Annotated in this window: 46 protein-coding genes (1 of these 46 only partly in view); 28 read left to right on the forward strand and 18 right to left on the reverse strand. The window is 31.3% G+C overall.

The window, feature by feature from the left end; translation table 11 throughout:
• Positions 1-453, reverse strand: partial view of a phenylalanine--tRNA ligase subunit beta gene (pheT, locus tag DFQ07_RS10720; protein ID WP_133536667.1) — the 5' end (the start) only. It extends 1974 nt beyond the left edge of the window; the window shows 453 of its 2427 coding nt (coding positions 1-453); its start codon is at positions 451-453; its stop codon lies beyond the left edge, outside the window.
• Between the two features lie 170 nt (positions 454-623).
• On the opposite strand from pheT, the gene DFQ07_RS10725 reads away from it, so the two are divergent.
• On the forward strand, positions 624-3194 hold the full coding sequence (locus tag DFQ07_RS10725) for an endonuclease (RefSeq protein WP_133536669.1): 2571 nt from the start codon (positions 624-626) through the stop codon (positions 3192-3194).
• Between the two features lie 68 nt (positions 3195-3262).
• Here the strand turns inward: DFQ07_RS10725 and DFQ07_RS10730 are convergent, their stop codons facing one another.
• On the reverse strand, positions 3263-3559 hold the full coding sequence (locus tag DFQ07_RS10730; protein WP_133536671.1) for a hypothetical protein: 297 nt from the start codon (positions 3557-3559) through the stop codon (positions 3263-3265).
• A gap of 102 nt (positions 3560-3661) precedes the next feature.
• Here DFQ07_RS10730 and DFQ07_RS10735 point away from each other — a divergent pair, with 102 nt between their 5' ends.
• The 7 genes from DFQ07_RS10735 (at position 3662) to DFQ07_RS10765 (ending at position 10675) form a co-directional block, all read left to right on the forward strand.
• Positions 3662-4288: an NUDIX hydrolase gene (locus DFQ07_RS10735; protein ID WP_133536673.1), complete on the forward strand. Its 627-nt coding sequence runs from the start codon at positions 3662-3664 to the stop codon at positions 4286-4288.
• A gap of 58 nt (positions 4289-4346) precedes the next feature.
• Entirely contained in the window at positions 4347-5150 is an 804-nt protein-coding gene (locus tag DFQ07_RS10740; protein ID WP_133536675.1) for a lysophospholipid acyltransferase family protein, read from the forward strand.
• Between the two features lie 32 nt (positions 5151-5182).
• Entirely contained in the window at positions 5183-6271 is a 1089-nt protein-coding gene (locus DFQ07_RS10745) for a M42 family metallopeptidase (protein WP_133536677.1), read from the forward strand.
• Between the two features lie 104 nt (positions 6272-6375).
• Positions 6376-6915, forward strand: coding sequence for an NUDIX hydrolase (locus DFQ07_RS10750; RefSeq protein WP_133536679.1), 540 nt, complete (start codon positions 6376-6378; stop codon positions 6913-6915).
• 28 nt (positions 6916-6943) lie between these two features.
• Entirely contained in the window at positions 6944-7567 is a 624-nt protein-coding gene (locus DFQ07_RS10755; protein ID WP_133536681.1) for a hypothetical protein, read from the forward strand.
• Between the two features lie 73 nt (positions 7568-7640).
• Positions 7641-9251: a class I SAM-dependent methyltransferase gene (locus DFQ07_RS10760; RefSeq protein WP_133536683.1), complete on the forward strand. Its 1611-nt coding sequence runs from the start codon at positions 7641-7643 to the stop codon at positions 9249-9251.
• A gap of 320 nt (positions 9252-9571) precedes the next feature.
• On the forward strand, positions 9572-10675 hold the full coding sequence (locus DFQ07_RS10765; protein WP_133536685.1) for a WD40/YVTN/BNR-like repeat-containing protein: 1104 nt from the start codon (positions 9572-9574) through the stop codon (positions 10673-10675).
• A gap of 76 nt (positions 10676-10751) precedes the next feature.
• On the opposite strand, the gene DFQ07_RS10770 is transcribed toward DFQ07_RS10765, so the two are convergent.
• Positions 10752-13256 (reverse strand): PIG-L family deacetylase, encoded by a 2505-nt coding sequence (locus DFQ07_RS10770; protein WP_133536687.1) that lies wholly within the window; start codon positions 13254-13256, stop codon positions 10752-10754.
• A gap of 128 nt (positions 13257-13384) precedes the next feature.
• Entirely contained in the window at positions 13385-14812 is a 1428-nt protein-coding gene (locus DFQ07_RS10775; protein WP_133536689.1) for an ATP-dependent DNA helicase, read from the reverse strand.
• 101 nt (positions 14813-14913) lie between these two features.
• Between DFQ07_RS10775 and DFQ07_RS10780 the strand changes: the two genes are divergently transcribed.
• Genes DFQ07_RS10780 through DFQ07_RS10790 form a run of 3 tightly spaced genes read left to right on the forward strand, consistent with a single transcriptional unit; the run spans position 14914 to position 17010 of the window.
• Positions 14914-15648, forward strand: coding sequence for a hypothetical protein (locus DFQ07_RS10780; protein ID WP_133536691.1), 735 nt, complete (start codon positions 14914-14916; stop codon positions 15646-15648).
• On the forward strand, positions 15623-16453 hold the full coding sequence (locus DFQ07_RS10785; protein ID WP_243743962.1) for a DUF3822 family protein: 831 nt from the start codon (positions 15623-15625) through the stop codon (positions 16451-16453). Before DFQ07_RS10780 ends, DFQ07_RS10785 begins: the two co-directional genes overlap by 26 nt.
• Positions 16453-17010 carry an RsmD family RNA methyltransferase gene (locus DFQ07_RS10790; protein WP_133536693.1) on the forward strand — a complete coding sequence of 186 codons (558 nt, stop codon included), beginning with the start codon at positions 16453-16455 and terminating at the stop codon, positions 17008-17010. Before DFQ07_RS10785 ends, DFQ07_RS10790 begins: the two co-directional genes overlap by 1 nt.
• Before the next feature lie 57 nt (positions 17011-17067).
• Here the strand turns inward: DFQ07_RS10790 and DFQ07_RS10795 are convergent, their stop codons facing one another.
• Positions 17068-18690 carry an ABC-F family ATP-binding cassette domain-containing protein gene (locus DFQ07_RS10795; protein WP_133536695.1) on the reverse strand — a complete coding sequence of 541 codons (1623 nt, stop codon included), beginning with the start codon at positions 18688-18690 and terminating at the stop codon, positions 17068-17070.
• A 175-nt stretch (positions 18691-18865) separates the two neighbouring features.
• Here DFQ07_RS10795 and DFQ07_RS10800 point away from each other — a divergent pair, with 175 nt between their 5' ends.
• On the forward strand, positions 18866-20227 hold the full coding sequence (locus tag DFQ07_RS10800) for a hypothetical protein (protein WP_133536697.1): 1362 nt from the start codon (positions 18866-18868) through the stop codon (positions 20225-20227).
• 122 nt (positions 20228-20349) lie between these two features.
• The gene (locus DFQ07_RS10805) at positions 20350-22143 is read left to right on the forward strand and encodes a DEAD/DEAH box helicase (RefSeq protein WP_133536699.1); all 1794 of its coding nucleotides are present in this window, start codon (positions 20350-20352) and stop codon (positions 22141-22143) included.
• 72 nt (positions 22144-22215) lie between these two features.
• Here DFQ07_RS10805 and DFQ07_RS10810 read toward each other — a convergent pair whose 3' ends face one another.
• From DFQ07_RS10810 to DFQ07_RS10835, 6 genes are all read right to left on the reverse strand, one after another.
• Complete coding sequence (locus DFQ07_RS10810; protein WP_133536701.1) at positions 22216-23046, reverse strand: prohibitin family protein; 831 nt, start codon at positions 23044-23046, stop codon at positions 22216-22218.
• Positions 23047-23076: 30 nt separating this feature from the next.
• Positions 23077-23982 carry a cation diffusion facilitator family transporter gene (locus DFQ07_RS10815; protein ID WP_133536703.1) on the reverse strand — a complete coding sequence of 302 codons (906 nt, stop codon included), beginning with the start codon at positions 23980-23982 and terminating at the stop codon, positions 23077-23079.
• A 68-nt stretch (positions 23983-24050) separates the two neighbouring features.
• A complete protein-coding gene (locus DFQ07_RS10820) occupies positions 24051-26204 on the reverse strand; it encodes a TonB-dependent receptor (protein WP_243743963.1) in 2154 nt (717 codons plus the stop codon).
• Between the two features lie 103 nt (positions 26205-26307).
• Positions 26308-26640 (reverse strand): hypothetical protein, encoded by a 333-nt coding sequence (locus tag DFQ07_RS10825; RefSeq protein ID WP_133536705.1) that lies wholly within the window; start codon positions 26638-26640, stop codon positions 26308-26310.
• Positions 26641-26685: 45 nt separating this feature from the next.
• Complete coding sequence (locus DFQ07_RS10830; protein ID WP_133536707.1) at positions 26686-27075, reverse strand: acyl-CoA thioesterase; 390 nt, start codon at positions 27073-27075, stop codon at positions 26686-26688.
• A gap of 66 nt (positions 27076-27141) precedes the next feature.
• Positions 27142-29160 (reverse strand): VWA domain-containing protein, encoded by a 2019-nt coding sequence (locus DFQ07_RS10835; RefSeq protein ID WP_243743964.1) that lies wholly within the window; start codon positions 29158-29160, stop codon positions 27142-27144.
• A 133-nt stretch (positions 29161-29293) separates the two neighbouring features.
• Between DFQ07_RS10835 and DFQ07_RS10840 the strand changes: the two genes are divergently transcribed.
• Entirely contained in the window at positions 29294-29629 is a 336-nt protein-coding gene (locus tag DFQ07_RS10840; RefSeq protein ID WP_133536709.1) for a hypothetical protein, read from the forward strand.
• Here DFQ07_RS10840 and DFQ07_RS10845 read toward each other — a convergent pair.
• The gene (locus DFQ07_RS10845; protein WP_133536711.1) at positions 29622-30029 is read right to left on the reverse strand and encodes a group III truncated hemoglobin; all 408 of its coding nucleotides are present in this window, start codon (positions 30027-30029) and stop codon (positions 29622-29624) included. The two genes, DFQ07_RS10840 and DFQ07_RS10845, sit on opposite strands and share 8 nt — an antisense overlap.
• 71 nt (positions 30030-30100) lie before the next feature.
• Between DFQ07_RS10845 and DFQ07_RS10850 the strand changes: the two genes are divergently transcribed.
• The 9 genes from DFQ07_RS10850 to DFQ07_RS10890 all read left to right on the forward strand — a co-directional run bounded on the left by DFQ07_RS10850 (position 30101) and on the right by DFQ07_RS10890 (position 38481).
• Complete coding sequence (locus tag DFQ07_RS10850) at positions 30101-30697, forward strand: Crp/Fnr family transcriptional regulator (protein ID WP_133536713.1); 597 nt, start codon at positions 30101-30103, stop codon at positions 30695-30697.
• A 286-nt stretch (positions 30698-30983) separates the two neighbouring features.
• A complete protein-coding gene (locus DFQ07_RS10855) occupies positions 30984-31757 on the forward strand; it encodes a ComEC/Rec2 family competence protein (protein WP_133536715.1) in 774 nt (257 codons plus the stop codon).
• Between the two features lie 4 nt (positions 31758-31761).
• Positions 31762-32334, forward strand: a complete 573-nt coding sequence (locus DFQ07_RS10860) for a hypothetical protein (RefSeq protein WP_133536717.1) — start codon at positions 31762-31764, stop codon at positions 32332-32334.
• 285 nt (positions 32335-32619) lie between these two features.
• Positions 32620-33963: an adenylosuccinate lyase gene (gene purB / locus DFQ07_RS10865; RefSeq protein ID WP_133536720.1), complete on the forward strand. Its 1344-nt coding sequence runs from the start codon at positions 32620-32622 to the stop codon at positions 33961-33963.
• A gap of 3 nt (positions 33964-33966) precedes the next feature.
• The gene (locus tag DFQ07_RS10870) at positions 33967-34554 is read left to right on the forward strand and encodes an adenylate kinase family protein (RefSeq protein WP_133536722.1); all 588 of its coding nucleotides are present in this window, start codon (positions 33967-33969) and stop codon (positions 34552-34554) included.
• A 37-nt stretch (positions 34555-34591) separates the two neighbouring features.
• A complete protein-coding gene (locus DFQ07_RS10875; RefSeq protein WP_133536798.1) occupies positions 34592-34981 on the forward strand; it encodes a hypothetical protein in 390 nt (129 codons plus the stop codon).
• Positions 34982-34983: 2 nt separating this feature from the next.
• A complete protein-coding gene (locus tag DFQ07_RS10880) occupies positions 34984-35763 on the forward strand; it encodes a TerC family protein (protein WP_133536724.1) in 780 nt (259 codons plus the stop codon).
• A 144-nt stretch (positions 35764-35907) separates the two neighbouring features.
• Positions 35908-36162, forward strand: coding sequence for a hypothetical protein (locus DFQ07_RS10885; RefSeq protein WP_133536726.1), 255 nt, complete (start codon positions 35908-35910; stop codon positions 36160-36162).
• A gap of 57 nt (positions 36163-36219) precedes the next feature.
• Entirely contained in the window at positions 36220-38481 is a 2262-nt protein-coding gene (locus DFQ07_RS10890) for a TonB-dependent receptor (RefSeq protein WP_133536728.1), read from the forward strand.
• Positions 38482-38590: 109 nt separating this feature from the next.
• On the opposite strand, the gene msrA is transcribed toward DFQ07_RS10890, so the two are convergent.
• Complete coding sequence (msrA, locus tag DFQ07_RS10895) at positions 38591-39247, reverse strand: peptide-methionine (S)-S-oxide reductase MsrA (RefSeq protein WP_133536731.1); 657 nt, start codon at positions 39245-39247, stop codon at positions 38591-38593.
• A gap of 140 nt (positions 39248-39387) precedes the next feature.
• On the opposite strand from msrA, the gene dnaX reads away from it, so the two are divergent.
• Positions 39388-41076, forward strand: a complete 1689-nt coding sequence (gene dnaX, locus DFQ07_RS10900) for a DNA polymerase III subunit gamma/tau (protein WP_133536733.1) — start codon at positions 39388-39390, stop codon at positions 41074-41076.
• On the opposite strand, the gene DFQ07_RS10905 is transcribed toward dnaX, so the two are convergent.
• Both DFQ07_RS10905 and pbpC read right to left on the reverse strand, forming a co-directional pair.
• Positions 41065-42891, reverse strand: a complete 1827-nt coding sequence (locus DFQ07_RS10905) for a cation:proton antiporter (protein ID WP_133536735.1) — start codon at positions 42889-42891, stop codon at positions 41065-41067. The two genes, dnaX and DFQ07_RS10905, sit on opposite strands and share 12 nt — an antisense overlap.
• A 60-nt stretch (positions 42892-42951) precedes the next feature.
• Positions 42952-45303 (reverse strand): penicillin-binding protein 1C, encoded by a 2352-nt coding sequence (gene pbpC / locus DFQ07_RS10910; RefSeq protein ID WP_133536737.1) that lies wholly within the window; start codon positions 45301-45303, stop codon positions 42952-42954.
• An 85-nt stretch (positions 45304-45388) separates the two neighbouring features.
• On the opposite strand from pbpC, the gene DFQ07_RS10915 reads away from it, so the two are divergent.
• Positions 45389-46333, forward strand: a complete 945-nt coding sequence (locus tag DFQ07_RS10915; protein WP_133536739.1) for a tRNA dihydrouridine synthase — start codon at positions 45389-45391, stop codon at positions 46331-46333.
• A gap of 36 nt (positions 46334-46369) precedes the next feature.
• Here DFQ07_RS10915 and DFQ07_RS10920 read toward each other — a convergent pair whose 3' ends face one another.
• The 3 genes from DFQ07_RS10920 to DFQ07_RS10930 form a co-directional block, all read right to left on the reverse strand.
• On the reverse strand, positions 46370-46786 hold the full coding sequence (locus tag DFQ07_RS10920; protein ID WP_133536741.1) for a hypothetical protein: 417 nt from the start codon (positions 46784-46786) through the stop codon (positions 46370-46372).
• A 300-nt stretch (positions 46787-47086) separates the two neighbouring features.
• The gene (locus tag DFQ07_RS10925) at positions 47087-48400 is read right to left on the reverse strand and encodes a DEAD/DEAH box helicase (RefSeq protein ID WP_133536743.1); all 1314 of its coding nucleotides are present in this window, start codon (positions 48398-48400) and stop codon (positions 47087-47089) included.
• A 138-nt stretch (positions 48401-48538) separates the two neighbouring features.
• Entirely contained in the window at positions 48539-54058 is a 5520-nt protein-coding gene (locus tag DFQ07_RS10930; protein WP_133536745.1) for an alpha-2-macroglobulin family protein, read from the reverse strand.
• A gap of 247 nt (positions 54059-54305) precedes the next feature.
• Between DFQ07_RS10930 and miaE the strand changes: the two genes are divergently transcribed.
• The 3 genes from miaE to DFQ07_RS10945 all read left to right on the forward strand — a co-directional run bounded on the left by miaE (position 54306) and on the right by DFQ07_RS10945 (position 55925).
• Positions 54306-54887 (forward strand): tRNA-(ms[2]io[6]A)-hydroxylase, encoded by a 582-nt coding sequence (gene miaE / locus DFQ07_RS10935; RefSeq protein ID WP_133536747.1) that lies wholly within the window; start codon positions 54306-54308, stop codon positions 54885-54887.
• Entirely contained in the window at positions 54887-55324 is a 438-nt protein-coding gene (locus DFQ07_RS10940) for a DUF4268 domain-containing protein (RefSeq protein ID WP_133536749.1), read from the forward strand. Before miaE ends, DFQ07_RS10940 begins: the two co-directional genes overlap by 1 nt.
• 112 nt (positions 55325-55436) lie before the next feature.
• Positions 55437-55925, forward strand: coding sequence for a CAP domain-containing protein (locus tag DFQ07_RS10945; protein WP_133536751.1), 489 nt, complete (start codon positions 55437-55439; stop codon positions 55923-55925).
• Positions 55926-56115 lie beyond the last annotated feature (190 nt).

A 56115-nucleotide genomic window follows, 5' to 3' on the forward strand; every position in this document is an offset into this window, starting at 1 on the left:
ACCAGGAGCTAAACTTTCATCTAACACCATAATTCCATCATGACCTTTACCTAAACCTAATTCGTCTTCAGCACAAATCATTCCATGGCTTTCTTCTCCTCTAATTTTTCCTTTTTTAATTTTAAATCCTTCACCTTTCTCATCATACAACATGGTACCAACAGTTGCTACAGGTACTTTTTGTCCTGCATCTACGTTAGGTGCTCCACAAACAATTTGTACTGGATTACCATCTCCTAAATCAACAGTTGTAACTTTTAACTTATCAGCATTTGGGTGTTTTACACAAGTTTTTACTTCTCCTACAACAACTCCTTTTAAACTTCCTTTAATACTTTCAACAGTTTCTATACCTTCTACTTCAAGACCTAAGTCTGTCAATAATTCTCCTGTTTTTTCAGCTTCCCAGTCTGTTTGTAAAAATTGTCGTAACCAATTGTATGATATCTTCATAATCAATCTCTAAATTTAGCCTGCAAATTTACGTAAAATAAAGGAAAAAATATCAACTTGTTTCCTATAGCTCTTACGAAATTGATTGTTAACATTTTGATAACATTGATTCTCTACTTTTTTTATTGATTTGTAACGCATTAACAAAATTTTAACACAAGTTCATTTACATGAAAAAATTATTACCCTTCTTGGTATTGATGACTTCGTTATCAATATTCTCACAAATTCCTTCGTATTATAACGATGTGAATTTAAATTTATCAGGCACAGCTTTGAAAAATGAGTTAGCCACAAAAATTATCAATACGCATACTACCAACTTATCATACACACCAGGTATTTGGGACGCCTTAAAGCAAACAGATTTAGCCCCAAACAATCCTACAAAAGTGTTGCTAATTTATGGATATAGTGATACTGATGGTAATTATGTAACAGATAGAACTCGAGACAAAAACGCTAATGGTGGTACTGCTGGTACACAGTGGAACAGAGAACACGTATATCCAAAATCGTTAGGAAATCCGAATTTAGGAACTTCTGGCCCTGGTGCTGACGCGCACCATTTAAGAGCTGCTGATATCTCATTTAATTCGCAAAGAAGTAGCAAAAAATTTGCTGCAGGCTCAGGAAATGCTGGCGATGTAACAGGCGGATGGTATCCTGGTGATGAATGGAAAGGAGATGTTGCTCGTATGATGATGTATATGTATTTACGTTACGGTAATCAATGTTTACCAACAGGTGTGGGTACAGGTTCTACCATGGCGTCTGATGCTAATATGCTTACCTTGTTCATTCAGTGGAACGTAGACGATCCTGTATCTGACTTTGAAAAACAACGTAACCCTATTTTAGAAAGCCTTCAAGGAAATCGTAACCCGTTTATTGACAATCCTGCTTTTGCTACTCAAATTTGGGGAGGCCCACAAGCTGAAGATTTATTTGGCGGAGGTAGTAGTTCTGATACCCAAGCTCCTTCTGCTCCAACTAACTTAGCTGCTTCAAATATTACACAAACTTCTGTTGATTTAACATGGAGTTCTTCAACAGACAATATTGGTGTTACTGGTTACGATATATATAAAGGTGCTACAAAAATTGCTACAGTAACAAGTACTTCTTACAATGTTACAGGTTTAACAGCTGCTACAAACTATACTTTTTCTATAAAAGCTAAAGATGCTGCTGGTAATAAATCTACTGCAAGTAATACCGTTTCGATAACAACTCAAACTAGTACTGGTGGTGGAAATGGAACGGCTACAGATTTATTAATTTCTGAATATGTAGAAGGTTCATCAAATAACAAAGCAATAGAAATAGCTAATTTTACAGGAGCTTCTGTAAACTTATCTGGTTATTCTTTAAAGAAAGCTTCAAATGGTGGTGGATGGACAAATACACTTACTTTAAGTGGCCAATTAGCTAATGGTAATGTATATGTAATTGCTAACAGCAGTGCTTCTAGCACAATACTTAACAAAGCAGACAGAACTGACACTGGGGTACTTTCTTTTAATGGAAACGATGCAGTTGGATTATTTAAAGGAAGTACATTAATTGATTTAATTGGTAACCCTAATAGCTCGTCTACGTTTGCTCAAGATGTAACTTTACAAAGAAAGTCTTCAGTTGCAGCTCCTAATAGCAGTTATACTACTTCTGAATGGGAAACATTAGCTAAAGATACATTTAGTGGCTTGGGAAACCACAGTATTGATGGAGGAACTTCTACTCCTGATACTACTGCTCCTTCAGCGCCTACTAATATTGCTGCTTCCAACATTACACAAACTTCTGTTAATTTAAGCTGGACTGCTTCAACCGATAATATTGGTGTTACAGGATACGAAGTTTATCAAGGAAGCTCTAAAATAGCAACCATAACTACCACAAATTATTCAGTTAGTGGACTAACAGCTGCTACAAACTATACTTTTTCTATAAAAGCAAAAGATGCTGCTAATAATATTTCTTCAGCAAGCAACACTGTAAATGTAACAACTTTAACAAATACCGTTTCTTACTGTAGCTCTAAAGGAAATAATGCAAATTATGAATGGATAGATAACGTTGTTATTGGCGGGATTTCAAATGCTACTGGTGCAAATGGCGGATATGCAGACTTTACATCTTTAACAGGAAACTTACCTTACGGAAGCAATACTATTGTAGTAAGTGCTGGATTCTCTAGTTCTTCTTATACTGAATACTGGAAAGTTTGGATTGATTTTAACAAAAACGGAACTTTCGAAAGTAGCGAGGAAGTTGTAAGTGGTTCATCTTCTAGTTCAGGAAATTTATCATATAGTTTTTCTGTACCAACCTCTGCTTTAGCGGGTGCTACAAGAATGCGTGTTTCTATGAAATGGAACGCCGCCCCATCTGCTTGTGAAACATTCTCTTATGGTGAAGTTGAAGATTACACTGTCAACATAAGCTCTAGTACCAAAGGATTAGGTAGCAATAATGTTACCATTGATGGAAAACTACAAAATGAAGCTCCTGTATTTAATGCTAGTGTTTCTCCAAACCCAACCGCTGAAACAATAAAAATTCAATTGGCAGATGATAGAAATGCTACTTTTAAAATTACAAATTTAGCTGGTCAAAAAGTTTTAAACGGAAAAGTTACACACAATAACGTAGATATTTCAAACCTACATAACGGAGTTTATATTCTTGAAGTAAATGACGGTCAAAAATCATTTACTAAAAAAATTATTAAAAAATAATTTTTCCTACAAAAACAAAAAGGCTACCAAAAATGGTAGCCTTTTTTGTTTAAATATATTGAAAAGTATTAAACTTCAATCGTCTTTTTTACTTCTTTAGATGATGAAAACACATAGGTATATAACCACATTAAGGTAAATGTCGGTACTGCATCTAACCCTGGCATTGCTTCTTCTATAAAAGCTATAACCCCTGCTATTTTACCTTTGTTTCCTTTGTACATTTTAGTCATTATATATGCCGAAGCGGGAGCCCATACAATATCTGACAGCTCTCCAATACCCGGAATTAGGTACGATACATATCCTATGGCATCAAACAACAAACTCAATATTAATTTTTGATACTTATTTTCTTTGTTCATTTACATTAAATTAATCCATAATTCACAAATCAAAATTCAAGCCAAAACATATACATTTTGTTTTGTAAATTAATATGTTTGTTCTAAAATACTAAAAAACAAATGATTTTTTTTGATTTTATCAATCTAATAGAAAAATTACAGGAAAAACAATTAGGAGGTTTACCATCTCAATTTAAACTTGCTCCAAAACTAAGAACAAGGTTTTCTGAAGAATTAATACAAAGTAGAAAACCTAAAAAAGCAGCAGTTTTAGCATTGTTTTATCCTGATAGCAACAATCAAACTCGCTTTTTACTTACCGAGAGAGCTAGTTATAATGGAGCACATTCCTCACAAATTAGTTTCCCTGGTGGTAAGTTTGATAAAATAGATAATAATTTACAAACTACTGCATTACGAGAAACCTACGAAGAGGTTGGTGTTCCTTCTGAAACGATACAGATTATAAGACAAACATCTGATGCCTACATACCCCCAAGTAATTTTTTAGTAGCTCCTTTTATAGGTATTTCTGAAGTTACTCCCTTTTTTACACCAAATGATGAAGTTGCTGGAATTATTGAAGTTTTATTAACTGATTTATTAGACGACTCAAATGTAACTTCTATAGAAATGGAAACCTCATATATGAAGAATATTGAGGTACCTTGCTTTAAATTAAACGATTACATAGTATGGGGTGCTACAGCAATGATGCTCTCTGAAATTAAAGATTTATTTAAATAGTTCTATTCTATTTTTCTTTTGTAATTTAGCATTTACACTAATAAAACCTGATTATAAAATGCCTTTATTTAAAAGGAATCCGTTTGGACATATTTTATGGATTAAAAAGTGGTTAATCCGTATTTTAGGGGTTATATCACATGGACGATATCGCCGTTTTAATGAACTACAAATAGAGGGTTCAGAGATTATACGTCAACTCCCCGAACAAAACGTACTCTTCATTTCAAATCACCAAACTTATTTTGCAGATGTTGCTGCTATGTTTCATGTTTTTAATGCAGCTTTAAAAGGTCGAGTAGATAACATTAATAATATAGGATACATTTGGAATCCTAAATTAAATGTGTACTATGTCGCTGCTGGTGAAACTATGCGTTCTGGCCTATTACCTAAAATATTTGCCTATACTGGTTCTGTATCTATTGATAGAACTTGGCGTAGTGCCGGAAAAAATGTGAATAGACAAGTAAAGTTGTCAGACATTTCTAACATTGGTAAAGCCTTAAATGATGGTTGGGTGGTTACTTTTCCTCAAGGAACAACTACTGCTTTTAAACCTATTAGAAGAGGTACTGCACATATTATTAAAACGTATAAACCTGTTGTTGTACCAATAGTAATTGATGGTTTTAGACGTTCTTTTGACAAAAAAGGATTACAAATTAAAAAACGTAATGTATTACAATCTATGGTAATTAAAGAACCATTAGAGATTGATTACGAAAACGAAACCATTGAAAATATTGTTGAAAGAATTGAATATGCGATTGAGCAACATCCTTCTTTTTTAAAGGTATTAACACCAGAACAAATTAAAGAACAAGAAGAATTAAATGAGAAACGAAAGTTTTGGAGTTAATTCAATTATAAAACTTTTAATCATATAATACTATGGCTAAAAAATCAATTCTAACTAAAAAGTCAATCGATTTTTTAGAAAAATACTTGAATAATGCGGCACCTACTGGATATGAGTGGGAAGGTCAAAAAATATGGATGGACTACCTAAAACCTTATGTTGATGAGTTCATTACAGATACTTACGGAAGTGCTGTAGGTGTGATTAACCCTGAGGCTAAATATAAAGTAGTTATAGAAGGACATGCCGATGAAATCTCTTGGTATGTAAATTACATTTCTGATGATGGATTAATCTATGTTATTCGTAACGGAGGAAGTGATCATCAAATTGCACCTAGTAAAATTGTAAACATTCATACCAAAAATGGGATTGTAAAAGGGGTTTTTGGATGGCCAGCAATTCATACACGTAACAAAGCTAAAGAAGAGGCTCCTAAGCCTGAAAACATCTTTATCGATTGTGGTTGTAATACCAAAGAAGAAGTTGAAAAATTAGGTGTGCATGTTGGTTGTGTAATCACTTATCCAGATGAATTCCATATTTTGAATGGAAATAAATTTGTTTGTCGTGCTTTGGATAATCGTATGGGGGGATTCATGATTGCTGAAGTTGCTCGTTTACTACACGAAAACAAGAAGAAATTACCTTTCGGATTATACATTACAAACTCTGTTCAAGAAGAAATTGGTTTACGCGGTGCGGAAATGATTACCCAAACCATTAAACCTAACGTAGCTATTGTTACTGACGTAACACATGACACTACAACTCCTATGATCGACAAGAAAAAAGAAGGTCATTTAGAATTAGGAAAAGGTCCTGTAGTAGCCTATGCTCCTGCAGTACAACAAAAATTACGCGATTTAATCATAGATACTGCTGAAGCAAACAAAATTCCTTTCCAACGTTCTGCATTATCTAGAGCTACTGGAACTGATACCGATGCTTTTGCTTATAGTAATGGCGGAGTAGCTTCCGCTTTAATTTCATTGCCTTTACGTTATATGCACACTACGGTTGAAATGGTTCATCGTGAAGATGTTGAAAACGTAATTAAAATGATTTACGAAAGTTTATTAAAAATTGAAGACGGAGAAAACTTCTCTTATTTCAAATAATATAAATAATCAAACGTCATTACGAACAAAGTGAAGTAATCTTACTTTAGCTAAGATTGCTAAGTGAAACTTGATCGTAATGACGTTTTTTAATTAATTTATATATGGATGAGCTTATAGACATTGTTGATGAGAATGGAAACTATACAGGGAAAACCTGTTTAAAATCTGAAGCTCACAAACACGGTTACTTCCATCCTACTGTTCATGTTTGGTTATACACTTCAAATCGACAAATCTTACTTCAAAAAAGAGCTTTAACTAAAAAAGTGTTTCCTGGTTTATGGGATATTTCGGTTGCTGGTCATATAGCTGCTGGAGAAGATGTAATAACAGGAGCTCTTAGAGAAGTAAAAGAAGAAATAGGTTTTGATATACTTACTGAAAATCTACACAAAATAGGTACACGTAAACACATGGTAAATCACTCTAACGGAATTATAGATAATGAGTTTCATCATGTATTTATTGCTGAATTAACTGTTCCAATTGAAACACTAAAGGTTCAAGAAGAGGAAGTTGCTGAATTAAAATTGTTTGATTTAGAAACTATCTTACATACTAAAGATTACAAAAACCTTTTACTTCCTCAATATCAAGATTATTACTGTTTTGTCTATGATAAGATTCTAAATAATTTTTAGTATATTATAGAGCCTAATTTCATTGCAAATGGAAAAGCTACTATTATTCTGTTTATTTTTTTGCATACTACAATCATGTGTTTCTAAACAATATCTGAAAAAACATGGTTTTTCAGATGATATTAAAAGCATAAGAGAAGAAGTATATATCGTTGAAAACAATCAAAAAAAAATACTTCAAACCAAAACCCTAAAATTTACTAAAAACGGACGCGTAAAAACATCAAAAACTCTTGATAGTCTTGGTAATCTCATAGAAAAAACCGAAAAGCGTCTTTGGTTTGAAAAACGTTCTTATCCTAACAAACTTCCTTATTATTGTAAAACTCGTTGGAAACCAAAACAACGAGAACGAATTAGCTGTTATACTCAAAAACAGTATAAACAAAATGAAATCATTGTACATTATACCCAAAATGACATGATTGATAAAATAGTAGATAATTTTTCCACTTCCTACACACATCAATATCAATATACAAATAGTGAACTTACCAAAATAGTTGTTACAGATAAAGACAACAATCTTGTAGATATAATCAAAGTTGAATGTATCTCTAAAGACAGCAAAGGAAATTGCCTTGAGCAGAAGAAGAAATACTCATCTTCAGGTACCATATGGATTACATCTTTTACATTCACTTATAAATAATATTTAAAACTTAAAATAAGATGAAAAAAAATTAAACTTAAATAGCTATATTTAAGACAAATAATCATCTTATATGTTAACCAAACAAGAAAAATCTGCGTTAAGAAATAGGTTGTTTCGTCACTTAGACGGAATTGTGACTTGTCCAACAGCATATATCTTACACGAAAAAGGAATCACTAACTACTTATTAAAGAAAAAATCTGCTAGTTTAAATGAAATTACTTCCGAGTTTAATGCTAATGACGGTTATTTAAACGTAGCTTTAAGAACATTATGTTCTCAAGGCTGGTTAACACAACATGTAGACAATACACATAACATTGTTCAGTTCAAAATCAACGAAGCTTCTGCTATAGCATTTTCTTATTTTCCTATTTATAAAGAAGCTTTTTCTTTATTAAAGTTCTCTGAAAATTACAGTGTTAGAAAGTTTGAAATTGAACCTTTTGAAAAGCTGGAAAGCTTGTATCAAAATTTCACAAATAATTTCGGAATAGAGCCTCCATCAACTTTCAAAGAAAAAGAAATTTTAACACAAATTCTTACGCATATTGAAGGAATTATCGTTGGTCCAACTACGGTCTTATTAGGAATGAGTGGTATGTTTCATAAATACTTTATGCAAACTAAATTTAGCGCAGATGAATTTCATAAAGATGCTGAAAACTTTGGGCGATTGTTAGACCTATTAACTCGTTTAAGATGGTTTACCAAAACAAACGACTCGTATGAGTTTACTGATGAAGGCTTGTTTTTTGCTCGTAGAGCTAGTGCTTATGGAGTTACTGTATCCTACATTCCAACTCTTAGAAAATTAGATAAACTTGTTTTCGGAAATCCTGATATTTTTAGAACTTCCGATATTGGAAACGACGAGATTCATGTAGACAGGGAAATGAATGTTTGGGGAAGTGGCGGCGCACATTCTACCTATTTTAAAGTGATTGATGAAATTATCATCAACCTATTTAACAAACCTATCAACGAGCAACCTAAAGGTATTTTAGATGTTGGCTGTGGTAACGGTGCGTTTTTAAAACATTTATTTAATGTGATTGAAAACCAAACCAAAAGAGGTACTATGTTGGAAGATTATCCACTTTTATTAATAGGTGTCGATTATAACGAAGCTGCATTAAAAATTACTCGAAAAAACTTAGTACAAGCAGATATTTGGGCAAAAGTGATTTGGGGAGATATTGGAAATCCGAAAGCATTATCAGAAGATTTGCAAGATAAATATGGAATCAATCTTTCAGATTTATTGAATGTCCGCACCTTTTTAGATCATAACAGAATTTGGCAAGAGCCTACTCCTACCAATAATTTGGCTATTACAAGCTCAACAGGAGCTTATGCATACAGAGGAAAACGTTTGAATAATAATTTGGTAGTAGAGTCTTTAAAACAACATTTTACCAAGTGGAAACCGTATATCAGTAAATTTGGTTTATTACTAATCGAATTGCATACGTCAAAACCAGAATTAGTTGCTAAAAACATAGGAAAAACAGCTGCTACAGCCTATGATGCTACGCATGGTTATTCTGATCAATACATTATTGAGCTGGATGAATACATGAATGCTATGGAATCTGTTGGTTTACTACCTGATAAGAACACCTTTAAAAAGTTTCCTAATTCTGAGTTAGCAACAGTTTCTATCAATCTTTTTAAATAGTAAAATAGAGCCATTTTATTCTAAACTCTCTCGAAACAACACATAGATAATTAAGTGTTAAAAATTAATAAACTATTAACAAACACAAAACACTTCTTTCTTTTACTTCGCTTTACCTTCGCGTAAAAAAGCTATGCCTCAACTTATTTTACTTTAACCATTAATAGTAACCTTGCTTTTAATAGCTATACTTATTTTAAGTTTTAAAAATAGGTAGGTAATAGCCTTTTATTTTCCTTTTAACTTCTCTCTTAAGTTCTTCACTTTTTATTAAAAGATTGATTGCAGAAAAATAATTACAAATACAAAAAATTTAAAACATGAAATTAAGAGAAATCTTTATTATTATTCTTAGCCTAGTCCTTATTATTTCTTGCTCTAGTAATGATGACACTCCAAATTCGGGAGGCGATGATGGTGGTACTACACCTCCTAACGAATCTGTAAAAATTACAAAAATGAATTCTTTTACAGAGTTTCCTCTAAAATCAATAGATTTCGAAAATGAAAAAACCGGGTATATTGTTGCTTCAAAAATAAGCAATAGTATAACTGCTTCTGAAGTTTTTAAAACCCTAGATGGAGGAAAAACGTGGGAACGAGTATTTAATAGCTCATTCTATATAGAAAAGATTAAAGTTCTAAAACCTAATCTAATAGTAGCTTTAGGTTTAAGTGGCGAAATTGTTATTTCAAAAGATTCGGGTAAAACTTGGAACACCAATACCGTTTTAACTAAAAAAGGAATTATCTTAAAAGATCTTACATATAATATTCATGATGAAATTTACATCGTTGGATATAAAGAAGCTATCAAAAAAGGAGTTATTTTCTTATCTTGGAATGAAGGAGAATTATGGAATGAATACATAGGAAACGATGAATTTCAAAAAATGATGGAAAATAACATGCTTAGTAGTGTAGACTATATTAAAGAAACTGGTTATATGGCTATTGGTGGTGGTTTGAATGATAAGGGAACTCTTGTAACACAATACAAAAGTAAATATGAGCTAATGGAAACCAAACAAAATATACGTTATGAAGATATTGCTTGTAAAGATGGGATAGTTATGGCTATTGGTAGCAATGGCATTGTAAATGCAGAAAATGAACGAGGTGGAATTTATGGTACTTATTCATCATACGATTGGCAAACTTTTGATTATAATAACAATAACCGTTTAACAGCTGTAGCATTAGGTACCGGAAGATCGAAAAATATAATAGTTGTTGGTCGTAATAAATCAAATAATTTAGCAGACGGTGAATTTATGACTTTTTCAAAAGACTATGGTGATCATTGGAAACGTATTAACCATGAATTTGTTACTGCCGCTTGGAATGATGTTGAGGCACTAAACGAAAACACTTTCATGGCCATTGGTTATAAAGGTTTACTAGTTAAAATAGTAATTGAATAGTTAGAAATATTTTACGTATAAAACAAAAGAAGCTAGGTTTAAACCTAGCTTCTTTTGTTTTTTGTTTGACACAATTTTATTTTTCGTTAATCACCGTATTCTCTTTTACAGATAATAAATTAGCAAACAACTTATAAGCTCCAGAAACTCCTGCTGTGAGTTCTCTAAAGAAGCTTAATCCTGTATATATATAGTTTCCTTTACCATATTTAGCGATTAGCAAACTTCCTTTTTTAGCTGTTTCTCCTTTATCATGCATAGATAATATTGGAGTGTACTCTTTACTCCATTTGTTCGGAAAATATAGTCCGCGTTCTTGTACCCATCCATCAAAATCAGCTTCGGTAATTTTATTCGGATAATTTAAAATAGAATGATCTTTGGCTAACATAGTTACTTCAGAATACTCATCAGTTACTCTATCACGTGATAATTGCAACTCATATGGTGCTTGTATATCTACTCCCCTATTTGTGTTGTATTGTATTATTAAATTTCCTCCATTTTTAACATAGTCCAATAAATACTTCTGCTTAAACTGTAACTCTTTATTAGTATTATAGGCACGAATTCCAACAACTACCGCATCAAATTGAGCTAAATTACCATTAATTTCATTCACATTCAATTCAGTTACTTCATAACCAATTTGCTGTAAACTTTCCGGAACTGCGTCTCCTGAACCTTGAATGTACCCTATTTGTCTTCCGTTCTTTTCTATATTTAAACGAACCACTTTGGCTTGAGAAGGTAACAATACCGATTGCTTTGGAATATGATCATAATTAATTTCTATCAATTCTTTATCATAGTCTTTTCCTCCAACTATGGCTTTTACTTTAAGTAATCCTTCTGATTCTTTTTCAGTTGGAATTACGGTAAAATCTACAAATTGAATATCCCCTTTTTGTGCTATTGAAAAATCTGCTTCTTTCGGAAACACCTTCCACCCCTTTGGGGCTTGTAAACTTATTTTTCCAGCTGTATTAACATCACCAGCTCTTACTTCTACACTTATTTTTCTTGGTTCAGAAGTAGCAAAAATCAACACCTTATCGTTCAATTTTGTGGTTACTTTTGGTAATATTTCAAAAGGCTCATAGATTTCTCCTTTATCGCGTTTTGAATACCTATAAACTACTGGTTTTACAAAAGAAATAGATTGATTTTCAATCATCAAATTAAATTGAACTTGAATTGGTCTTGGAGTTTCAGGTTTTCCTCTTAATTTCTGATTCTCTACAGTATACATCCCCATGCTCCAAGGCTTCTGTAACCAATAAGGCGATGAAAATGATATTTCAGGTATAGAAATTGTTTCTTTAAACGTTTTCTTTTCGTTATTAGCTAAATCTATATCTTTTTCTATTTTTTTATGCTCTGGAAGTATTTCTATAGAAGATAATTCCATTAGCAATTCACTTCTATTTAAGACTTCAAAATCGATTTTTATGGTACTGTTTGGCGTTGCACTAGAGCTTACAGCTGAAGCTTCTAAATACAATCCTGCACAGGCTTCAATGATCTCCTTTAATTCTTTAGTCTTAATCGATTTCCAATACTCATCTTTTAATTTTTGAACCTTTTGGTATGCATTTAGTAATGCAGGAAGGTGTTTTGACGGATTAACAAAATCGAAATTTTGCTCTACATCATATAAAATATCTCCAATCTCTCCCCCCCCTTCTACTCTATTCCAAGTGGTATTGATTCCTGAAAAAATGTCTTTTTTATCCTTTGGGAATTCTCCTTTCAAAAATTCAACATACTCAGTTTGACTTCCTCTAGAGGTCAATCTTCCAAAACCTTGACATAAGTGTTGACTACTAGCAATAGCTGCTACTTCATTATTAGATAATCCTTTCAAAGGATAATAAGTACCTATATCAAAGTTTAACATCTTGCTTTTATCTGCTTTTGCAAACTTTTCTTCACTTCCGTAAAACCACCACGAAGTATTAAAAAACAATCTGTTAGGCTGCCATGAACTTGTATATTGTAACTGCTCTGGATATTTTGTTTTATCTCCAGCTAAATCGAAAGCTTCAACACTTAACATTGCTGAAGATGTATGATGCCCATGTGTAGTTCCTGGAGTTCTGTGGTTAAAACGATTGATAATTACATCTGGTTTAAAAGTACGAATTGCCCAAACTACGTCAGCAAGCACTTTATCTTTATCCCAAATTTCTAAAGTTTCATCTGGATGTTTAGAATAACCAAAATCATTAGCTCTCGAAAAACGTTGCTCTCCTCCATCAACTCCTCTCGCTGCTAACAATTCTTGGGTACGGATAACTCCCAACAATTCACGCATTTCAGGACCTATCAAGTTTTGACCACCGTCTCCTCGTGTTAATGATAAATAACCTGTCCTTGCTTTTTCATGATTTGATAAATAAGCTATTAATCGTGTATTTTCATCATCAGGATGTGCTGCTATATACAAAGCTGAACCTAAAAAGTTTAACTTTTGTATTTTCTCATAAATCTGATTTGAGTTTAATTTTTGTGGCTTTTGAGCGTTTATTGTTAGTGAAATCAATAAAAAGGAAAGATAAAACAGTACTTTTTTGTGCATTTTTAATAGTTTGAGTAATACACAAATGTAACTTTTTTAACTAGAGTATAAACTACATTAACAAAACGCTAACACTTCTATAACAGAAAGTAGATTGTTTAGTAATTAAAAAAACTGGTTTATTATTTCTAATCTAAAAAATACTCGTCTTTAAAACCTATCAAATACAATTTTTCTTGTGCACGAGTAACTGCAGTGTATAACCAGCGTAAATATTCAACCGAAGCTCCATCTGGTAAATAAGGTTGTTCAATAAACACTGTTTTCCATTGTCCCCCTTGAGATTTATGACAAGTCATAGCATATGAAAACTTAACCTGTAGTGCATTGAAATACTTATTTTTCTTAACTCCCATAAATTGCTTGTACTTTGATTTTTCCTGAGCGAAATCTTCTTTTACAGCTTCATATAATCGATTAGACTCTTCATAAGTTAATGATGGACTTTCACTTGCGAGTGTATCTAACAATAATACAGTTTCAAAAGGTTTCATATCAGGATAATCAATCATACGAACTTCAACTTCTGCAAACTTAAATCCGTATAATTCTTTAATAACATTGATACGCATTACCTCACAAATATCTCCATTTGCAATAAAACCAGCAGACGAAGAATCTTTTAACCAATAATAGTTGTTCTTGACAACCATTACATAGTCTCCTGTTGATATTTCATTTTCTTGTCCACGAATTTTGGTTCGTATCTGTTGGTTGTATTGATTAGCTCGTTTGTTTGAACGTACAATAATAGCGGTATCTTCTACTCCTATTTCTCCATCATATGCCATTGTTATGGCATCTTGAATATCATAACCATCTTGCAAACGAATAATATCAGGATAATTTAAATCAAACTGAAAATGTGTTGACTCATTTTGAATTAACAGACGTAAATCGGTAGCATTAGCCAAAATTCCAGAACCTTCCTCTTGTCGCACGACTTCGTCTAATTCTATTTCGGTAACTTCCTTATTAAACTCGAAAGATAACTTATCGGCTTCTAAAGCAGGACTCATCGTTAATTTTACGGGTGGTAACTGTGCAGTATCACCTATAAATATAATTTTACAATTTTTCCCTGAGTACACATAAGAGATTAAATCATCCAATAACGAACCATTTTCAAACAATTTCGCGTTTTGTTTTTCATCAGAAATCATTGAAGCTTCATCAACAATAAAAAGTGTATCGGTATGCTTATTAGGCTGCATTACAAAACTTACCCCTCCATTGCCTTGCTTTTTGGGAAAATATATTTTTTTATGAATGGTAAACGCTTGTCTGTTAGAATATCCTGAAATCACCTTAGCTGCACGACCTGTTGGAGCCAGTAAAACTGCTTTTTGTCCTATTTTCCATAAATTATGAACCACAGTACTTATAATGGTAGTTTTACCAGTTCCTGCGTATCCTTTTAACAAAAAAAGAGCACGATTATCATCAGAAAAAATAAAATGAGTTAAGATATCTAGTAACTCACTTTGCTTTTGTGTAGGCGCATATGGGAACTTTTGTAGTATTTCTTTATAGAATTTTGGGGCAGTTTGTATCATATTTTAAATAATGTTCAAAGATAAATCTATTTATAAATAATATTTTCATCATTGAAAAAAAATTGTAGATTTGCGAATATCATACATTAAAAATTAAAAAAATGAATTTATTATTAATGATTTTGGCAGCTGTGGTAGTTGCATTTCTTTTAGCAATGTTTGTTGTTAAGTTTGTACCCCTAAAAATGAGATGGTTAGTTTCGTTAGCTCTATTAGCAGCCTCTATCTTTTTGGCAATTAAAATTTATGATGGTATTATGGAGCCAATTAATTTTAATAAAGACAAGAAAGTACGATATGCTAAAGTTATTAAAAACTTAAAATTAATTCGTGATGCCGAAGTAAAATATAAAGAGGTTTATGGAAACTTTACTAGTAATAAAGACTCATTAATTAGCTTTGTTGAAAACGGAAAATTAGCTTTAACAGAGACTAAAAACGTTGAAGAGAAAGTAGACAAAGGTGGTGGTATTTTTGTTACTGTTTCTAAAAAAGTAATTGACACTATTGGATACGAACCAGTATTAAGATATTTCGAAGGAAAAAACTATAAAGATATGTTTAGCGTACCTGGTACTGAAGAACATTTTGAATTAGCTATTGGTAGAGTTGAAAAAGTAGCAGGTTTAGAAGTTCCTGTTTTTGAAGCTAAAGTATCTAAAAAACCAATTTTAAAAGGAATGAATCCTTCTTTAATTAAAGCAGAATTAGAAGCAATTGAATCAGATCAAATTAAAGGTGAATTTGTTTCTGTTGGTTCGTTAACTGAAGTAACTACAGGTGGTAACTGGCCTCCTTATTACGATAAAGGTGAAGCTATTGCAAAAGAAGAGTAAAAAAACTAGCGCTATTGCGCAACATAAAAGTCTATCCATCCAATTTAGTTTGGATGGATTTTCTTTTTGTATCTCTAACTCAAAAACTAAAGAAGTAATTCTTTTTACTGAATATACTTTTTCTTCTTCTATTGCTTCTCCTGAGTTACTACTGGAAGAAATTATTCGTGTTTTTGATACAGATAAAGACTTACAGCAAGACTTTACATCTGTTTTTGCTATTCATCAAAACAATTTGGCAACACTTGTTCCCAATAAACTTTTTGATAGAAATAGTTTAGCTTCTTATTTAAAATATACAGTTAAAACATTAAAAACAGATTTTATTACATATGATTTACATGATATAATAGCTGCAAACACTGTTTATATACCCTATGTAAATATTAATAACTATTTGTTTCAAAACTTTGGAGAGTTTGAATACAAGCATCATTCAACTGTATTAATAAATAAGTTACTTATATACTCTAAAGAAAATTCTGAAAATCAATTTTTTGTACATGTATCATCTAATTACATAGATATTGTTGTTTGCAAAGAAGGAAACCTTATTTTTTACAATTCGTTTCCTTACACGACAAAAGAAGATTTCATCTATTACATTCTTTTTACCGCGGAACAATTGCAGATGGATCCGAATACTTTCCAATTAACCTTTATTGGAGATATTGAAAAAGAATCTGATTTATATTCAATAACCTACACTTATGTTCGAAATATTCATTTTATGAATCCTGTAAATAGTTTCTTTACTGATGATGAAGAATTTTCGAATCATTCAAACTTTATACTTATAGCCTAATGCGAATTATTTCTGGAAAACATAAAAGTAAAAGAATTACAGCCCCTAAAAACTTACCTGTTCGACCTACAACCGATATGGCTAAAGAGTCATTATTTAACATCTTAAACAACTTGTACTATTTTGAAAATATCTCGGTATTAGATTTGTTTTCAGGAACGGGAAATATTAGTTACGAATTCGCCTCAAGAGGTACTGAAACTATTTATGCTGTTGATGCTCATTTTGCCTGCATTAAATTCATCAATCAAACTGCTAAAGATTTGGGAATGGAGATTAATAGTTATAAAAGTGATGTATATAAATTTTTAGAAAAAACTCCTTTAAAAACTGATGTGATTTTTGCTGATCCTCCCTATGATTTTGAGGAAGCTCAGTTTTTAAAAATCGCTGATTTAATATTTGAACGCAAATTATTAAATGATGATGGTGTTTTAATTATAGAGCACTCTAAACATACTAATTTAACAAATCATCCTAAGTTTAGTTATGAAAAACGTTACGGAGGTAACGTATTTAGTTTTTTTGAAGATCTTAACGATGATGTAGAGAAATAAGAAATAATTATTATAAATAAAAAAGGGAACCAATTTGGTTCCCTTTTTTATTTACTATTAAGAATACATCTTTTCTCTCAATTCTTTTACTTTAGGATCATCTAAATAATCATCAAATGTTGAATATTTATCAATAACTCCTTTTGGCGTAATTTCAATAATTCTGTTAGCTACAGTTTGAGCAAACTCGTGGTCATGTGTAGTAAACAAAACTGTCCCTTTAAAGTTAATTAAAGAGTTATTTAATGCCTGAATAGACTCTAAGTCTAAGTGGTTTGTAGGCTCATCTAACATTAAAATATTAGCTCTAGTCATCATCATACGAGATAACATACAACGTACTTTCTCTCCTCCTGATAACACATTACTTTTCTTTAATGCTTCCTCACCTGAGAAAATCATTTTTCCTAAGAACCCTCTTAAGAACACCTCTTCTCTCTCCTCTTCTGTTTGAGCATATTGACGTAACCAATCTACCAAATTCAATTCTCCGTTCTGAAAAAACGATGAATTGTCAGCAGGTAAATACGATTGCGTAGTTGTTACACCCCAACTATATTTTCCTGAATCTGCCTCCTCATTACCAGAAATTACCTGATAAAAAGCCGTAGTTGCTTTCGCATTTTTTGAAATAATAGCTACTTTATCACCTCTATTTAAGTTTATATCTACATTCGAGAATAATAACTCTCCTTCTGCATCAGTTTTAGATAGCCCCTCTATATTTAAAATTTGATCACCAGCTTCTCTATCTCTTTCAAAAATAATAGCAGGATAACGACGAGAAGAAGGCTTAATTTCGTCTACATTTAACTTCTCTATCATTTTCTTACGAGAAGTTGCTTGTTTTGATTTGGCAACATTCGCTGAAAAACGACGGATAAACTCTTCTAATTCTTTCTTTTTATCTTCTGCCTTTTTATTCTGCTGTGCTCTTTGTTTGGCTGCTAATTGTGATGATTCATACCAGAATGTATAATTACCTGAGAAATGATTAATTTTTCCAAAATCAATATCAGATATATGTGTACATACAGCATCTAAAAAGTGACGGTCGTGAGATACAACGATAACTGTGTTATCATAGTTAGCTAAGAAGTTTTCTAACCACGCAATAGTTTCAAAGTCTAAATCGTTCGTAGGCTCATCCATAATTAACACATCAGGATTACCAAACAACGCTTGTGCTAACAGTACACGTACTTTTTTCTTCGGATCTAAATCTGCTAATAATGTATAATGATCTTCTTCTTTAATTCCTAAGTTCGATAATAAACTTGCAGCAGAAGCATCAGCATTCCACCCATCCATTTCTTCAAATCGAACCTGTAACTCCCCTATTTTCTCAGCATTTTCATCAGTATAATCAGCATATAAAGCATCAATTTCTGATTTAATTTCATGCAGTTCTTTGTTCCCCATTAACACTGCCTCTAATACTGTGTACTCATCAAAAGCATAGTGATCTTGTGTTAATACAGACATTCTTTTTCCTGGTTCTAAGTGAACGCTTCCTGAGGTTGGATCTTGTTTTCCTGATAAAATCTTTAAAAAAGTAGATTTCCCAGCTCCATTTGCTCCAATAATTCCGTAGCAATTTCCTTGTGTAAACTTGGTATTTACTTCATCAAACAAAATACGTTTCCCAAACTGAACTGATAAATTAGAAACTGATAACATGTATATTTTTTTTAATTCCGTGCAAAAGTATAAAAACTAAAGGGTTTAAAAGAATTTGCAAAGAAAATTTTAACACCTTACATTTGGCCTTTTTAATTCTTTTAACAACGAATTAACAGCCTTATAATAAAGAGTTCTCTATTTTTGAACATTGTTATTTAGGATAATTAAAGGCATGGTTAAGTATTTTATTCCTCTCATATTGATTGTTTTTATTGGATGCAAAGAGTCCAATACTCCAAAATCTACTTATTTTGGAGGGAAAATCATCAATCCTAAATGTAATTTTGTTACCCTTTCTGATAGCTACAATTTTAACGACACAATTCCTTTAGAAAAAAACAATACCTTTCTAGGTCACTATGATAATTTAAAAGAAGGATTGTATGTATTTGAACACGGACCAGAACATCAATACGTGTATATACAGCCTTCTGATAGCATTTTAATTAGATTAAATACGTGGGATTTTGATGAATCGTTAGTTTTTAGTGGTAATAATGCTGAAAGAAATAATCTTTTAATTGAATCTTTCTTACAATATGAACAAGATGAAAAAAACATAGCCAAATATTTTCACTTACCTCAAAATAAGTTTGTTCATAAAATCGATTCTTTACAAAATATCAAAAAGGAAATATTTAATAGATATAAAGAGAATAATGATGATGCATCTGAAAAATTTCTTTCTATTTTAGATATTGCACTACAATATCCTTTATATACAAACTTAGAAAAGTATGCCATAAAAAATGCTACACAAGACGAACCTGAAGTGTTAGCTGATTCGTACTATGATTATCGTAAAAAAGCTCATATAGATAAAGATTCTTTAATGTTTTTTGGAGCTTACTATAGGTTTGTTATTGAGAAAATTTATAACGACGTATATCAAAAAAACTGCCTAAATAAGTCTGATAATTTTACAGTAGATTTATTTCACTCTATTGATAAAAATATCGCTTCTGAAGAAATCAAAAATAAGATGTTGTACAATGCAGTTATCAGTCATTTTTTCAAAGAGCCTAATCACAAAAAGAAAGATGAAACCTTCTTTACTTTTTTTAAGTTAAACACAAATAACAAACAAAAAAAAGCTGTACAACGTATAATTAATGATTTAAAACTATTAAATACTGGAGAAAAACTTCCTTCTTTTAATTTAATAGCTTCTGATGGTGAATTTGTTGATGTTCAAAACATTTCTAAAGGAAAAAACACCGTTATTTTATTCAAAAATTACAAATATGCTTCTGACGATTGGGTTTCTTCACGATTTAACTTTTTAGTTAAAAACAATCCTGATGTCAATTTTATCTTAGTAAACTTGTGTGACTCTTCAAAGAGGTACACAAAAAATGTTGATATAAAATACCAATACACTCTTCCTAAAGGAAGTTCTACTTGTAATTATTCTTCTAGCAAGTTTTCTCGTTTGGTTTTAGTTGATAAAGGCGGTATTATCCGAAATGGATATACTAGTCTTTCTGCTTTAAATATCAATCAGGAAATCAATAACTTACAAAAAAACAAATAGTCTGCTGTTATTCATTTTATTTAGCGTACTTTTGCACCGTCCAAAAAAAACCGTCTATAACGGTTAATAATAATAATATAGAATTCGCGGAGGGGCATCTGTGGATTCTCTAAAAACACAGTATGTCAACATTTTTAGATTTAGGTTTACAAGAACCTATCAATAGGGCTTTGACCGATTTAGGGTACGAAAAGCCAACAGTAATTCAAGAAAAAGCAATTCCACAAATCATTTCTTCTACTGAAGATTTAAAAGCATTTGCACAAACAGGTACAGGTAAAACTGCAGCTTTTAGTTTACCAATCATCGAACTTATCGATCAAACAAGCGTACAAACACAAGCTATCATCTTATCACCTACGCGTGAGTTAGCTGTGCAAATAGGTAATAACATTGAAGGTTTTTCAAAATATTTACCAAACTTAAAAGTTGCTACCGTATACGGAGGAGCTAATATTGAAGAACAAATTAGAAAGTTAAAAAAAGGAGCTCAAATAGTAGTAGGTACACCTGGTAGAACAGTTGACTTAATTAAAAGAAGAGCATTAAAACTTGGTAGTGTACAATGGTTAGTCCTTGATGAAGCTGATGAAATGCTAAACATGGGCTTTAAAGATGAATTAGACCAAGTTTTAGAAGCGACCCCTGATAGTAAACAAACCTTATTATTTTCTGCAACTTTTCCTAGAGAAGTAGAAGAAATTGCAAGGAATTACATGAAAAATCCTGTTGAAATTACTTCAGGACAAAAGAACCAAGGTTCTGATAATGTAAGTCATGAATATTATTTAGTAACAGAAAGAACACGTTACCCTGCTTTAAAAAGGGTTGCTGACTTAAATCCTGATATCTACGGAATTGTATTTTGTAGAACTCGTAGAGAAACACAAGAAGTAGCCAACAATTTAATTAGAGATGGTTATAACGCTGATGCTTTACATGGTGATTTATCACAAGCTCAACGTGATTCAGTAATGGAAAAATTCCGTAAAAAGAATATCCAAATATTAGTAGCAACTGATGTTGCCGCTCGTGGATTGGATGTTAATAACCTAACTCACGTTATTAACCATAAATTACCTGACCAGATAGAAAACTATAACCACCGTAGTGGTAGAACAGGTAGAGCTGGTAATAAAGGAATTTCAATAGCTTTAGTTACTAAAAAAGAACAAGGAAAATTACGTCCTATTGAACGAATTATAAAAAAACAATTTGTTCACACTCCTGTTCCTTCTGGTAAAGAAATATGTCAAAATCAATTGTTTCATTTAATTGACAAAGTACACAATACTGAAGTTAATACTGAGCAAATTGAAGGATTTTTACCTGGTATTTATGAAAAGTTAGAAGATTTAAGTCGTGAAGAATTAATTCAGAAGTTTGTTTCGTTAGAATTTAACACCTTCTTATCGTATTACGAAAATGCTCCTGACTTAAATAACTTATCTTCAAAAGAAAATTCAAGAGGGAGTTCTTCTAACGAAGATATGACGCGCTTCTTCATCAATTTAGGAAGAAAAGACCGTTTAAATCCTGCTAAATTAATAGGATTAATTAACGACCAAAATATTGGTGATAAAATTGAAATTGGAGCAATTGATATTTTAGATACCTTCTCTTTCTTTGAAATTGATAAAACTTTTGAAAAGGAAACTTTAGATGCTTTTGCTGCTAACGACCCTGATTTTAATGGTCGCTCAGTAAATATTGAAATTACAAAAACTAATCGTGGCGGTGGCGGAAAACCTCGTAGAAATGGCGGTAGTTTTAATGATAATAGAAAACGTAGAAGCGATAAACAACCTACTGACGGGAAAAAAGGTTTTGGTAGAAAACGTAGTAGCGAAACTTCTTCAAGAAGATCAGATAGCAAACCTGCTGCTGGATTTGGAAGAAAACGTAGAAGAGATTAAAAAATTAATCAGATAATAAAAAAGCAACTCAATTGAGTTGCTTTTTTATTTTTTGCTTTTTTCTACTAGCTACTATTGATTTCCTAAAATAATTGGCATTCCACTTTTACCTGAACCAATAATTACTACTTTACTATTGTTAGAATTAGCTAATCTATTAGTAGCTTCAATACCTTTATCTTGTAAGATTTTATCGGTTAAAGAGGCACTTAAAATTTTATTAGCATCAGCTTTACCCTTAGCCTCAATTATTTGCTTTTCTGCTTCTTTTTGAGCGGTTACTAACCTAAACTCATATTCTAAAGATTCTTGCTCTTGTTTTAATTTGCGTTCAATAGCTTCTTTAATCGTTGACGGTAAAGTAACATCTCTTACTAAGACTTCATTTAACTGAACGTATTGCGTTTCTAGAATCTTTTTTGTTTCTGCGAATATTTCATCTTGAATAGCATCTCTTTTACTCGAATATAATTGCTCTGGCGTATAACGTCCTACCACACTACGAGCTGCAGATCTAATAGCTGGTTGAATTACACGTTGTAAGTAATTTTCTCCTAATACTTGATGCAACTTCCCTAATTCATTATGAACTGGTTGATACCATGCAGATGCGTCTATTTGAATTTCTAAACCATTAGACGATAATACTTTCATTTTTTCAAAAAGTTCTTGTTGTCTTACCTCATATATATGAACTTTATTCCAAGGAGCTACTATATGAAACCCTTCTCCTAATGGTGGTTTATCTGTTACCACACCTCCATCAAAAGTTTTATATAATACTCCTGCCTCTCCTGAATTAATTGTTACGGTAGATTTTACAAAAAAGATTATTAAAACTATTGCTACTGGAATCAATAATCCGAACTTTGGAAACTTTAATTCTACTTGATTTCTATTCATTTTTTATGTTTTTTATACTCAAATGTACAACTAAATTGACGAACCGCAGTTTTCATATCCACATTCGTTAGCTGATATTTCTAACTCTAGAGTTATGTGCTCTAAGTGAAATTCGTCATGTAGTAGTTTTTTTACTTTTTGTTTAATGTACTTAGCTTCCTCCCAAGAAAAACTCTTTTCATTTAAAATTAAATGAGCCGTAAAAACATTATATTCTCCGTCCATTGTCCATAAATGACAATCATGAATATTTTCGATTTCTTCAAAAGCCACTAGCCTTTTTTTAAGCTCATCTATTGAAATATTTACAGGAGTACCTTGTAATATAATACGAAGACTCTCTTTTATATTCCTGTACACGTTATACAAAACAAATCCTGCAATTCCTATTGATAAAATTGGGTCTAATACAGGCACATCCCAAAATTGCATTACTACACTTGCAAATAAAACAACTACCCAACCTAAAACATCTTCTAACAAATGTAACGAAACAACTCGCTCATTTATTGAAGTTCCGTTTTTAAGCTTCAAAACAGCTGCTCCATTTACCACAATACCTAAAATAGCTAACCACATCATTCCCTTTGCATCAGCATTCTCTGGATTTATGATTCTTGGTATTGCTTCTTTGATTATAAAAACTGAACCTACAACTAATATTATTGAATTAATTATGGCTCCTAAAAGTGAAAAACGTTTATATCCATAGGAATATTTTTTATTGGCTTTTTGGTTTGATTTTTTTTGAAAAAACCAAGACAATCCTAAACTTAAACTATCTCCTAAATCGTGTAATGCATCAGACATAATAGCTAAGCTATTTGTGTAAAAGCCTCCAATAAATTCAATAATTGTAAACGCGAGATTCAGAAAAAATGCTATTGCAATATTTTCTGTTGAATTTCCATGTGAATGATGATGGTTATGCCCCATTTTTTTATAAGTTGACTTTAAATGTATAAAAAAGATGCAAAAAAGAGGAGCTTTTAGCTCCTCTTTATCTATAATTTCACCAAGATTCCCGCATTAAATACAAATCCATCAGTAGGTGCCCAAATATCTGTAAAGGATGGATTATTATGTGGTGCTTGTATCATACTTTGATAATTCTGTTGTTTGGTATCAGTAAAATTTTCAAAGTTGGTATAAATACTTATTTTACCAAAGGTTCTCATTACCATGAATCCCATTGTCCAAAAGTTTGGGGTTGTTGTTAAGTCATTTCTTAACTGAGAACTTTTATAATAAGCTTCATACCCTACTCTCCATTTATCGTGTACCTCATACATTAACACTCCACCAATACTATGCTTTGGTGTTAATGCTTTTTGATTTCCTTCAATTTTAACATTGTTATAGGCATAATTGGTAAACAAAATAAAATCTTTATATTTTAACTTTAAATTTGTTTCAGCTCCATAACTATTTAAAGGATTCGTAGAATTTATAAACTCATAATTTGCTCCATTTGCTTCCAATAACAGAGAGTTTTTTAACTGTGTATAAAAAATCAACTGATTAAACGACAAAGAAACATTATCGTTAAAAATTCGTGTTTTATAATTAACGTCAGCATTAAAGCCTATAGAAGTTTCAGCTTTAAAATTATTTAAATCAATCGGTTGTACATTTTGATATGAAATTAATTCAGCATCTTCTGTAAAAATAGTAGGTATTTTATATCCTAACCCTCCTCCTATTCTACTTGAAACGGCTTCATTATATTTAATAAATAATGAAACTCTTGGTAGTAGGAATGTTCCGTAATGATCATTATAATCAGTTCGTAAACCACTTTCTAATGTTAAGTTACTCGCTAATTTCCAATTGTTTTGAGCAAAACCTCCAAAAGTAAATTGGTTATAGCTTCTATTAATAGTCGTTGCTGGGTTTTCTATAAACTTTTCAGTAATGATATTTCCTCCAAAAACCCAATCAGAGGTATCCTTGTACAAATTATAAGTAGCTTCAGTAAAAGTTGCCCATTGTTTTCCATCAAAAGTATAATCTGGCAACGATAAATTACGCTTAAAATAACTTACACTATTTTTAAAATTAAAGCTTTTATCCTCCGAAATATTGTTGGTGTATGATAACTGCACTGCATAACGTTCTGTCTTATTCTTTTCATAAAAATTATGATCAGAAGTCATATTGTCTTCTATTACATCAATATCTCCTCCTATACGATCTTCAAGTGTGGTATTAAAATTTAAACGCCATTGCTCTCTTTCATTTGGATAGTAAAATAATGATGGATTGATACTAAAACTTCTAACTTGTGGAATATCAGAAAAATGATCATTATTTACATCTGCCGCTTCTTGTCTGTTAGCAGAACCATATAATGTTACACCTACTTTGTTATAACGTTCGCTATAAAAAGCATTGATAGTACTTCCGTTTCGTGATGTTTGATCAAACATTAAACTAACTTCTCTTTCATCCTTAGGTTGTTTTGTTACCAAATTTACCAATCCTGCAATGGCACCTCCTCCATATAAAGTTGAAGAACTTCCTTTAATTATTTCTACTTGCTGTAAATCTAAAGGGGGAATTTGCATAATACTCAATCCACTAGAGAAACCACCAAACAATGGAAATCCATCCTTTAATAATTGAGTAAATCGACCATCTAAACCTTGGATTCTAATACTTTGGTTAGCAGAATTAGCAGATGTTTGCTGCATTTGAATTCCTGTACTTTCGCGAAGTAACATAGCTATGTTAGCAGAATTCATTACTGCTTTTTCACCTAATTCTTCTGCTCCAATTACCTCAATTCTTGTTGGTATTTCTGCTATAGTTCTTTTACTACGAGCAGATTGAATTACAACAGCATCTAAAGTTTCTTCTGATTCGTGCAATTCTAAGGTAAACTGTTTTTTTGTCGTTGGAAATACAATTGTTTTCTCTATGGTTTCAAAACCTATAAAAGACACTACAAAAGTTTGTTTACCATTAGGTACACTATTTATTCTTGCCAATCCATTAAAGTCAGTTTCTGTTCCTAAGGTTGTATTTTTTAAATAAACTGACGCTCCTACTATGGGTTCTTTCTCGTCAGAAAGAATTTTAAATTCTACTAAGTTTTGTGCTTTTGCCTGAATAGCAAATAACATCATTGCTACTACTAGCACTATATTTTTTAACATGTGTTTGTCTTAAATTAATTATATGTGTATAAATTGACACCTTTTTAATAAAAAAGATGCAAAAAACTTTCATCAACACGAAAGTGAACTATTAATAATTAATTTAAACTCTAGGAGGCTGAAAAATAGCCGATAAGCAAGAATTATAGTATCCTGTTTTGTAACAAGTTATTTCTTGTTTTATTTCAACAAATAGCAAAAGATCATAATTGCATTCTTCAGGTATAAAGCTCGCATAAGTACTTATAACAGAACAATGATGGTGATGCTCTTCATTACGTTGTTGATCATTATCATTTTGATGATGAAGTTCTTCATGCAACTCATCAAAATCTGTATGATTTTCAATAGTATCATATACAACCACATCATTGTGTGCTTGTATTTGTGGTGTAAACAACAGAAGTACAAATAAAAAAATGATACTATTTTTCAATGCTAATACTTTAGTATGGCAAATGTAAAAAGTTTTAGTTAAAAACTAATTCTCCAATCGGTCTTTAACATATTCTATTTTAGTTTTTCCATGTGCATAGGGTTTTCCTTCTTCATCTAAACTCACCATGATAATTTTATCAATTGCTATAATAGTTTTTCTTGTTATCTTATTACGTACTTCGCAACTTAACGAAATTGATGTCTTTCCAAATTTTACTACTTCTATTCCAATTTCTATTATATCACCTTGTTTTGCAGAACTCACAAAATCTATTTCTGACATAAATTTAGTTACCGTTCTTGGAATTTCTAGCTGAATAATAGCATACAAAGCAACTTCTTCATCAATCCACTGTAATAATCTTCCTCCGAAAAGTGTTCCGTTAGGGTTTAAATCTTCTGGTTTTACCCATTTTCTAGTATGAAATCTCATATTATCTTCTTTTTGTACAAATTTCGACAACAATCTTCCTAAAACCAATTAAAGCTCATTGGTTTCTTAAATTTTGCCATAATATTTTCTGATAAACCACTCAATACCTAACAAAGCAACGACTAAAAATAAAATCCATTTCCAATCAATTAAATTTTGCTCTTTAGTAATTGATTTTTGGGTTGTATAATACGATTCATCATTTACCAAAGCATCTAATAACTCTTTTGACTTGTTAGAAAAAAACACTTCACCACTTGTTTTTAAAGCCAATGCTTGTAATTTTTTTTGATTTGCGTTCGTAAACTGTTCCTCTATCTGATAATCAGTAATTTTAAATTGCCCGTAGTTATGTATGTTTTGATTGGCCACAGAAACTTTGTAAGAATACTCTCCTGAGCTTAATCCTTCTACCGATACCTGATATGAATTGTTCATTAACGAAAACGGAAGACTTTTTTGTTCTTTAGTGTCTTTGTTAGTTAGTACTAATTCTAAACTCGCTCTGTTATCAAACTGATAGTTTTTATCTACATAAAAAGCCGTAATAGTAATCGGAGCGTTTGCAGGGTATAATCGTTCAGAAGTTACTTCTAATCTTTTTCGTTTTTTGTTAGACACTAAATACTGAACTATATTCCCTATAAATGTGTCAAAACTCTCAAAATTTTGTTCTTTTAAGTAACTTGCCGCTCTCCATTTCCAAATTCCTTCACCAAATAATACTGCATGTTTTTTTCCACTTTCTTCAAAAGTAGAGAGTAATGGTTGTGTTGTTTCTACCCCCGCATATTTTTGGTACAACAAACTCTGAGCTTCCTTATTTAACAGAACCTCTCCAAATTTATCTTGTAATGGAGGAAGTTCGTTAAAACCAACATCTTTTTGTAGAAACGTTAAAAAATTCGGGTTATAAATCGCGGTATATTCTTCTGTTTGATTAATAGCCCTCTTGTTGATTCCTATATTTTGTGCATTTATAAAATTCCAATCCGTTTTGGTTCCAGAAATCAATAGATAATTTGACGATATTTTTTCAAATATCTTCTTAAAATAGCTAGTAGGCTGGTACAATACATAAAATTGATATTCTTCTAGATCTATATTTTTATTGTGTACAAATGCAATATCAACTTTACGTTGCTTGTTACTTTCTATTGCTTTTTTAAGCGCTCCTAAATCTGGATGCAAAAAAGAACTTAACAACAATACTTTAGTTTGCTCATCTATAACTTCTACAGAAAAACTTTTGTAATTATTCTTAATATTCTTTTCATTATTAATTTTACTGATGGATGTCGTATAGTATTGTAATCCTTTTTTAGTTGACAACAAATTAGTAGTAATAGTCTGCACAGGATTTTCTGATGAAAATTCAACTTTTTTAGAAAATATTCTTCGTTCGTTTTGTTGAATGGTAAAAGTAGAACTTACTTTTTCTTTTCCTTCATAATACAACAAGACTTCTACAGGAAACTTGTTTTGTAAATAACTGTATTTATTAACATTTAACTGTGATATTTGTATGTCTTGGTATTGTGTAGTGTCTCCAACAATTATTGGGAATATTTTATTTTTTGAAGCTACAAACTCATAATCATTCCCTTGGGTTTGGTTACCATCTGTAACTAAGATTAAAGCTGAATTTTTATCTTTATTCAACTCGTTAACGGCATCAATAGCTTTTGAAATGTTAGTTTGAGTATCAGAAAAAGACAACGTGTCTAAAATACCTACTTCTTTTCCGAAGGAAAAATACTGTATCTCAAATTTTTCTTGAATAGCTATATCTTTTTGAATTTCAGATAGTACATTTCTAACATTTTGTTCTTCTTTAAAAAACTGAGTAGAAAGAGAATTATCAACCAAAACAGATAAAATAGGCTTTATGTTTTCTGTCTTTATAATTTTAAGTTTCGGGTTAATGAGTAATAGCCCAACCAAGAAAAAACTCAATGCTTTTAAGACAAAAAGCAAGATGTGCACCTTCGGAGTTCTTCTTACTTTATAGAAATATTGAAAAAAAGCAATAGCTACACTTACTAAAACGGCTAATACAATAAAAATAATAGTTGTTGACTTCACAAGGCGTATTTTATAATACGTGAAGATAAAAATATCTATTAAATAAAATAAGACTATCTCTTTTTTCATTTATGATTTAAGTCATAAGCTATTTAATTTAAAGCTTGTAAATTTGACGTAAACAACTCATATTATGGAAGCTACAAAAGACATGACCCATGAAAAACTATATCAAAAAACTACTGGTTTTGGAATTATTACCTATATCAATAAAAAAATTAACGAAGGAGAAAAAAATCGTATAGGTATCTCTATCATTTTAATTACTGTAGGCTCTATGATTGCTTCTATCACAGCTGCCTTAGCTGTGGATGGAAAAGTAAATTTATTTGCTTTAATTTTTGCTTGTGTAACAGCCATGGGAGCCAATGCCGTAGCAATAAGTCAACGATCATTTAAAACAATTGCTTGGGCATTTATTATTAATATTTTAGGAAATATTATATTGATTTTTTATCTGCTTATGTAGTAGTTTTTGGTTTTGCTTCAAACATTTTGAAAAAGAGCATAGATGCAATATTTCTTGCCCTTTCTTTAGCTTCATGAGCTTTTGTTCCATCAAAAAGTTCATCTACCGTTTCAAACCAAAGCTGTAACCAGCGACCGAAGTGCTTTTGATAAATAGAGTGCTCAAAATCCTTGTCTACATCTTTATGTGCTTTCATAGGGTTTCCTTTAAATTTTCGCACAAAAAACAAGTTGGTTTCCCAAAAATCGGTGAGTTTTTGCAAATGGCTTTCCCAGGTTTCTTCAGGAATAGTCTTCAAAAATATAGGACCTATAAAATCATCCTTTCTAATTTTATCATTATAAAAGGTTGATACTAATTTATACACATCTTCTCTATTTTCAATATCTCTTTTATCCATTTACAAATCGTTATTATAATATATCACAAAAGTATATCTTTATGCAATTGCAATTTATGACTTAAATCATAATGATACCTGAAGAACTTCTTTTAAAATACAATGCTACTAGTAAAAAGTTTAAGAAAGAACAACTTATTTTTTCTGAAAAACAAACAGCGCACTACTACTACCAAATAATAAGCGGAGTGGTTAAAATGAATAATTTTAATGATGATGGCAGAGAGTTTATTCAAGGAATATTTTATAAAAATCAAAGTTTTGGAGAACCTCCTTTGTTTATTGATGTTACCTATCCTGCCAATGCGGTGGCTATTTCTGATAGTACGATTCTAGTTTTAGCTAAAAGTGATTTGTTTAAATTATTACAAGATAATCCTGAAATTCATTTAAAAATCACTCAAAGTTTAGCCAAACGTTTGTACTACAAAGCCATTATAGCTTCAGAAATTTCAAGTCAAGAACCCGCCCATAGAGTACTTCGATTTATTGATTATTTAAAAGACGATGTATATAAAGTTGAAGGAAAGTACTCGTTTAAAGTAGCCTATACACGTCAGCAAATAGCCGACATTTTAGGTTTGCGAGTAGAAACCGTAATTCGGGTCATAAAATCCTTAGAAAAAAAGGGAGACCTAAAAATTAGCAAACGAAAGGTATACCGTTAAAGATTGTCTAAAGAGACCATTCAATAAAGAGTGTTATAAAGATAATATTAATAGGTTTATGGAATTCCGTAAAAATTTGTACCTCCCTTGTAGTAAGTTTGTTGGAATTGCATAATTAATTAACAAATAACGATAACTCGTTAATAACTTTATTTTAGTTAACCTATTGGTTTTGACATATTTGATAGCGTATAAAAATTGCTAAACTTTACGATATCCCATGCTTTTGTTGGGATAAGAGAATTAAAGTTAGACATATAACGAGTTGTGCTTAATACCGAAATAAATGGCTGAAATGAAATTTTTAAGTGTAGGTTGTGGTGATACCACAGTGATTATCACTACGAATGATACAATAATGATAGATTGTTATAAAATTGATGAATACACAAGGTATCTTCCATCAAATAAGGTGATAAAGGCTTTGTTTATAACACATCAACATTATGACCATTTTGATGGAATGGAGTATTTAAAGGATAATGGATATTCTATTGATTATTTGATTTATTCACCATACTCACGAAGGTATAATGACAATAGTGTCGAATATGATGAATGGCAAAAATTTCAAAATTTAGCTTCACACTTTGAAAAAAAAGGAAGTAATGTATATAAACCTTTTAGACAAGATTCTTTTGACAAACCTTGGTGGACTGTCTCTGGACTTCAAATATGGATGCTCGGTCCTAATAAAGAAATTGCAAATTCAGCAACAAGGGAGTTGCACGATGCGAGTTTAGTTTTTCTTGTAAAAAACAAAAGTACTGGAAACAAATGTTGTTTTACAGGAGACGCATCAGATAAGAATCTTAATTGGATTGCGAATAATACCAAGAATTATTGCGATGATACACTTCATGCAAGTCATCACGCAAGTATTAACGGAGCCGACTTAGAATTTATTAAAAAAGCCAACATAAAGGACACTATAATCTCTACGAAATCAGGAATATATGAAAACGTCCCTCATCCTACAGCTCTTAAACGATATAAAGATAATTCGTCTAATAAAGTTTATAGAACTGATGTTGACGGTACTTTAACTTGGAAATTTTAAACCAATGAAACTAGATAATAGCATCATAATAGAAATTTACAAGGAACTTGGAGTTTATGAAAGACATTTCAATCAAATACAAAATGTTTTCAAAGGTTTAGCTTCTACATGGTTTCTTGCTGGCTTTACAGGTATTGGTTATATTTTTTCTACAGAATTTGACTCTCTGCCATTTAATCCAAACTTTGCTTCTAGCCTTATTTGTCTGGTTATTTCAACTGGAATTTTACTGTTTTGGATGATGGATGTTCTTGTTTACCATAAATTATTAAGAGCAACTCTCGATACAGGAGAATTTTTTGAGTCTAAAAATAAAATCAAGCACTTTATATTACTTAGAGAAAATTTTAAAAACTATACTAAAACACTAAATGTTAGAACAGCTATGTCGTTGTTTTATATTGTCCCTTGTGTTATTTTAGTTATAGGCTCGTTATATTTTCTTTTGAAAGTTTGGTCAAGTAATACTTGGTATAACAACACAATTATTTTGGTTTGGTTGATTTCAATAATATTGAGTTCTATCTTAATAATAGTATTTCAAAAAAGAAAAAGTACTAAGCACAACAACGTGTAAAGCGCAATAACGTCTGAATTAGGTGCGTCAGTGGAAAGTACTCGTGCACTTTCCCGTTACTGACGCTTACACAAAAGCGCTAACTACAATTCGTTTACATAATTCTCTACACGCTTTATTGTTTACATATCTGTGAGGAAAGACCTACGAAGGTCGCTAATGTTACGGCATACTTCTTTGTCCCTAAATAAGATTCCTTTTTTTAAGTACTAAAATTCCTCAGGTTTATCTCTAAAAAAAGGGAAGTATTTTCTATTTTTGTGCCTTTCAACACAACAACAAAACATGAACTTAACAGAATTAAACGCCATCTCTCCTATTGATGGTAGATACCGTAACAAAGTTGCTAGTTTAGCCAACTATTTTTCAGAAGAAGCTTTAATTAAATATCGCGTAAAAGTAGAAATTGAATATTTCATCGCTTTATGTGAAATTCCACTACCTCAGTTAGCCGATTTCAACAAAGATTTATACGCTGATTTACGTAAAATCTACGAGGATTTTTCTGCTGAAGATGCTTTAAAAATTAAAGAAATTGAAAGCGTTACCAATCACGATGTAAAAGCTGTTGAGTACTTTATCAAAGAAAAATTTGACGCATTAAACTTACAGAAATATAAGGAGTTTATCCATTTCGGATTAACGTCTCAAGATATTAACAACACTGCTATTCCATTATCTATTAAAGATGCTATGGAAGAAGTATACTACCCTACTTTAGATACCTTAGTTTGTAAATTAGCTGATTTATCAGAAGAATGGGAAAACGTACCAATGTTAGCAAGAACTCATGGGCAACCAGCCTCTCCTACCCGTTTAGGAAAAGAGTTTTTTGTATTTGTTGAGCGTATTAACAATCAAGTTATTCACATACAACATACACCACACGCAGCTAAATTTGGTGGTGCTACAGGTAATTACAATGCACACAAAGTAGCGTATCCAGATATCGATTGGAAAAACTTTGGTACTCATTTCGTAGAGGAGGTTTTAGGCTTGCACCACTCATTCCCTACTACACAAATAGAGCACTATGACCACATGGCAGCTTTATGTGACGGATTAAAACGTGTAAACAATATTTTAATCGATTTAGATCGTGATGTTTGGACCTATGTTTCTAACGACTATTTCAAACAAAAGATTAAAAAAGGGGAAGTTGGTTCATCTGCAATGCCTCATAAAGTAAATCCGATTGATTTTGAAAACTCTGAAGGAAATTTAGGAATTGCAAACGCTATTTTTGAGCATTTGGCGGCTAAATTACCTGTTTCAAGATTACAACGCGATTTAACTGATAGTACTGTATTACGTAATGTTGGTGTTCCTTTCGGACACACGTTAATCGGTTTTGCTTCTACCTTAAAAGGATTGAACAAATTGTTATTAAATGAAGATAAATTTGCTGAAGATTTAGAAAATAACTGGGCGGTAGTTGCTGAAGCTATTCAAACAATTTTACGTCGTGAAGCATATCCTAATCCGTATGAAGCCTTAAAAGGATTAACACGTACAAACGAAAAAATCAACAAAGATTCTATCGCTAACTTTATTGATACTTTAGAAGTTTCAGAAGCGATTAAAAACGAATTAAAACAAATTACACCATCTAATTACACAGGTATATAATCCATGAACATTATAATTTTTGGGCCTCCATTAGCTGGTAAGGGAACCCAATCTAAAAAAATAATAAATGATTTTAACTTAACACATCTTTCTACCGGAGATGTGTTAAGAAATGAAAAAGCCAAACAGAGTGACCTTGGATTAAAAGCTGAAGAATATAGTAGTAAAGGTTTACTTGTTCCTGACAATCTAGTTATGGAAATAGTAGAAAGCTTTTATTTCAATCAAAAAGAAAAAAATAATTTTCTTTTTGATGGCTACCCTAGAAATATTGAACAAGCTGAACATTTAATCAATTTTTTAGAGAAGGATAAAAATGTTATAGATTTAGTTATCTATTTAAAAGTCCCTAAAGATGTTTTGTTGGAAAGAGCTAAAATAAGAGCTATTGAAGAAGACAGAAAAGATGATACAAATCAAAACACAGTTTTAACTAGAATTGATGAATTTGTTAACCTTACAGCGCATGCTATCGATTTCATAAAAAAACAGGGAATAACAACTATTGAAATTAACGGGAATCAATCTGTAGAAGAAATTTATAAAATAATTTATCAAAAACTAAATAATCTAGAAAGTGAAAAAAGCTAACTTTTTATTCCTATTTAAAGTATTTCTGTTTTCTTGCATGTTAATAATAACATCATGTACTCCAGAGAAAAAAGGAGATCCTACACGTTTCGTACATGGAACATTTGAAATTCCTGCTGGAGATAACTACGGAAAAACAACTATTGTAAGAAAAGATAGCTTACAAATAGAAGAATATACTAAAAAAGTAAGTGTTTCAACCGATAGCTTAGTTACCGAAAAAGAAGAAAAACACATTGATACACTCTATATCAAATGGAAAAATAATTTTGCATATACACTGCGAATGAAAAATCCAAAAACCGATTTAGATAAGGATCCTATATTTGTTCAAATCACCAAAGTAACCGATAGCTCTTATAATTTCACTGCAAAAATTGGCTATTCTAATTTTAAACAAAAAGGAACTGTATATAAAGTAAAATAACTATGGAAATATTTTTACAAGCTGACACTTGGATTGCATTACTTACCCTAACTTTTTTAGAAGTAGTATTGGGTATAGATAACATTATTTTTATTTCAATTACATCTAATAAACTACCAAAGAACCAACAAAAAAAGGCAACACAAATTGGTCTTCTTTTAGCTATGGTTTTTAGAATTCTTCTTTTATTAGGGGTTTCTTATTTGATAGGGATGAAAGATCCTTTATGGCATATAGATTTATCTTGGTTAAAAGTTGGTCTTACGGGGCAAAGCTTAATTTTATTTGCTGGAGGTATTTTCTTACTCTACAAAAGTACTAGTGAAATTCACCATAAAGTTGAAGGAAGAGGAGAAGAAAACTCTTCTAGTACACCTAAAAAAAGTAGTACTTTGTTAAAAGTAATTACTCAAATTGTATTAATTGACATTGTTTTCTCTTTTGACTCGGTTTTAACAGCTGTTGGTATGACTAATGGTATAGATGGAGCATTAATTATAATGATTATTGCTGTTATTGTTTCGATATTAATTATGTTAATTTTTGCTACACCGGTGAGTAGTTTTGTAAATAAGCATCCAACAATTCAAATGTTAGCTTTATCCTTTTTAATCTTAATCGGATTTATGTTAATTACTGAAGGAGCACATTTATCACATACTGTAGTTTTTGGACAATCAGTTGGGGCTATACCTAAAGGATATTTGTACTTTGCTATTGCTTTTTCTTTAGGAGTTGAAATGTTAAACATGAAAATACGAGGTAACTCAAAGAAACATTAAAAAAAGATTAAGACTATAAAATTTAAAAACCGATAGTTAATTGCTATCGGTCTTTTATTTTTTATATTTTTGCTACTAGTGATTCGATTCAAAAAACATATTGCAATACTAAGTTTACTTATGCTACTGTTACCTACAGTAGTCTTGACAATACATCTTTTTGAGAATCATGAGCATACTGTTTGCTCTTCTACTAATGAACATCATTTTCACGAACAAGACCTTGACTGTTCATTAGCTCATTATCATTTTAATACATTTACTTATCAAACTGCAGAGAACTTTTCTGTAGTTCCGAAACACTTTTACAAATCAGATTATGCTACTCAACCACAGTTAATCTCATTTGTATATGCTGAAAAAAAATCATCTAGAGCTCCTCCCTTTTTTACTGTATAACAAAATTGTTATAAAAGAATAACAAAATAAATTTAGTTAAACAGTAAAATTCATTTAATGAAAAAACTCATAAATTTCCTATTATTTTTAGGAGTAACTGCTGTAGCTGCACAAAACAGCTTGTCAGGAAAAATTACAGACACAAATAATCAACCACTTATAGGAGTAGAAATTTACTCTGAACAATTACACAAAGGAACCATTTCTAATAATGATGGAACCTACACTTTGCAAAACATTCCTAATGGAGAAGTTACTATAACTTTTACCTTTTTAGGTTTTAAAAATGTAAGTAAAAGATTTACTTTTAATCAAAATAGCATCACTTTTAATTTAGAATTAGAAGAATCAGTTTTTAAAATAGATGAAGTTATCATTTCAACTCCTTTCAATAAATTACAGTCTGAAAATGTAATGAAAGTAGAGCGTTTATCTGCAAAGGCAATTCAAAAAACAGGAGCTACTACCCTATCTGAAGGAATTACAAATATAGCAGGAGTTTCACAAATATCTACTGGAGCTTCTATCGGTAAACCCGTTATTAGAGGTTTAAGCGGAAATAGAGTTTTAGTATATACCCAAGGAATCCGTTTGGAGAATCAACAATTTGGAGGAGAGCACGGTTTAGGAATTAACGATGCCGGTATTCAAGGTATTGAAGTTATTAAAGGTCCTGCTTCTCTTTTATATGGATCGGATGCATTAGGTGGTGTTTTATACATTCAACCAGAAAAATTTGCCCCAGAAAATACTACAAAAGTTAATGTTAATCAGCGTTACTTTAGCAATACCTTGGGAACTAATGCTTCTGTAGGTTTAAAATCCTCTTTAAAAAATTGGCAGTTTTTGGCAAGAGGAACCTATGCACAACATGCAGATTATAAAACACCTAGTTATAGAGTAACCAATACTCGTTTTAAAGAAAAAGATTTAAAATTGGGTGTAGGTTTTCATGAAAAAAACTTTTCTTCTGAGCTTCGTTACAACTTTAACAATTCAAAATTAGGATTAACTGAAGGAATAGGAGAACAAACAAAAGAAACTCATTTTGAGACACCTTATCAAGATATTAACAACCATATCATCAGCTTGCACAATCATGTTTTCTTTAAAAACTCAAAGTTAGATATCGATTTAGGATATACTATTAATAACCGTAAAGAATTTGAAGAACATCACGATCATGAAGCTGGTGAAACTGAAGAAGAACATGAAGAGCATGAAGAAGGTGAGGCTGCTTTAAATATGAAGCTAAAAACCTTTAGTTATAATACAAAATATCATCTACCAAAATTTGGAAAGTTTGAAGTATTATTGGGTGCACAAGGATTACATCAAACCAATACTAACTTTGGTGAAGAGTTATTAATTCCTAATGCTACCGTTAACGATTTTGGTGTATTTACTACAGCTAACTATGATTTGAATGATTATACTTCTTTACAGGCTGGTATTCGTTATGATAATAGAGCTATTACTACAGAAAGACATGAAATAGTACACGAAGATGAAATACATGTTTTTGAAGCTATAGATAAGTCCTTTAACAGTTTTACAGCTTCTTTTGGCTTCAAAACAAAGCTATTTAAAATATTAACCACTCGTGTTAATATTGCTAATGGCTTTAGAGCTCCAAACCTTGCTGAATTAACTTCCAACGGAGTTCATCATGGTACCAATCGTTTTGAAATGGGAAATAACAACCTTGTAAATGAGAAAAATTTACAATTTGACCTTTCAATAGATTATAATTCAGAACATTTTGAATTATTCGCTAACGGATTTTATAACAAATTAAGTAATTATATCTATCTATCACCTACTGGTGAAATTGAAGATGAAGCTCCTGTATATACCTATTTACAGGAAGATGCTAAATTATATGGAGGAGAGTTTGGATTTCATTTACATCCTCACCCTTTAGATTGGTTGCATTTACAAAGTAGTTTTGAAACGGTTATAGGAAAACAGAGTAACGGTAATTATTTACCTTTAATTCCTGCTAATGCTTTAAAAAACACATTGAGAACTGAGTTTTCTAACAATAAATGGTTACACCAGGGATATGCTTCTGTAAGTTTACATTCTTTCTTTAAACAAGATAATGTTAGTGAATTTGAAACCTCTACACCTGCTTACAACCTTGTAAATTTAGGTGTAGGTGGAGATATTCAAATTAGTAAATACACTTTTACTACATCATTAGCTATCAATAATTTGTTTGATAAAAAATATATCAATCATTTATCTCGCTTAAAAAGTGATAATATTATGAATGCTGGTAGAAATATTGTTATTGGTATAGAATTTACACTGTAATAACAAACCGGAGGCCATCTTAAAAGTTCAACCTATTTGTCATTTTTTCACAAAATGACGCTTTTAAGACAGCCTCCTTTCATATAAACAAACTTTAATTTAATAAAGTTTACTCTTTTCCTTTTTTTAGCAATTCTGGAAACTTATGTTTAAACCTATTAATTCTAGGAATTGATATCTTTTGAACATAAGGATTTTCTGGATGTAAACGTTCATAGTTTTGATGGTATTCTTCAGCAGGGTAAAACTTTTTTATTTTTTTAACCTCCGTTACAATCTTCCCATGATACACTTCTTTATTTAATTTTTTTATGGTGTTTTCTATAATTTGCTTTTCTAGTAACGTATTATAAAATGCTATGGAGCGATATTGAGTACCATAATCAGGGTATTGTCCATTTTTAGTCGTTGGATTGTGTGATCCGAAAAACACATCAACTAGTGTTTGAAAACTAACCCTTTTGGGATTATAATACACCGCTATTGTTTCAGCATGTCCTGTACGTCCAGTTCCAACTGATTCGTAAGTAGGATTTTTAGTATGCCCACCAGCATATCCCGATATAACATCTTCTACTCCTACAATACTCTCATAAATTCCTTCAATACACCAAAAACATCCACTAGCAAAATAAGCTACTTTGGTTTCCTTTAAAGATATATCTGTTGATGAATTATTACTACTTTCTTCCTTTGAATTAAATCCATATAGGCTAGCAATTACAAAACTAACTGCAACCAAAGTTACTTTTTTAAATATCGTCATACATTAATTATTTATACTCCCTTTGTCGTTTAAAAAGCTTAGATTTTACAATTGTTTACAACTTTAATTTTTCCTTAAGAAATTTGTTTGTGAATTGCAGTTGGGTTTTCTATTTTTGTTCAAGTAAACAACACGAATTAATGGAGCATTTTATAGTATCAGCACGTAAATACCGTCCTCAAAATTTTGAAGACGTAGTGGGGCAACAAGCCATTACTAATACGCTAGAAAATGCTATACAAAACAACCATTTAGCTCAAGCCCTATTATTTACAGGTCCTCGTGGCGTTGGTAAAACGTCATGTGCTCGTATTTTAGCAAAACGTATCAATCAAGAAGATGCGACTAATGCTGATGAAGATTTTGCCTTTAATATTTTTGAGTTAGATGCAGCTTCAAACAACTCGGTTGATGACATTCGTAACTTAACTGATCAGGTTCGTATACCACCTCAAACAGGTAAATACAAAGTATATATTATTGACGAGGTACACATGCTTTCTCAAGCAGCTTTTAATGCTTTTTTAAAGACTTTAGAAGAACCACCTGCACATGCTATATTTATTTTAGCGACTACCGAAAAACATAAAATTATTCCAACGATTTTATCACGTTGTCAAATATTTGATTTTAAACGCATAGGTGTTTTAGATGCTAAAGAATATCTAAAAACTATTTGTGAGAAGGAAAATATCACTGCAGAAGATGATGCTCTGCATGTAATTGCTCAAAAAGCAGATGGGGCTATGCGTGATGCTCTTTCAATTTTTGATCGTGTGGTAAGTTTTTCAGGAAGTAACTTAACTCGCGAAGCAGTTACACAAAACTTAAACGTGTTAGACTACGATGTGTATTTTAACATGACTGATTTGTTATTAGAAAACAAAATTCCTGAAGTTTTGATGGCTTTTAACGATGTATTAAGCAAAGGATTTGAAGGACATCATTTTATAACTGGATTAGCTTCTCATTTTAGAGATTTACTCGTTGCTAAAGATGCTGCCACAGTAGCTTTGTTAGAAGTTGGTGATAATACCAAGAAGAAATATCTAGAACAAGCCGCCAAAGCGAGCATGCAATTTTTAATGCCTGCTATAGACAAAGCTAACGATTGCGACTTAAAATATCGAGGGAGTAAGAACCAACGTTTATTGGTAGAACTTACTTTAATGCAAATTGCCTCTATCACTTTTGATGGAGCAAAAAAAAAATCTAGCAACTACATAATTCCGGCTACATTTTTCACCTCTTTATCACCTTCAATTAAAAAAACTGAGGTAAAACCTCTTGCTGTTAAAACTCCTCAAAAAGTAGAAGAAAAACAGCCTGTTGCTGAAGCCCCAAAAAAGCCCGTATTAAAAAATATCAAGCGTCGTACTTCTGCATTATCTTTAAAAAGTCTTCAGCAAAAGAAAGAATTTAATGTCGCTTTAGACGAAGAAGAGAACTATGATAATCATCCTAGAAGTCCCTTTACTAAAGATGAATTAAAAGATGCATGGAAAAAATACTATTTTCAGCTTCAAAACTTTGGAGAACGTAGTATGGCTGCTATCTTGGCTTCTGACGAGCCTAAATTACAAGAAGATTTCACCATTATATTTTCGTTACCAAACGATTTAATGAAATCACAATTAGAAAAAGGAAAACCTAAATTACTAAAGTTTTTACGTGAAAAACTAAACAATTATGGAATTCAAATTAACATAATTGTTAATGAAACAGTAGAAAAGAAGTTTGCTTATACCCCACTAGAAAAATACAACAAGCTCAAAGAAAAAAATCCACTAATAGAAAAGTTAAAAAATACTTTTGGTTTAGATGTTTAGGTTCTTACCTAAATAAACAATAACCCAACCTTCTATTTTCTTTACATCGTGTTCAAATTCTGAAATTAATAAAATTTCATTGGTATTTGTATTCTTAACTAAAATAGGGATAGACTTAATTTCATTATGTATCTTCTCTATTTTATCCTTATATTCTTGAGTTGAATTTACAGGTGTTTCATGAACTTCTGGGAATTCTCTTACCGCCTCCATTATATTAATATAATCATCTTCTATGGTAAATAAATGGTCTTCATCTTCATAATCTTTAGTAATTACTTCTTGTGAAGTCGCTAAACGATAAGCTCCTTGCTCACCAAAAATTGACGAGAAATTCGAGATTACAAATTTGTTAATCGAATCACTACCCGTCATGGCAATCAAATACCCCACATCATTCAACTCTATATTGTCGGTAAGTTCTTCATCATAAATATTCACTTCTAACGATTCTAACCCTTCTTCCTTTGCTTTTTCAATATTATCTATATTAGAATCTATTAAAACAACCCTACGCTTGTTATCTTTTAAATACTTAGCAATTAATCTGGCTACATCAGATGCACCAACAACCATAATTGCATTCGATCGTTTTAAAAACACTCCTACAATTCTAGCAAATAACCTCGCTGTAGTTGCGTTTAACAAAACGGTTCCCAACACAATCATAAAAACTAACGGAGTAATATATTCAGCTCCTTCAATTCCTTGTTTTAATAACTTACTTCCGAATAAAGAAGCAATACCTGCTGCAACAATTCCCCTTGGTCCTACCCAACTAATAAATAACTTTTCATTTATCATTAAATTGGATTTAGAGGTACTTAAAAACACAGCCAATGGACGTATGACAAACACTACTAACGCAAATAAGATAAGTGTTTTCCAATCATATAAAAGCATTAACTCTTTAAAGTCCATGTTAGCTGATAATAGAATAAATAATATAGAAATTAATAGAACACTTAATGATTCTTTAAAATATAAAATTTCTTTTAAGTTTTTTAATTTACTATTACCTAATACCATTCCCATGACTACTACAGCTAATAAGCCTGATTCATGTGCGAATAGTTCTGACTCTACGAATACCAATAAAACAGTTGATAGTGAAACCACATTTAACAAATAATGTGGCACCCATTTTTTATTAATAATAAAAATTAAAGCATGTGCAAATGTGAATCCGAAAGTAGTACCGAATAAAATAATTTTTAAGAAGTCTAACAAAGCTGTTTGTGTAAAACCAGCACCTCCACCCACGCTAATAAACTCAAAAACAAGTACTGCCACTAAAGCTCCTATGGGGTCAATTAATATTCCTTCCCATTTTAAAACCACCGATACATCTTTTTTTAGAGGAATATTTCTCAAAATAGGCGTGATAACTGTTGGGCCAGTTACAATTATTAATCCTGAAAACAAAAATGATAATTCCCAGCTTAAACCAAAAACATAGCGAGCTACAATAGCGCCTCCTATAAAAGTTATGGTTGCTCCTAAGGTAATTAACTTGGTAATAACAGGACCTATATTTTTAATCTCACCTCTTCGTAAAGTTAATCCTCCTTCAAACAGAATAATACTGATAGATAATGAAACAAAATAATACAGACCTTCTCCAGGAAACAATCCTTTTTCTCCATTCCAAGTAGGTTCTATCCATTTGCTTCCGTCTTCGCTAAAAAACTCAGCTGCTATAGGACCAACTAACAATCCTATTAAAATTAAAGGTAAAATTGCTGGAATTTTAAACCTCCAAGCTACCCATTGTGCTAAAATTCCAAGTATAATTATCCCCGCTAGCTCTAACATAGTATATTTTTAAAAAAACTAAAAATACAGCTTTTAATTAAACTCCTTATTAGATTTTTTTTAATTTTTTATTTCTATAATTCTCTTTACTTCATTACCCAAGTCATCCATAGCTGTAATAGCATATACTCCTTTCTTCGGCATAATTGCTTGCTCATGATACTGTTGAGTTAAACCTATAAACGTATCATTCAAATACCAATACACTTTAGCTTCTGAATTAAAATGAGTTAACTTTAAAATTATGGGATTGATTTTATTGTCTTCTCCTCTAGTTAATGATAGTTTTGAATAAAGTTTAGCTGGAAAAACAAAATCCATTGTGTTATTTTCTAATCGATAACAATCATTTCTAAACTTAGGTAATGGTCTATAATCTGCATTTTTTTGCTGATAATAATGTGCCATTAAAGGAGGTAATACAAACCATGATTTCTTTGTCATATTAGCAATTGACTCACAATTTGAGTTTACTCTATACTTTTCAAACCTATCAACCATTATTTGTTGATGATACGAACATGATCTCGCTTTCATGGCGCTTTTTTGAACTCGTTTGGTTACAGGTGGACAAATAGATTTGGCTAAAAAGCCACTTTTCTCGCAAACAGATACTTCTATCAAATCTTCAAAAGGCTCTAAAAACCAATCTGCCTTTGGTAACACGTCAAAAATATCAAATAGTAAGGGAGCTGCACTTCCTACTCCTGTAAGATCTGGACGTCCTTCTCCATCAGAATTCCCTATCCACACTCCTACCACATATTTTGGAGTTGTGCCAATAGCCCAAGCGTCTTTATTTCCAAAACTTGTTCCTGTTTTCCATGCTATTTTTTGTGAAGAATCGAAATACTTCCAAGCCTGATCTGTATAAGGTCTGTTAACTTCAATTAAAGTATTTAAGGTTACATATGCTGAACCCGCATTAATAGTTGTGTAATTTTTATGAGTTACTCCAAAATCAGGTTTACCATTTAACACAAAACTTGGCTCTATAAATTCATCTTGATAGTATTGATGTTTTAACTCTTCATAATGATTTACAATTCCTGCATAGCCCGCAAATGTTTTACACAAATCCCACAAACTTGCTTCTGCTCCTCCTAAGATAAGCGACAATCCGTAATAATCGGCAGATTTATTAATGTCACTTATTTTGTACGCTTTTATATCTTCTCTAAACTTCTCTAAACCGTACGATTGTAACAATCGCACCAAAGGGATGTTTAACGATCTGGTCAAAGCTTCATTGGCTGGTACTGCACCATCAAAAGTTAAACTAAAGTTCTTAGGTGAATACCCTGCAATTTCAGTAGGCACATCTGCTACTAACTGCGTAGGTAACAAATCTCCAGACTGCAACATATGTGCATATAAAAATGGTTTTAAGGTACTTCCTGTACTCCTTGGTGCCACAACATTGTTTACATCTTTTTGATGCATTTTATCTGTAGGAGAATTTCCTACATACGCTAATACTTTTCTCGTTTCAACATCCAACACCAAAACAGCCATATTATACACTTCATTTTGTTTTTGACGGTCATAATGTTGCTTTACTAAGTTATTCACCTGTTTTTGTAAATGAATATCTATAGAACTTTGTATACGCTTTCCTTTATATTTTAAGTTTACCTCCTGTACGAAATGTGGAGAAACAGTTGGTAACGGATAAGGTTTCTTCGGAAGTTCTTCTTCTATTGCTAGTTCATAGGTAATTTGATCTATAATTCCTTCTTCCATTAATTTGAAAAGGAGTTTATTTCTTTTGTCTTTTAATCTTTGTTGATTTTTACCTGGATAAATTAACGAAGGAGCATTCGGTAGTACTGCTAACGTTGCACTTTCTGCCCATGATAGTTGATGCGGTTGTAATCCGAAATAACGCCATGAAGCCATTTCTAAGCCCACCACATTGCCTCCAAAAGGAGCATGCGATGCGTACAATTTTAAAATTTCTTTTTTAGAAGATCTGAATTCTAATCGAGTAGCTAAAATAAGTTCTTGTAGTTTTTCAAAATAAGAGCGCTTTTTATTTTTTCTCGACAAGCGAATTACTTGTTGTGTCAATGTACTTCCTCCTCGTACTACTTTTTTAGCTTTGATATTTTCTATCATCGCTTTCCCTATAGAAATAGGGTTAAAACCGAAATGTTTGTAGAAGTAAGCATCTTCAAACTGTAAAATACAATACTCAAACTTTTTAGGAACCGAATCTAACTCGGGAAATCGCCACTGACCATCATCGGCTATAACAGCTCCTAACAATTCATTATTTTTTGCTGTTACGACTGTTGATGTTGGATTATCGAAAAGGTTTTTAGGTAAACAGAAATAATAAGCTACCATAAAAACACTTATAATGATAACTTTAATTTTATGCTGTTTTAAAAAGTTAAAAACAATTTTCATAGACAACTTATATATCTCAAAAGTATAAAGTTTATAGCAAACATTTAGTCGATAAGTCTGTTATATTTGCAACTCAAATTACACTATGAGTTTTACCTTACTTTCTTCACCTTTACAAGGGTTTACCGATTTTCGTTTTAGGAATGCCCAACAAAAATATTTTGGTGGTATCGATACCTTTTATGCTCCTTACATTCGATTAAATGGGAAATTTAAAATAAAATCGAGTTATGAACGTGATTTGCTCCCTGAAAATAACACAACTTTAACGGTTATTCCGCAAGTTATAACCAATGATCCTGAAGAATTTTTATTTGTTGCCAAATATGTACAAAGTTTAGGATATAAAGAGTTGAATTGGAATTTAGGGTGTCCCTACCCTATGGTTACAAAATCGGGTATGGGCTCTGGTTTAATTTGTAATCCTACGCGTATAGATGAAATACTACATCGTGCTCATAACGAAACCGACATTCTAGTATCAATGAAAATGAGAATGGGTTATGAAAACAGTGAAGAAATACTGCACACTTTTCCTATTTTAGATAAATACCCGTTAAAAAATGTGGCTATTCATGCTAGAATTGGAAAACAATTATACAAAGGAGGTGTTGATTTAGATGCTTTTCAAAAATGTATAGACATTGCCAAACATCAATTATATTATAATGGTGATATTACTACAGTAGCAGGTTTTAAAGCTATGAAAGAACGTTTTCCTAGTATTACACATTTTATGATTGGACGTGGTTTAATTGCAGACCCTTTTTTACCACAAATGATTAAAGATAACACTACTGAATATCCAAAAGACAGATGGAATATATTTAGAGAGTTTCATGATGAAATATATCAACAATATGATGCTACATTGTCAGGACCAACACCTATAAAAATGAAAATGTTAGGCTTTTGGGAGTATTTTTCTCAATCGTTTTCTGATCCTCGTAAAACTTATAAAAAAATTAAAAAAGCGACAAATCCTAAGAAATATCAGGCAGCTGTTAAGGAGATTTTAGAAGAGGAATGAATAGTAAACGTTTTTTTTAATCTTCTTCTCTATGTTTTATTTTTTAATAAATTTATTCCAGTAAAAATATATTAGTACCATACAAATAAGTATTAATAAACTTAAATAATCCCAAGGACCGTAATAATTTTGAACTTTTTTTCCGTTTACTTTTAATGGTCTTATCTGATTTTGAAAGTTTATTCTTCTATAAACAACTGTATCTCCTTTGCCTATAAAGAAACTTTTATCTATATCATAATCTCCCTCTAATACTATCTTTTCTTTTTTAATATAAAAAGTCGTATAAGATGAGCTTTGATTATGACCTGAATAATCAAACTGCTCTATCTTAAAAACTGTTCCTTCTTCCGACTTATTATTAAAAAAGCTATGTATATTTATACATACTGTCATCAACGATGATAAAAACAATGTAATTAAAACTAAGTAGGTTAATATTTTAATTATCATAAATATATTAATTTTCCAATATCTAATTATACTATTTTCTATTATATTTTTTTGTCAGATTATTCATACAACCATAAGCGAAAAGTTAGTCCTTTTTAGGGAAGCAACTTTTCCTCCTTTTTAATATTCTATTTCTTCCTGTGTATGTGAAGGTGAGAAACTTTTTTCATAATATTTTTTTTCTCTTACAACACTTAAAATTCTAACTCTATCATTAACTAGCTTATACACAACAATAACACTGGTTTACAAGAAAAAACAATCATATTGAATAATAAAATGTTCTCTTTTCAAATAAGTTTACGCTAATGTAATACGAATTTTTTTGTTTTTTAAGCGTGTATTATTCAAATCTTCTAATAACCTTTTTGACTCAGTAATAGGAACCGAAATAAAAGCACAGTCCTGTTTTAACTCAATAACTCCTAATTGTTCTTTGGTTAAATTTCCTTTTTTAAAGAATAAACCTGCAATATCTCCTTTAGATATTTTGTCTTTTCTTCCTCCAGAAATAAATAACGTCTCCCAATAACCAGGTTTTAATTTTTGCTTCTGAGAAATATCGGTATTTGGTATATTTTTAAGAAATTCTGGAAGATTTTCTTTTTGCCACTTTAAAACATAAGCTGTTCCTTTCGAATTTACCCTTGCTGTTCGTCCGTTTCTATGGGTAAACTCTTCTATTCTTTGTGGTAATTCATAATGAATAATGTATTTCATTTCTGGAATATCAATTCCTCTTGCAGCTAAATCAGTAGCTAGTAATACTTGACTTGTTCCGTTTCTAAACTTTATTAAAGAACGTTCGCGATCTCTTTGCTCCATTCCACCAGAAAAACAACTGTGTGCTATTTTGTTCTTCGCTAAAAACTCGCTTACGTTAGCAATACTATCTTTTAAATTACAAAAAATAATTCCTTGTTGATTTCCTATGTGATGTAATAGTTCAACTAAGGTTTGATTTTTATTTTTTGATGGCGAAACAACTGTTTTTAAAGTTAATTTCTTTGGTTTTTTATCTGTTAAATAGTTTAATACGGTAGGATTGTTTAAACGTACAAAATCTGGAACTTCAGCTTCTTGAGTTGCTGAAGTTAAGATACGTTTATTAATACTTGGTAATTGATTAATAATTCCGCGCATTTCATACTCAAAACCAACTTCTAACGATTTATCAAACTCATCTAAAATCAAGGTTTTAATACTTTCTTTAGAAAAACGATCGTTAGCAAAATGATCAGAGATTCTACCAGGTGTGCCTATTAATACACTTGGTGTATGTTTTAATTCAATTTTATCTTTTGCCATTGAACGCCCACCGTATACAGCATTTACTTTTAAACCTGTTCCCATTTCACGAATCACCTGTTCTATTTGAATTGCTAATTCTCTTGATGGCACTAAAATTAAAACCTGAACCTCTTTATTATCAGGGTCTATTAATTTTAATGTAGGCAATAAAAATCCTAATGTTTTACCTGTACCAGTAGGTGATAGTATTATTGTATTGGTTGTTTTATCAATAGTCGAAATGGCATTTTGTTGCATTTCATTTAACTCATAAATATTTAATTTTGCTAAAATATCTTCTTGTGTTTTAACTGTATTTACCATAATCCTTTTTTATATCTATGAATTTTATATAGGTGGCAAAGATAGGTAGTCTTATACAAGGAAAAATTAAGTATTTTAGAAATAAATAAAGCTTACTGAAATCAGTAAGCTTTATTTACCTTTTTTAATTATTAATAACTATTTCACCACTTTAATCCATTCTCCTTTGGTTCTGGCTATGTAATCATTATCATACATTGCTTCAACTTGTACTCCTGGTAAATAGTACTCTCCTAAATACGATGCATTTAACAACACTCTAAATGTTTTAGTTTCATACTTTTTCAAGGTAAAGTAGTTACTGATACTTGCATCTCGTATATCGGTATAGTCTACTTTTGAAGATGTGGTATTATTTCCAAAATCAGTAAAACGAGTATTAATAATTTCCCAACCTGAAGGTATAAATTGTGTCAAGGCAACATTTTCAATCGTTTCATTGGTAGAATTCTTAACTATTATTTCTGCAATAAAATTAGTTCCTTGCGATAAGTTATCTGGTTCAATACGAGCTCCGTCTTTTGTCTTATATACGATAGAGGTTTCCAAATTCTTTTGGAATACTTTTTCCTCACCCACAGGTAAAATTCCTTTATTTAATACACGTACATATAAAACTCCGTTGTTTTTATTGGTAATCTTTAAAGAGTTTTCTTGTTGAAGCGCTACTAAATCTTTTACTAATAACGATTTTGTTGTACTTGCTTCTCCTGAAACTTTATTGAAAATATAGCTGGTTTTAATACCTTCAACTCCTCCATTTTTCAATGCATATTGGCTCATTGCTAATAAACTATACGCCGTTGTTTGCGTACTCATCCAATTGTTACTAGATAAATTTTCAGCAATTTCTTTGGCTAGCTTTATTGCTTTAGTTTCTTCTCCTAATAAAGTGTATGTTTCTAAAGACATCGCCTTATTACGTGTTTCAGAACCGTAATTTGAATAATATCGCTTTGTATACGTGTAACCTGTTAATCCTTTTAAAATGGATTGTGCTATGGCTTTTTTACCAATTAAAGCATATGCGCTCGCCAATCTCATTTTAGCTTCGTCAGAAACCCCCATTGATTCACGCAAACGGTTCATTGAAGCTAAATCAGGACTGTTTGCCAAACTCAAGGTATATAATCGGTAGGCTTGTGAAAACGAATTGTTATAATAACCTGAACTATTTCTCCAATTACGCGCTTGCTGCTTTTGATATCCTATCCATTTTGATTTAAAACCAATTGGTAATACATATCCTTTCTTTTCTGCTTCTATCATAAAATGACCTGCATACGATGTTCCCCAACTATCTGCAGCGCTATTTCCTTGCCAATATGAAAGTCCTCCATTAGACAATTGAAAATCGGATAATCGTTGAATTGTAGCCTTTATATTTCTTTCGGTAGAAGCTATTTTTTCTTTTGGTAACTCAAAGAGTTCTGGTAAAAATAATTGTGGAAAAGCGCTCGACGTGGTTTGCTCTACGCAACCGTGTGGATAACGAATTAAATATCCTAAACGTTTGGTAAAGTTCATTGGAGGCAATGTAGATAATTCTATTGTAGCGGCATTGGTTCCTTTGGTTCCAAAACTTGTAAAATTAATTTCTCCTTGCTCACTCGATTTTAATACCAAATCTTTTACTTCAGAAGTAACAGGATTTGGATTTAACACGTCTATTTCCACTTCGTAAGATGCTTTTTCATTTCCTGAACTTGCATCTATTTTCACTTTACCAATTCCTTTAAAATCATTCACTTTTAAAGTGAAATATGTCATTTTCTCGTCTGGTTGATCAAACGAAACTGTTTGAGTGCGATCTCCTACTATCGTATAAGCTTCGTTAGGTTGTACTGTTACTTTTACATTTTTGATGTTTGATTTCATTGCAAAAACAGTAACAGGTAAGGTAACGGTTTCCTGTGGCGTAATCTTACGAGGTAATGATGCTAAAATCATTACAGGCTTACGTACAAAAGCTGTTTTCTCATCACTACCATAGGCATCTTTTTTAGTATCAGTAGCTACTACCATAGCACGAACGGATCCTACATATTTTGGTATTTTAACCTTGTGCTCCTTAATATCACCCTTTTCTAAATCAAAAGGACCTAAATAAGTAACCATCGGTTTAAATCGGTTGGCTTTTCGGTTTTTACTTCCAGCTTCTGCTTCATCTCCTCCAATACTCAATATTTGATTTACTTTTCCTCCATAAGCACCAATTACATCGTCAAAAATATCCCAAGTTTTTACTCCTAAAGACTGACGTGCATAGAAAACACTCCATGGATTCGGAGTTTTAAAACGAGTTAAATCTAATAACCCTTCATCAACTAATGCAATTGTATAGGTCATTGGTCTGCCCTTTTCTTCTTTTACTCGAATGGTTATGGTAGATTCTGGTCTCAACTCATCCGCCAGCTGAATTTTAGGTTCTAATTTAGTTGCAGGATTATTTACCAACATAGGAATAGAACCATACATACGAATTGGTAAATCATTAACCGTTTGACTGTGTTTTTGTAATAATGAAATATTGACAAATACATTAGGTGTATAACTGGCTTTTACAGGAAATCTAAAAGATGTTTGTTGCGCTTGCGTTGGTACCCAAAAATGGTCTAATACTTCGGTTCCATTTTCAATCGTAATAAATGCTTTACCACCTTCTGAAGAAGGAAACTTAACTGTCGCAGTTTCATTTACTTCATATGATTCTTTATCTGTAGTAAATACCAACATACTAGCATTGCTCTTATCTTGATTTCCTTTTTTCTTTGCATACCAAGAAGGCCAATCAAAATACACCACATTAGAAGTTATGTGCTTACTTTTTAAGTCTGTTACTTTAATTAAATAGCGTCCCCAATCGTTTTCATCAACTTTTAATTTAAATGTTCCTTTACCATTTCCATTAGTAGTTACTTGTAATTTCTTATAAGGCTCGTGATAACGTGTTCCGTCATAACTAGACAATCCATTATCAGAGGTACTCCACCACCAACGCCATGATAACTTATACACATTTACCTCTAAATTATTCGATAGTCCTTCTCCATCTTCAGTTACAGAAGCAACATTAAACGTATACTCTTCATCTGTAAATAAGTAGTTTTTAGACTGTGGTTCTTCAGCATCTTGCAATCCTGCATACGAAATATATGGTGATACTTTTTTAGAAAAAACATCGGTACTAAAATCTCCTCCATTCTCATACACTTTTGTAATAAAACTCGCTTTTAACATACCAGGAGCTTTACTATCTAACTTAGGTTTTACAGAAAAATTAGTTGTTCCTTCATTACTTAAGCTTCCTTTTAAAACTTTAAATTCTTCTGTACCAAATCGACGAGTTGCATCATCGAAATTATAGTTCTTAAACTTCAAAAACTCTGTAGTGGTTTGTGAAAATTTTCCGTTGATATCTAATTTTAAACCTCTTGCAATAGCTCCGTGTAACCATTTTACCTCTACATCTCCTGTAATTGGGGTATTCGCTTTGATAAATTCTTCTTTTGTTGCTAATTTAATTTTTAAGCGATTTGGTTTTATGGTTTCAATCTTCAATGTTTTATTGAAAACTGCTCCTCCTACACTTACTCGTAATTTCCAATTTCCTGTAATTGCTTCAGGATTTGTTGTAGGCGCATATCCATATACGTTGTTTGATTTCTTTGGAAGTATGGTTTGGTCGATTATTTTTCCTTGCGGATTAATTAACTCAAACTTAATTGGATGATCATTAGGTATTGGGTTTGCATTGTCATTTAATACAAAGGTTAAGAATAATTGATCTCCAGGTCTCCAAACCCCACGTTCACCATAAATATAACCTTTAATCCCTTCTTGTAGTTTTACTCCTGAAACATCAAACTTACTCATCGACAAAGCTTCTCCGTCGTTCAGTTTGATGTATGTTGTGTTTTTGTTTTTAGTAACTACAGTAAAAAATGCATTGGAAATGTTATTAAAAGTAGCGATTCCTTCTTTATTTGTAGATGTTGACTCTACTGCTTGCTTTTGTAAGTTGTATAGCGTTACTTTCGCTCCTTCTATAGTATTGGTAGTCAACAAATCGGTAACAGCTACTACGATTTTATCATTGTTCCCTTTTTTAACTATAACTCCAATGTTTGTTGCTAAAATATTTGTACTGATACTTTTATTATAATAGTATGATGTAGTACATGGATTATCTCGATCTCTCCAACTGTAATCATCGTAGTAATCATCATAATAATTAGGACTGTCAAATCTCTTGGTATCTACATCCTTTTTACCATAAACAATAGTTTTAGTTGCTACACTTTCATCACACAAATAATTTGAATAATCTTTATTGAATGATAACTCAACTCTGTACATCGCACCATCTTCAACAGTTACTATTTCTGCTAAATCTATTGCAAAAACATTTTCTTTTTTTAAATCAACTCCTTGATTACTTAAATTGACAGTATGTTTTGCAACTGGACGACCTACATAACGTAAATTTCCTTGATTACTTAAACTATTATACTGTAAAAACTGCAATACATTATCCTTGTAAATTTTATAAACTGTTGCATCTACCGCTTTTAAATTAACAGCGTTAAAGTTTATTTTTAAGTTATTAGAGTTTGGTAAAATCGATCCGCTTTTAATAAAACTTACTGCAGGTTTTAAGTCTTCAAAGTGTACGGTTTTTATAACGTTTTCTTTCAGAGTATATCCATCCGCACTCTTAATACCTTTAAATATTTCAACATCTACCTTTTGTGTATATGATGATTTTGGATACAGCGTAATTTTATTATTATTTACTTTGTAAGTAAACTCTCTCTTTTGTGTATTCAAAAACTGAATAAGTCCTTTTAAGTTTTGTGATTTCTGTATTGGATCAGAAAAACTGATTTCAATATGCTGTTTGTCAGTATCAACTACTTCTACATCTAATACTTTAAAGTTGTTCTTCCCTGTAATTGTTAACTCTCTTTTTCCTTTAGATTCTGATTGAACTGGAGTTCCATTCCAAGTTATAGCTAATTGTTTATCGTCTTCAAAACGCTGAATACTATCAATTTTAAAATAAATTTTAGAACTCAACTCCCCTACTTCACTAAACGTAATATTCTTTGACTTTCCATTATAGTTAGCTTTTACTAAAGCTGATAATTTAGCAGTTTCAATAACATCACTCGCTAGCACCTCTCCTTCAACAGCATATAAATCTTTTGTATATACACTTGGTGATTGCAACGATACATTAAATAATAATTCTTTTGTTTTTACTTTAACAGTAAAGTCTTTTAATTCATCGTTTATATCTTCATACAACTTAGATAAATGCAACGTTATCAAATACTCTTGATTACTTTTTAGCTTTTCTGCAGGTACAAATACCAATTCGTTACCAGTTACAACAACTTGTCCTTCAATATTTGGTTTTGTAGTAACAACTTCGTTCGCATCAAAACTGCTCTCAATCTTATTTTTTAATACAAACTTTAAATTAGGGGTTACTGAAATTAGTTTATTTGGAAATCCAGAAATATACTCGCTAAACTCAGTAATATTACTCTCAGAAGCTACTGATTTTTTACATGAATTTGCGATGAGTACAAAAAGGATTAGTGCAAAAGAACTAACAACTTTAGTTATTCTTTTTATCAATTTTTTTTTCATTGTATTAAGAAGTTTCGTTTTTACTCAATTTTATTTAAAACTACTTAAAAATATTTTTCACACATCTTCTTTTTAGAATTCGTAGTAACTAAATGAGAATTTGTATAAAATTGAGGTTTTTAAGCAATTTTTGGAAGGTTTACCCTACCTTTTCAAGTTTTTGGAAACAAATTTAGCTATTTTAAAATTATCTGTTGTACAATTAATGCTTATATTTTTTTTACTTTTACACCCTTAATAGTACATTATGCTTGGATTACAATTTGATACCGAAACTTCATGGGTTGAAGTAGCTAAAAATGGATTGGAACAGTTATTAACTGATCATGCTTTTGCGGAACAAAAAGCAGCTTCTAATGCTGTTTCAATTATTATTAATTACTCTGAAGAAACGGCACTTGTAAAAGATATGAGTGACATTGCCATTGAAGAAATGGAACATTTTAGAATGGTACACAACTTAATGGTAGATCGTGGTATGGTTTTAGGACAAGCAACTAAAAATGACTACGCTTTAAAATTGCAAAAGTTTTTTCCGCATACAGGTAATAGAACCGAAGCTTTGATACACCGTTTATTAGTAGCTGCTTTAATTGAAGCGCGTAGTTGTGAACGTTTTAAGGTTTTTGCAGATAATATGGAAGACGAAGAATTATCAAAATTTTATCTAGACTTAATGGTTTCTGAAGCAAACCACTATACCTTATTTTTAGGATATGCTCGCAAATATATGGATCGTGATATTGTTGATAAAAAATGGAATGATTTATTAGCTTTTGAAGCTGTAATGATGCGAGAAAGAGGTAAAACTGCAAAAGTTCACGGATAGTGTTTAGTAAAGAAGAATCTGCTCGTTTACGCAAAGAATTTTGGACAAGTTTTGGAAAATCTTTTCCAAGAAAATGGTTGTTATACAATACCAAAATTAAAGGTTTTGCCTTTAAATTTCAGGCTGACAGAAAAAAAGCTTCAGTTTGTTTAGACTTTGAGCACCCAGAAGATATAGCTAATGAATTACTTTACGACCAATTGATTTCTTTAAAAAAGATACTAGAATCTGAATATTTACCAGAAGTGATTTATGATGATAATTTTGAGCTAGAAAATCGTAAAATCATCCGTAGAATTTATGTTCCTTTTGATAAGAAATTTAGTATTCATAATAAAAATACATGGAGAGATTGTTTCGAGTTTTATGTTGATACAATGACGCAATTTGAACTGTTTTTTTATGAGTATGAAGACTTTATAAAACAAGCTATATAACCAAAGGAAAAACACCCTTTTTCCCTACTTATCTCGCATATAACTTGCTTTATATCTGTTTTTTGGCATATATTTATCCCAGTTTTTTGATTAACCCCAAACCCCTACGATCATGAATAACTACCCCCTCAAGTTATTGGTGCTCTTTTTTGCACTAATACTAACATCTTGTTCTTCTAATGAGACTGAGATTGTTGATAACACCCCAGAACTATCAACAACAATCAGTGAAAAATCAATAGAAGCAGACATTTTAGACCTAATTAACGATTATCGTGTTAATAATGGCTTTTCTTCACTAAGTAAACTTCAAGTTATCAAATCTCAAACGAACAACCACACGAACTACATGGTTGAAAAGAATGAGGTATCACATGACTTTTTTTACCAACGTAAAGAGTATTTAGTTGAAAATGCAAATGCTGTAAGCGTAGCTGAAAATGTAGCTTATGGTTATTCTACTGCTGAATCAGTAGTTAGCGCATGGATTAAAAGCGACGGGCATAAGCATAATATTGAAGGAGATTATACTCATTTTGATATTACTGCTGAAAAAAGTACGGATGGCAAATGGTATTTTACCAATATTTTTGTCAAGTAGTAACGAATTAACGAAAAAAAACCCCAATCCAATATGCGGAATTGGATCAGGGCAAAAGAAAACTACTCTACGGGAGACTAATTACTTATTTTTAACTATTTATAATCATTAACAATTATAAATTTCGAACGTCGGTTTTCTTGGTGTTCTTCTTCTGTACATTGAACACCATTTGAGCATTTATTAACTA

This window comes from Tenacibaculum caenipelagi (assembly GCF_004363005.1).
Lineage (GTDB): Bacteria > Bacteroidota > Bacteroidia > Flavobacteriales > Flavobacteriaceae > Polaribacter > Polaribacter caenipelagi.

What these genes read in the sequence shown, in the direction of transcription:
- DFQ07_RS10780 (WP_133536691.1), top strand. Translation starts at nt 14,914, where the DNA reads ATGAATTTATTATTAATGATTTTGGCAGCTGTGGTAGTTGCATTTCTT.
- DFQ07_RS10810 (WP_133536701.1), bottom strand. Translation starts at nt 23,046, where the DNA reads ATGAATAGAAATCAAGTAGAATTAAAGTTTCCAAAGTTCGGATTATTG.
- DFQ07_RS10890 (WP_133536728.1), top strand. Translation starts at nt 36,220, where the DNA reads ATGAAAAAACTCATAAATTTCCTATTATTTTTAGGAGTAACTGCTGTA.
- DFQ07_RS10775 (WP_133536689.1), bottom strand. Translation starts at nt 14,812, where the DNA reads ATGATACAAACTGCCCCAAAATTCTATAAAGAAATACTACAAAAGTTC.
- miaE (WP_133536747.1), top strand. Translation starts at nt 54,306, where the DNA reads ATGCTTGGATTACAATTTGATACCGAAACTTCATGGGTTGAAGTAGCT.
- DFQ07_RS10745 (WP_133536677.1), top strand. Translation starts at nt 5,183, where the DNA reads ATGGCTAAAAAATCAATTCTAACTAAAAAGTCAATCGATTTTTTAGAA.
- msrA (WP_133536731.1), bottom strand. Translation starts at nt 39,247, where the DNA reads ATGACGATATTTAAAAAAGTAACTTTGGTTGCAGTTAGTTTTGTAATT.
- DFQ07_RS10790 (WP_133536693.1), top strand. Translation starts at nt 16,453, where the DNA reads ATGCGAATTATTTCTGGAAAACATAAAAGTAAAAGAATTACAGCCCCT.
- purB (WP_133536720.1), top strand. Translation starts at nt 32,620, where the DNA reads ATGAACTTAACAGAATTAAACGCCATCTCTCCTATTGATGGTAGATAC.
- DFQ07_RS10755 (WP_133536681.1), top strand. Translation starts at nt 6,944, where the DNA reads ATGGAAAAGCTACTATTATTCTGTTTATTTTTTTGCATACTACAATCA.
- DFQ07_RS10750 (WP_133536679.1), top strand. Translation starts at nt 6,376, where the DNA reads ATGGATGAGCTTATAGACATTGTTGATGAGAATGGAAACTATACAGGG.
- DFQ07_RS10770 (WP_133536687.1), bottom strand. Translation starts at nt 13,256, where the DNA reads ATGCACAAAAAAGTACTGTTTTATCTTTCCTTTTTATTGATTTCACTA.
- DFQ07_RS10915 (WP_133536739.1), top strand. Translation starts at nt 45,389, where the DNA reads ATGAGTTTTACCTTACTTTCTTCACCTTTACAAGGGTTTACCGATTTT.
- DFQ07_RS10815 (WP_133536703.1), bottom strand. Translation starts at nt 23,982, where the DNA reads ATGGGGCATAACCATCATCATTCACATGGAAATTCAACAGAAAATATT.
- DFQ07_RS10925 (WP_133536743.1), bottom strand. Translation starts at nt 48,400, where the DNA reads ATGGTAAATACAGTTAAAACACAAGAAGATATTTTAGCAAAATTAAAT.
- DFQ07_RS10760 (WP_133536683.1), top strand. Translation starts at nt 7,641, where the DNA reads ATGTTAACCAAACAAGAAAAATCTGCGTTAAGAAATAGGTTGTTTCGT.
- DFQ07_RS10850 (WP_133536713.1), top strand. Translation starts at nt 30,101, where the DNA reads ATGATACCTGAAGAACTTCTTTTAAAATACAATGCTACTAGTAAAAAG.
- DFQ07_RS10765 (WP_133536685.1), top strand. Translation starts at nt 9,572, where the DNA reads ATGAAATTAAGAGAAATCTTTATTATTATTCTTAGCCTAGTCCTTATT.
- DFQ07_RS10845 (WP_133536711.1), bottom strand. Translation starts at nt 30,029, where the DNA reads ATGGATAAAAGAGATATTGAAAATAGAGAAGATGTGTATAAATTAGTA.
- DFQ07_RS10820 (WP_243743963.1), bottom strand. Translation starts at nt 26,204, where the DNA reads ATGTTAAAAAATATAGTGCTAGTAGTAGCAATGATGTTATTTGCTATT.
- DFQ07_RS10805 (WP_133536699.1), top strand. Translation starts at nt 20,350, where the DNA reads ATGTCAACATTTTTAGATTTAGGTTTACAAGAACCTATCAATAGGGCT.
- DFQ07_RS10795 (WP_133536695.1), bottom strand. Translation starts at nt 18,690, where the DNA reads ATGTTATCAGTTTCTAATTTATCAGTTCAGTTTGGGAAACGTATTTTG.
- dnaX (WP_133536733.1), top strand. Translation starts at nt 39,388, where the DNA reads ATGGAGCATTTTATAGTATCAGCACGTAAATACCGTCCTCAAAATTTT.
- pbpC (WP_133536737.1), bottom strand. Translation starts at nt 45,303, where the DNA reads ATGAAAATTGTTTTTAACTTTTTAAAACAGCATAAAATTAAAGTTATC.
- DFQ07_RS10870 (WP_133536722.1), top strand. Translation starts at nt 33,967, where the DNA reads ATGAACATTATAATTTTTGGGCCTCCATTAGCTGGTAAGGGAACCCAA.
- DFQ07_RS10740 (WP_133536675.1), top strand. Translation starts at nt 4,347, where the DNA reads ATGCCTTTATTTAAAAGGAATCCGTTTGGACATATTTTATGGATTAAA.
- DFQ07_RS10855 (WP_133536715.1), top strand. Translation starts at nt 30,984, where the DNA reads ATGGCTGAAATGAAATTTTTAAGTGTAGGTTGTGGTGATACCACAGTG.
- DFQ07_RS10860 (WP_133536717.1), top strand. Translation starts at nt 31,762, where the DNA reads ATGAAACTAGATAATAGCATCATAATAGAAATTTACAAGGAACTTGGA.
- DFQ07_RS10905 (WP_133536735.1), bottom strand. Translation starts at nt 42,891, where the DNA reads ATGTTAGAGCTAGCGGGGATAATTATACTTGGAATTTTAGCACAATGG.
- DFQ07_RS10735 (WP_133536673.1), top strand. Translation starts at nt 3,662, where the DNA reads ATGATTTTTTTTGATTTTATCAATCTAATAGAAAAATTACAGGAAAAA.
- DFQ07_RS10930 (WP_133536745.1), bottom strand. Translation starts at nt 54,058, where the DNA reads ATGAAAAAAAAATTGATAAAAAGAATAACTAAAGTTGTTAGTTCTTTT.
- DFQ07_RS10840 (WP_133536709.1), top strand. Translation starts at nt 29,294, where the DNA reads ATGGAAGCTACAAAAGACATGACCCATGAAAAACTATATCAAAAAACT.
- DFQ07_RS10830 (WP_133536707.1), bottom strand. Translation starts at nt 27,075, where the DNA reads ATGAGATTTCATACTAGAAAATGGGTAAAACCAGAAGATTTAAACCCT.
- DFQ07_RS10875 (WP_133536798.1), top strand. Translation starts at nt 34,592, where the DNA reads ATGTTAATAATAACATCATGTACTCCAGAGAAAAAAGGAGATCCTACA.
- DFQ07_RS10880 (WP_133536724.1), top strand. Translation starts at nt 34,984, where the DNA reads ATGGAAATATTTTTACAAGCTGACACTTGGATTGCATTACTTACCCTA.
- DFQ07_RS10725 (WP_133536669.1), top strand. Translation starts at nt 624, where the DNA reads ATGAAAAAATTATTACCCTTCTTGGTATTGATGACTTCGTTATCAATA.
- DFQ07_RS10920 (WP_133536741.1), bottom strand. Translation starts at nt 46,786, where the DNA reads ATGATAATTAAAATATTAACCTACTTAGTTTTAATTACATTGTTTTTA.
- DFQ07_RS10730 (WP_133536671.1), bottom strand. Translation starts at nt 3,559, where the DNA reads ATGAACAAAGAAAATAAGTATCAAAAATTAATATTGAGTTTGTTGTTT.
- DFQ07_RS10800 (WP_133536697.1), top strand. Translation starts at nt 18,866, where the DNA reads ATGGTTAAGTATTTTATTCCTCTCATATTGATTGTTTTTATTGGATGC.
- DFQ07_RS10945 (WP_133536751.1), top strand. Translation starts at nt 55,437, where the DNA reads ATGAATAACTACCCCCTCAAGTTATTGGTGCTCTTTTTTGCACTAATA.